The sequence below is a fragment of the Serratia sp. K-E0102 genome (assembly GCF_029962625.1).
GTDB classification, from domain to species: Bacteria; Pseudomonadota; Gammaproteobacteria; order Enterobacterales; family Enterobacteriaceae; genus Serratia; species Serratia sarumanii.
Map to the genome: position 1 here is coordinate 345,888 of NZ_CP124754.1, position 54,410 is coordinate 400,297.

General features: G+C 59.4%; 57 protein-coding genes and 2 tRNA genes (2 of these 59 cut by a window edge). 39 read left to right on the plus strand and 20 right to left on the minus strand.

Going from position 1 to position 54,410, the window contains the following annotated elements:
• The 10 genes from hflX to SSARUM2_RS01590 form a co-directional block, all read left to right on the plus strand.
• Positions 1-1,277: the 3' portion of a ribosome rescue GTPase HflX gene (hflX, locus tag SSARUM2_RS01545; protein WP_004933675.1), read on the plus strand. The gene continues 4 nt to the left of window position 1, outside the view; only the last 1,277 of its 1,281 coding nucleotides appear in the window; its start codon lies off the left edge, out of view; its stop codon occupies positions 1,275-1,277.
• Between the two features lie 68 nt (positions 1,278-1,345).
• Complete coding sequence (hflK, locus tag SSARUM2_RS01550) at positions 1,346-2,596, plus strand: FtsH protease activity modulator HflK (protein ID WP_033636782.1); 1,251 nt, start codon at positions 1,346-1,348, stop codon at positions 2,594-2,596.
• Between the two features lie 3 nt (positions 2,597-2,599).
• Positions 2,600-3,604 carry a protease modulator HflC gene (gene hflC, locus SSARUM2_RS01555; RefSeq protein WP_033648702.1) on the plus strand — a complete coding sequence of 335 codons (1,005 nt, stop codon included), beginning with the start codon at positions 2,600-2,602 and terminating at the stop codon, positions 3,602-3,604.
• Positions 3,605-3,667: 63 nt separating this feature from the next.
• Positions 3,668-3,868: a DUF2065 domain-containing protein gene (locus tag SSARUM2_RS01560; RefSeq protein WP_004933666.1), complete on the plus strand. Its 201-nt coding sequence runs from the start codon at positions 3,668-3,670 to the stop codon at positions 3,866-3,868.
• Positions 3,869-3,966: 98 nt separating this feature from the next.
• A complete protein-coding gene (locus tag SSARUM2_RS01565) occupies positions 3,967-5,265 on the plus strand; it encodes an adenylosuccinate synthase (protein WP_033648701.1) in 1,299 nt (432 codons plus the stop codon).
• Positions 5,266-5,498: 233 nt separating this feature from the next.
• On the plus strand, positions 5,499-5,924 hold the full coding sequence (nsrR, locus tag SSARUM2_RS01570; RefSeq protein WP_033636784.1) for a nitric oxide-sensing transcriptional repressor NsrR: 426 nt from the start codon (positions 5,499-5,501) through the stop codon (positions 5,922-5,924).
• A 59-nt stretch (positions 5,925-5,983) separates the two neighbouring features.
• Positions 5,984-8,458 carry a ribonuclease R gene (rnr, locus tag SSARUM2_RS01575; RefSeq protein WP_039567854.1) on the plus strand — a complete coding sequence of 825 codons (2,475 nt, stop codon included), beginning with the start codon at positions 5,984-5,986 and terminating at the stop codon, positions 8,456-8,458.
• A gap of 61 nt (positions 8,459-8,519) precedes the next feature.
• The gene (rlmB, locus tag SSARUM2_RS01580; protein ID WP_004933653.1) at positions 8,520-9,251 is read left to right on the plus strand and encodes a 23S rRNA (guanosine(2251)-2'-O)-methyltransferase RlmB; all 732 of its coding nucleotides are present in this window, start codon (positions 8,520-8,522) and stop codon (positions 9,249-9,251) included.
• Positions 9,252-9,367: 116 nt separating this feature from the next.
• Positions 9,368-10,996: an isovaleryl-CoA dehydrogenase gene (locus SSARUM2_RS01585; protein WP_033654894.1), complete on the plus strand. Its 1,629-nt coding sequence runs from the start codon at positions 9,368-9,370 to the stop codon at positions 10,994-10,996.
• Between the two features lie 66 nt (positions 10,997-11,062).
• Positions 11,063-11,461, plus strand: a complete 399-nt coding sequence (locus SSARUM2_RS01590) for a DUF350 domain-containing protein (RefSeq protein WP_033636787.1) — start codon at positions 11,063-11,065, stop codon at positions 11,459-11,461.
• Here the strand turns inward: SSARUM2_RS01590 and SSARUM2_RS01595 are convergent.
• Complete coding sequence (locus SSARUM2_RS01595) at positions 11,458-11,733, minus strand: DUF1471 domain-containing protein (RefSeq protein ID WP_033638652.1); 276 nt, start codon at positions 11,731-11,733, stop codon at positions 11,458-11,460. The two genes, SSARUM2_RS01590 and SSARUM2_RS01595, sit on opposite strands and share 4 nt — an antisense overlap.
• A gap of 122 nt (positions 11,734-11,855) precedes the next feature.
• Positions 11,856-12,164, minus strand: a complete 309-nt coding sequence (gene bsmA / locus SSARUM2_RS01600) for a biofilm peroxide resistance protein BsmA (RefSeq protein ID WP_033648696.1) — start codon at positions 12,162-12,164, stop codon at positions 11,856-11,858.
• A gap of 126 nt (positions 12,165-12,290) precedes the next feature.
• Between bsmA and yjfP the strand changes: the two genes are divergently transcribed.
• Both yjfP and SSARUM2_RS01610 read left to right on the plus strand, forming a co-directional pair.
• Positions 12,291-13,043 carry an esterase gene (gene yjfP / locus SSARUM2_RS01605; protein WP_125460823.1) on the plus strand — a complete coding sequence of 251 codons (753 nt, stop codon included), beginning with the start codon at positions 12,291-12,293 and terminating at the stop codon, positions 13,041-13,043.
• 123 nt (positions 13,044-13,166) lie between these two features.
• On the plus strand, positions 13,167-13,529 hold the full coding sequence (locus SSARUM2_RS01610; protein WP_033654896.1) for a hypothetical protein: 363 nt from the start codon (positions 13,167-13,169) through the stop codon (positions 13,527-13,529).
• 96 nt (positions 13,530-13,625) lie between these two features.
• Here the strand turns inward: SSARUM2_RS01610 and SSARUM2_RS01615 are convergent, their stop codons facing one another.
• On the minus strand, positions 13,626-13,892 hold the full coding sequence (locus SSARUM2_RS01615; protein WP_033636793.1) for a DUF1471 domain-containing protein: 267 nt from the start codon (positions 13,890-13,892) through the stop codon (positions 13,626-13,628).
• Positions 13,893-14,345: 453 nt separating this feature from the next.
• Here SSARUM2_RS01615 and rpsF point away from each other — a divergent pair, with 453 nt between their 5' ends.
• The 5 genes from rpsF (at position 14,346) to SSARUM2_RS01640 (ending at position 16,259) form a co-directional block, all read left to right on the plus strand.
• Positions 14,346-14,744: a 30S ribosomal protein S6 gene (gene rpsF, locus SSARUM2_RS01620; RefSeq protein WP_004933634.1), complete on the plus strand. Its 399-nt coding sequence runs from the start codon at positions 14,346-14,348 to the stop codon at positions 14,742-14,744.
• Positions 14,745-14,752: 8 nt separating this feature from the next.
• Positions 14,753-15,070: a primosomal replication protein N gene (gene priB / locus SSARUM2_RS01625; protein ID WP_049233092.1), complete on the plus strand. Its 318-nt coding sequence runs from the start codon at positions 14,753-14,755 to the stop codon at positions 15,068-15,070.
• Positions 15,071-15,074: 4 nt separating this feature from the next.
• Complete coding sequence (rpsR, locus tag SSARUM2_RS01630) at positions 15,075-15,302, plus strand: 30S ribosomal protein S18 (RefSeq protein WP_000135199.1); 228 nt, start codon at positions 15,075-15,077, stop codon at positions 15,300-15,302.
• Between the two features lie 39 nt (positions 15,303-15,341).
• Positions 15,342-15,794 (plus strand): 50S ribosomal protein L9, encoded by a 453-nt coding sequence (gene rplI / locus SSARUM2_RS01635; protein ID WP_004933629.1) that lies wholly within the window; start codon positions 15,342-15,344, stop codon positions 15,792-15,794.
• 111 nt (positions 15,795-15,905) lie between these two features.
• Complete coding sequence (locus SSARUM2_RS01640) at positions 15,906-16,259, plus strand: DUF488 family protein (RefSeq protein WP_033648693.1); 354 nt, start codon at positions 15,906-15,908, stop codon at positions 16,257-16,259.
• Positions 16,260-16,262: 3 nt separating this feature from the next.
• Here SSARUM2_RS01640 and SSARUM2_RS01645 read toward each other — a convergent pair whose 3' ends face one another.
• Positions 16,263-16,931 (minus strand): LysM-like peptidoglycan-binding domain-containing protein, encoded by a 669-nt coding sequence (locus SSARUM2_RS01645; protein ID WP_060451788.1) that lies wholly within the window; start codon positions 16,929-16,931, stop codon positions 16,263-16,265.
• A gap of 267 nt (positions 16,932-17,198) precedes the next feature.
• Between SSARUM2_RS01645 and fklB the strand changes: the two genes are divergently transcribed.
• Positions 17,199-17,819 carry an FKBP-type peptidyl-prolyl cis-trans isomerase gene (gene fklB / locus SSARUM2_RS01650; protein ID WP_004933618.1) on the plus strand — a complete coding sequence of 207 codons (621 nt, stop codon included), beginning with the start codon at positions 17,199-17,201 and terminating at the stop codon, positions 17,817-17,819.
• A gap of 43 nt (positions 17,820-17,862) precedes the next feature.
• Here fklB and ytfE read toward each other — a convergent pair whose 3' ends face one another.
• Together ytfE and SSARUM2_RS01660 are read right to left on the minus strand one after the other, a co-directional pair.
• Positions 17,863-18,528: an iron-sulfur cluster repair protein YtfE gene (gene ytfE, locus SSARUM2_RS01655; RefSeq protein ID WP_033648691.1), complete on the minus strand. Its 666-nt coding sequence runs from the start codon at positions 18,526-18,528 to the stop codon at positions 17,863-17,865.
• A 113-nt stretch (positions 18,529-18,641) separates the two neighbouring features.
• The gene (locus SSARUM2_RS01660; RefSeq protein ID WP_060452839.1) at positions 18,642-20,594 is read right to left on the minus strand and encodes a bifunctional 2',3'-cyclic-nucleotide 2'-phosphodiesterase/3'-nucleotidase; all 1,953 of its coding nucleotides are present in this window, start codon (positions 20,592-20,594) and stop codon (positions 18,642-18,644) included.
• A gap of 254 nt (positions 20,595-20,848) precedes the next feature.
• Between SSARUM2_RS01660 and cysQ the strand changes: the two genes are divergently transcribed.
• Positions 20,849-21,589, plus strand: coding sequence for a 3'(2'),5'-bisphosphate nucleotidase CysQ (cysQ, locus tag SSARUM2_RS01665; protein WP_033638653.1), 741 nt, complete (start codon positions 20,849-20,851; stop codon positions 21,587-21,589).
• Position 21,590: 1 nt separating this feature from the next.
• Here cysQ and SSARUM2_RS01670 read toward each other — a convergent pair whose 3' ends face one another.
• On the minus strand, positions 21,591-22,148 hold the full coding sequence (locus tag SSARUM2_RS01670) for a YtfJ family protein (RefSeq protein WP_060452838.1): 558 nt from the start codon (positions 22,146-22,148) through the stop codon (positions 21,591-21,593).
• Positions 22,149-22,478: 330 nt separating this feature from the next.
• Between SSARUM2_RS01670 and SSARUM2_RS01675 the strand changes: the two genes are divergently transcribed.
• A complete protein-coding gene (locus SSARUM2_RS01675; RefSeq protein ID WP_033636801.1) occupies positions 22,479-22,685 on the plus strand; it encodes a DUF1107 domain-containing protein in 207 nt (68 codons plus the stop codon).
• 73 nt (positions 22,686-22,758) lie between these two features.
• Here SSARUM2_RS01675 and SSARUM2_RS01680 read toward each other — a convergent pair whose 3' ends face one another.
• Both SSARUM2_RS01680 and msrA read right to left on the minus strand, forming a co-directional pair.
• Positions 22,759-24,084: a hemolysin family protein gene (locus SSARUM2_RS01680; protein WP_033636802.1), complete on the minus strand. Its 1,326-nt coding sequence runs from the start codon at positions 24,082-24,084 to the stop codon at positions 22,759-22,761.
• Positions 24,085-24,264: 180 nt separating this feature from the next.
• On the minus strand, positions 24,265-24,903 hold the full coding sequence (gene msrA / locus SSARUM2_RS01685) for a peptide-methionine (S)-S-oxide reductase MsrA (protein ID WP_086556996.1): 639 nt from the start codon (positions 24,901-24,903) through the stop codon (positions 24,265-24,267).
• Positions 24,904-25,192: 289 nt separating this feature from the next.
• On the opposite strand from msrA, the gene SSARUM2_RS01690 reads away from it, so the two are divergent.
• Genes SSARUM2_RS01690 through SSARUM2_RS01700 form a run of 3 tightly spaced genes read left to right on the plus strand, consistent with a single transcriptional unit; the run spans position 25,193 to position 31,094 of the window.
• Positions 25,193-26,929, plus strand: coding sequence for an autotransporter assembly complex family protein (locus SSARUM2_RS01690; RefSeq protein ID WP_033636806.1), 1,737 nt, complete (start codon positions 25,193-25,195; stop codon positions 26,927-26,929).
• The gene (locus SSARUM2_RS01695; protein ID WP_049195394.1) at positions 26,926-30,744 is read left to right on the plus strand and encodes a translocation/assembly module TamB domain-containing protein; all 3,819 of its coding nucleotides are present in this window, start codon (positions 26,926-26,928) and stop codon (positions 30,742-30,744) included. The genes SSARUM2_RS01690 and SSARUM2_RS01695 overlap by 4 nt, the downstream gene beginning before the upstream one ends.
• A 2-nt stretch (positions 30,745-30,746) precedes the next feature.
• Positions 30,747-31,094: a gamma-glutamylcyclotransferase gene (locus tag SSARUM2_RS01700; RefSeq protein ID WP_033648686.1), complete on the plus strand. Its 348-nt coding sequence runs from the start codon at positions 30,747-30,749 to the stop codon at positions 31,092-31,094.
• 53 nt (positions 31,095-31,147) lie between these two features.
• Here the strand turns inward: SSARUM2_RS01700 and ppa are convergent, their stop codons facing one another.
• Positions 31,148-31,678: an inorganic diphosphatase gene (gene ppa, locus SSARUM2_RS01705; protein ID WP_004933594.1), complete on the minus strand. Its 531-nt coding sequence runs from the start codon at positions 31,676-31,678 to the stop codon at positions 31,148-31,150.
• A gap of 260 nt (positions 31,679-31,938) precedes the next feature.
• On the opposite strand from ppa, the gene SSARUM2_RS01710 reads away from it, so the two are divergent.
• Complete coding sequence (locus SSARUM2_RS01710) at positions 31,939-33,492, plus strand: methyl-accepting chemotaxis protein (RefSeq protein WP_033636809.1); 1,554 nt, start codon at positions 31,939-31,941, stop codon at positions 33,490-33,492.
• Positions 33,493-33,537: 45 nt separating this feature from the next.
• Here the strand turns inward: SSARUM2_RS01710 and fbp are convergent, their stop codons facing one another.
• Positions 33,538-34,542: a class 1 fructose-bisphosphatase gene (fbp, locus tag SSARUM2_RS01715; protein ID WP_004933587.1), complete on the minus strand. Its 1,005-nt coding sequence runs from the start codon at positions 34,540-34,542 to the stop codon at positions 33,538-33,540.
• 169 nt (positions 34,543-34,711) lie between these two features.
• Here fbp and mpl point away from each other — a divergent pair, with 169 nt between their 5' ends.
• The gene (gene mpl, locus SSARUM2_RS01720) at positions 34,712-36,091 is read left to right on the plus strand and encodes a UDP-N-acetylmuramate:L-alanyl-gamma-D-glutamyl-meso-diaminopimelate ligase (protein ID WP_033636810.1); all 1,380 of its coding nucleotides are present in this window, start codon (positions 34,712-34,714) and stop codon (positions 36,089-36,091) included.
• Positions 36,092-36,288: 197 nt separating this feature from the next.
• Here the strand turns inward: mpl and yhcN (SSARUM2_RS01725) are convergent, their stop codons facing one another.
• From yhcN (SSARUM2_RS01725) to argR, 3 genes are all read right to left on the minus strand, one after another.
• A complete protein-coding gene (gene yhcN / locus SSARUM2_RS01725; protein ID WP_033638654.1) occupies positions 36,289-36,552 on the minus strand; it encodes a peroxide/acid stress response protein YhcN in 264 nt (87 codons plus the stop codon).
• Between the two features lie 120 nt (positions 36,553-36,672).
• Positions 36,673-36,936, minus strand: a complete 264-nt coding sequence (gene yhcN / locus SSARUM2_RS01730; RefSeq protein ID WP_033638655.1) for a peroxide/acid stress response protein YhcN — start codon at positions 36,934-36,936, stop codon at positions 36,673-36,675.
• Positions 36,937-37,339: 403 nt separating this feature from the next.
• Positions 37,340-37,810: a transcriptional regulator ArgR gene (gene argR / locus SSARUM2_RS01735; protein WP_004933572.1), complete on the minus strand. Its 471-nt coding sequence runs from the start codon at positions 37,808-37,810 to the stop codon at positions 37,340-37,342.
• Positions 37,811-38,274: 464 nt separating this feature from the next.
• Here argR and mdh point away from each other — a divergent pair, with 464 nt between their 5' ends.
• Entirely contained in the window at positions 38,275-39,213 is a 939-nt protein-coding gene (mdh, locus tag SSARUM2_RS01740; RefSeq protein ID WP_060431080.1) for a malate dehydrogenase, read from the plus strand.
• Positions 39,214-39,279: 66 nt separating this feature from the next.
• Here mdh and SSARUM2_RS01745 read toward each other — a convergent pair whose 3' ends face one another.
• On the minus strand, positions 39,280-39,540 hold the full coding sequence (locus SSARUM2_RS01745; RefSeq protein WP_033636812.1) for a helix-turn-helix transcriptional regulator: 261 nt from the start codon (positions 39,538-39,540) through the stop codon (positions 39,280-39,282).
• A 181-nt stretch (positions 39,541-39,721) separates the two neighbouring features.
• Between SSARUM2_RS01745 and SSARUM2_RS01750 the strand changes: the two genes are divergently transcribed.
• Positions 39,722-40,078, plus strand: a complete 357-nt coding sequence (locus SSARUM2_RS01750; protein WP_033655297.1) for a DNA-binding protein — start codon at positions 39,722-39,724, stop codon at positions 40,076-40,078.
• A gap of 48 nt (positions 40,079-40,126) precedes the next feature.
• On the opposite strand, the gene ispB is transcribed toward SSARUM2_RS01750, so the two are convergent.
• On the minus strand, positions 40,127-41,098 hold the full coding sequence (gene ispB, locus SSARUM2_RS01755; RefSeq protein WP_033636815.1) for an octaprenyl diphosphate synthase: 972 nt from the start codon (positions 41,096-41,098) through the stop codon (positions 40,127-40,129).
• Between the two features lie 270 nt (positions 41,099-41,368).
• Here ispB and rplU point away from each other — a divergent pair, with 270 nt between their 5' ends.
• The 4 genes from rplU (at position 41,369) to cgtA (ending at position 44,221) form a co-directional block, all read left to right on the plus strand.
• Positions 41,369-41,680: a 50S ribosomal protein L21 gene (gene rplU / locus SSARUM2_RS01760; protein ID WP_004933561.1), complete on the plus strand. Its 312-nt coding sequence runs from the start codon at positions 41,369-41,371 to the stop codon at positions 41,678-41,680.
• A 17-nt stretch (positions 41,681-41,697) separates the two neighbouring features.
• Positions 41,698-41,955, plus strand: a complete 258-nt coding sequence (rpmA, locus tag SSARUM2_RS01765) for a 50S ribosomal protein L27 (RefSeq protein ID WP_004933559.1) — start codon at positions 41,698-41,700, stop codon at positions 41,953-41,955.
• 105 nt (positions 41,956-42,060) lie between these two features.
• Positions 42,061-43,032: a DMT family transporter gene (locus tag SSARUM2_RS01770; protein WP_060439169.1), complete on the plus strand. Its 972-nt coding sequence runs from the start codon at positions 42,061-42,063 to the stop codon at positions 43,030-43,032.
• 16 nt (positions 43,033-43,048) lie between these two features.
• Positions 43,049-44,221, plus strand: a complete 1,173-nt coding sequence (gene cgtA, locus SSARUM2_RS01775) for an Obg family GTPase CgtA (RefSeq protein ID WP_004933553.1) — start codon at positions 43,049-43,051, stop codon at positions 44,219-44,221.
• Between the two features lie 36 nt (positions 44,222-44,257).
• Here cgtA and pmrB read toward each other — a convergent pair whose 3' ends face one another.
• The 3 genes from pmrB to dacB are packed head-to-tail and all read right to left on the minus strand — an operon-like array spanning position 44,258 to position 47,420.
• Positions 44,258-45,319, minus strand: a complete 1,062-nt coding sequence (gene pmrB / locus SSARUM2_RS01780) for a two-component system sensor histidine kinase PmrB (RefSeq protein ID WP_060439168.1) — start codon at positions 45,317-45,319, stop codon at positions 44,258-44,260.
• Positions 45,316-45,978: a two-component system response regulator PmrA gene (gene pmrA / locus SSARUM2_RS01785; protein WP_033648677.1), complete on the minus strand. Its 663-nt coding sequence runs from the start codon at positions 45,976-45,978 to the stop codon at positions 45,316-45,318. The genes pmrB and pmrA overlap by 4 nt, the downstream gene beginning before the upstream one ends.
• Positions 45,979-45,986: 8 nt before the next feature.
• Positions 45,987-47,420, minus strand: a complete 1,434-nt coding sequence (gene dacB, locus SSARUM2_RS01790) for a serine-type D-Ala-D-Ala carboxypeptidase (RefSeq protein ID WP_049195389.1) — start codon at positions 47,418-47,420, stop codon at positions 45,987-45,989.
• Positions 47,421-47,676: 256 nt separating this feature from the next.
• On the opposite strand from dacB, the gene greA reads away from it, so the two are divergent.
• Positions 47,677-48,153: a transcription elongation factor GreA gene (gene greA, locus SSARUM2_RS01795; protein WP_004933539.1), complete on the plus strand. Its 477-nt coding sequence runs from the start codon at positions 47,677-47,679 to the stop codon at positions 48,151-48,153.
• 112 nt (positions 48,154-48,265) lie between these two features.
• Here greA and yhbY read toward each other — a convergent pair whose 3' ends face one another.
• Positions 48,266-48,559: a ribosome assembly RNA-binding protein YhbY gene (gene yhbY / locus SSARUM2_RS01800; protein WP_004933536.1), complete on the minus strand. Its 294-nt coding sequence runs from the start codon at positions 48,557-48,559 to the stop codon at positions 48,266-48,268.
• 143 nt (positions 48,560-48,702) lie between these two features.
• Here yhbY and rlmE point away from each other — a divergent pair, with 143 nt between their 5' ends.
• The 7 genes from rlmE to SSARUM2_RS01835 form a co-directional block, all read left to right on the plus strand.
• The gene (gene rlmE / locus SSARUM2_RS01805; RefSeq protein ID WP_004933533.1) at positions 48,703-49,332 is read left to right on the plus strand and encodes a 23S rRNA (uridine(2552)-2'-O)-methyltransferase RlmE; all 630 of its coding nucleotides are present in this window, start codon (positions 48,703-48,705) and stop codon (positions 49,330-49,332) included.
• Between the two features lie 56 nt (positions 49,333-49,388).
• Complete coding sequence (gene ftsH / locus SSARUM2_RS01810; protein ID WP_004933529.1) at positions 49,389-51,320, plus strand: ATP-dependent zinc metalloprotease FtsH; 1,932 nt, start codon at positions 49,389-49,391, stop codon at positions 51,318-51,320.
• Positions 51,321-51,411: 91 nt separating this feature from the next.
• Entirely contained in the window at positions 51,412-52,248 is an 837-nt protein-coding gene (gene folP / locus SSARUM2_RS01815) for a dihydropteroate synthase (protein ID WP_033648673.1), read from the plus strand.
• Between the two features lie 4 nt (positions 52,249-52,252).
• A complete protein-coding gene (glmM, locus tag SSARUM2_RS01820; protein WP_033636821.1) occupies positions 52,253-53,590 on the plus strand; it encodes a phosphoglucosamine mutase in 1,338 nt (445 codons plus the stop codon).
• Positions 53,591-53,810: 220 nt separating this feature from the next.
• On the plus strand, positions 53,811-54,146 hold the full coding sequence (secG, locus tag SSARUM2_RS01825; protein ID WP_004933519.1) for a preprotein translocase subunit SecG: 336 nt from the start codon (positions 53,811-53,813) through the stop codon (positions 54,144-54,146).
• Between the two features lie 68 nt (positions 54,147-54,214).
• Positions 54,215-54,301, plus strand: a tRNA-Leu gene (locus SSARUM2_RS01830).
• A 60-nt stretch (positions 54,302-54,361) separates the two neighbouring features.
• Positions 54,362-54,410 (plus strand) — tRNA-Met (locus tag SSARUM2_RS01835); it runs 28 nt beyond the window's last position.

Sequence of the window (54,410 nt, forward strand, 5' to 3'; positions counted from 1 at the left end):
TTGACCGTTATGAAGCCGGTGAGCAGGCCGTACTGGTTCATATCTATTTCTCGCAAGACAAAGATACGGAAGACCTCAACGAGTTCGAATCGTTGGTTTCCTCAGCCGGTGTCGAAGCTTTGCAAGTGGTGACCGGTAGCCGCAAAGCCCCGCATCCGAAGTACTTTGTCGGCGAAGGAAAGGCCGAAGAAATTGCAGATGCGGTGAAAGCCAGCGGCGCGTCTGTTGTCCTGTTTGATCATTCCCTTTCCCCGGCGCAGGAAAGAAACCTCGAGCGCCTGTGCGAATGCCGGGTGATCGATCGCACCGGGCTGATTTTAGACATCTTCGCCCAGCGTGCCCGCACCCATGAAGGTAAGCTGCAGGTGGAGCTGGCGCAGTTGCGTCACATCGCCACGCGTCTGGTACGCGGCTGGACGCACCTGGAGCGGCAAAAAGGGGGGATTGGCCTGCGCGGGCCGGGGGAAACCCAGCTTGAGACCGACCGTCGCCTGTTGCGCGATCGCATCAGCTTGATTCTGCGCCGCCTGGAGCGGGTAGAAAAGCAGCGTGAACAAGGCCGACGCGCGCGGACCCGCGCCGATGTGCCGACCGTATCGCTGGTTGGCTACACCAACGCCGGCAAATCCACCCTGTTTAACCGAATAACGTCTGCCGAGGTGTATGCGGCGGACCAGCTATTTGCCACCCTGGATCCTACGTTGCGGCGCATTGACGTGCCGGACGTGGGGGATACCGTGTTGGCGGATACCGTAGGCTTTATCCGGCACCTGCCGCACGATCTGGTGGCCGCCTTCAAGGCGACGCTGCAGGAAACGCGCCAGGCATCTCTGCTGCTGCACGTCATCGATGCCGCAGATCCGCGCGTCGATGAGAACATCGAAGCGGTGAACACCGTGCTGGCGGAGATAGACTCGGATGAAATCCCTACACTGTTAGTGATGAACAAAATAGATATGCTGGACGATTTTGTGCCGCGTATCGACCGCAACGACGAAAACCTGCCGATCCGGGTGTGGCTGTCCGCCGCCAGCGGAGAGGGTATTCCGTTGCTGTATCAGGCGTTGACGGAGCGCTTATCGGGGGAGATCGCGCATTACGAATTGCGCTTACCGCCACGGGCAGGCCGTCTTCGCAGCCGTTTTTACCAGCTTCAGGCGATTGAAAAAGAGTGGAACGAAGAAGACGGCAGCATTGGCGTGGTGGTGCGAATGCCGATCGTCGAATGGCGTCGTCTCTGCAAGCAAGAACAGGACCTGATTGACTTTATCGTATGATCATATCCTGTTACATTTATGCTTCGCGAAAGCCTGAAGTACCCAATCACAGAATATGGAGCTAAAACATGGCGTGGAATCAGCCCGGTAATAACGGACAGGACCGCGACCCGTGGGGGAGCAGCAATAACAATGGCGGCAACTCTGGCGGTAACAACAAAGGCGGTCGTGATCAAGGGCCACCTGATTTGGACGATATCTTCCGCAAACTGAGCAAGAAATTGAGCGGTTTCGGCGGGGGCAAAGGCTCCAACAGCAATAGCGGCGGCACCGGCACCTCTGGTCCGGGCTTCAGCGGCCGCATTATCGGTATCGCGGCGGTGGCCGTGGTGGTGATTTGGGCCGCCAGCGGCTTCTACACCATCAAGGAAGCCGAGCGCGGCGTCGTGACGCGTTTCGGCAAGTTCAGCCACCTGGTGCAGCCGGGCCTGAACTGGAAGCCGACCTTCATCGACGACGTGCGTCCGGTGAACGTGGAATCCGTGCGCGAGCTGGCGGCGTCCGGCGTGATGCTGACCTCCGATGAAAACGTGGTGCGCGTGGAAATGAACGTGCAGTACCGCGTGACCAACCCGGAAGCGTACCTGTTCAGCGTCGTCAATGCCGACGACAGCCTGAGCCAGGCGACCGACAGCGCCCTGCGCGGCGTGATCGGCAAATACTCGATGGACCGCATCCTGACCGAAGGCCGTACCGTGGTGCGTAACGATACGCAGCGCATGCTGGAAGAGACCATTCGTCCTTACAACATGGGCATCACGCTGCTGGACGTCAACTTCCAGGCGGCGCGTCCACCGGAAGAGGTGAAGGCATCCTTCGACGATGCGATCGCCGCGCGTGAAAACGAGCAGCAATACATCCGTGAAGCGGAAGCTTACGCCAACGAAGTTCAGCCGCGTGCGAACGGCCAGGCGCAGCGTCTGCTGGAAGACTCCAAGGCTTATAAGGACCGTACCGTCCTGGAAGCTCAGGGTGAGGTGGCGCGCTTTGCCAAGCTATTGCCGGAATACAAGTCCGCACCGCAGATCACCCGCGAGCGTCTGTATATCGAAACCATGGAAAAAGTGCTGGGCCATACCCGTAAGGTGTTGGTGAGCGACAAAGGCAACAACCTGATGGTGCTGCCGCTGGATCAGATGCTGCGCGGCCAAGGCGCGGCGCCGGAGAGCGGCAACAAGGATACCAGCCTGATTCGCCTCAATCCGAATCCTGCGCCGGCTGCCAACAGCAGCGCCCCGCGCACCAGCGGCGGTTCGATTATGGATCAGCGCCGGGCGAATGCGCAGCGTGACGACACCACTCGCGTAGGGAGAGAGTAATCAATGCGTAAGTCTTTTGTAGTTATTGTCCTCGCGGTGCTGGTGGTGCTGTACGCTTCGCTGTTCGTGGTGCAGGAAGGCCAGCGCGGCATCGTGCTGCGCTTCGGCAAGGTTCTGCGCGACGGCGAAAACAAGCCGCTGGTGTATGCGCCGGGTCTGCACCTCAAGATCCCGTTCATTGAGACCGTGAAGAACCTGGATGCGCGCATCCAGACCATGGACAACCAGGCCGATCGTTTCGTGACCAGCGAGAAGAAAGACCTGATCGTCGACTCCTATCTGAAGTGGCGCATCAGCGACTTCAGCCGTTACTACCTGGCGACCGGCGGCGGCGACGTCTCCCAGGCCGAAGTGCTGCTGAAACGCAAGTTCAGCGACCGTCTGCGTTCCGAAATCGGCCGCCTGGACGTGAAAGACATCGTGACCGACTCGCGCGGCAAGCTGATGTCCGACGTGCGTGACGCGCTGAACACCGGCACCGTGGGTGATGGCGAAGAAGTGGCGACCACCGAAGCCGATGACGCTATCGCCTCTGCGGCGGCGCGCGTTGAGCGGGAAACCACCGGCAAACAGCCGCAGGTTAACCCGAACAGCATGGCGGCGCTGGGCATCGAAGTGATCGACGTGCGTATCAAGCAGATCAACCTGCCGGCCGAAGTGTCCGACGCCATCTACCAGCGTATGCGCGCCGAGCGTGAAGCGGTAGCCCGTCGTCTGCGCTCGCAGGGCCAGGAAGAAGCCGAGAAGCTGCGCGCCAGCGCGGACTACGAAGTGACCCGTACCCTGGCGGAAGCCGAGCGTCAGGCGCGTATCACCCGCGGTGAAGGCGATGCCGAAGCGGCCAAGCTGTTCGCCAACGCGTTCAGCCAGGATCCGGACTTCTATGCCTTTATCCGCAGCCTGCGTGCCTATGAAGCCAGCTTCAAGGACAACCAGGACGTGCTGGTACTGAGCCCGGACAGCGATTTCTTCCGCTACATGAAGTCGCCTGATAGCCTGCGCAAGTAAGCGCGGCAGGCAATCTGATCGAGGGCCCGTTTACGCGGGCCCTTTCTCGTTTTTGGGGGATGCATGAACTCAACGATTTGGCTGGCGCTCGGGCTGGTTCTGGTGTTGGAAGGATTGGGGCCGATGCTGTTTCCGCAGGCCTGGCGAAAAATGATTGTGGCGATGTCGCAGTTGCCGGACGCGACGCTGCGGCGATTTGGCGGTGGAATAGTGGTTGCGGGCTGCGTGATCTACTACATGTTGAGCGGCCGCACGGGTCTTTAAAGTCTAGCCCAAAATTTATGCAATCGTATGCTAAAAGTGCTGAAAATCGAAAATTACGGTGGTAGAATCCATTTTTAAGCAATCGGTGATTTTGAAAAATGGGTAAGAACGTCGTCGTACTGGGCACCCAATGGGGTGACGAAGGTAAAGGCAAGGTTGTAGACCTGCTGACTGAACGGGCTCAATATGTTGTGCGCTACCAAGGTGGCCATAACGCTGGCCACACTCTGGTAATCAACGGTGAAAAAACCGTTCTTCATTTAATTCCTTCAGGTATTCTGCGTGAAAACGTCACCAGCATCATCGGCAACGGTGTTGTTCTGGCGCCGGACGCGTTGATGAAAGAAATGGGTGAACTCGAAGCGCGTGGCATCCCGGTACGCGAACGTCTGTTACTCTCTGAAGCTTGCCCGTTGATCCTGCCTTACCACGTTGCGTTGGATAACGCGCGTGAGAAAGCGCGCGGCGCAAAAGCGATCGGCACCACCGGTCGCGGCATCGGCCCGGCTTACGAAGATAAAGTGGCTCGTCGCGGTCTGCGCGTCAGCGATCTGTTCAACAAAGAAACCTTCGCCGTTAAGCTGAAAGAGATCGTCGATTACCACAACTTCCAGCTGGTCAACTACTACAAAGTTGAAGCCGTCGATTATCAGGCGACGCTGGACTACGTGCTGTCTATCGCCGACATCCTGACCGCCATGGTGGTTGACGTTTCCGAACTGCTGGACGGCGCGCGCAAGCGTGGCGACCTGATCATGTTCGAAGGCGCTCAGGGCACCCTGCTGGATATCGACCACGGTACTTACCCGTACGTGACCTCTTCCAACACCACCGCCGGCGGCGTGGCTACCGGTTCCGGCATTGGCCCACGTTATGTGGACTACGTGCTGGGCATCGTGAAAGCCTACTCCACGCGCGTGGGTGCAGGCCCGTTCCCAACCGAACTGTTCGATGAAACCGGCGAGTACCTGTGCAAGCAGGGTAACGAGTTCGGCGCCACCACCGGCCGTCGCCGTCGTACCGGCTGGCTGGACGCGGTAGCGGTACGTCGCGCGGTGCAGATCAACTCCCTGTCCGGCTTCTGCCTGACCAAACTGGACGTCCTGGACGGCCTGAAAGAAGTGAAGATCTGCGTGGGTTACCGCATGCCGGACGGCCGTGAAGTGGACACCACTCCGCTGGCGGCTGAAGGTTGGGAAGGCATCGAGCCTATCTACGAAACCATGCCGGGCTGGAGCGAAACCACCTTTGGCGTGAAAGAGCACAGCAAGCTGCCTCAGGCTGCGCTGAACTACATCAAGCGCATCGAAGAAGTGACCGGCGTACCGGTAGATATCATCTCTACCGGCCCGGATCGCAGCGAAACCATGATCCTGCGCGACCCGTTCGACGCATAATCAGGCTTTGCGGCATTAAACAAACCGGGCGCGTCCCGGTTTGTTTTTATCCTGACTCCCTCCGATTGCGGTTTCACGTCAAAAAATCCTTTCATAAACCCGCCTTAGGGCGCGGGATTCGCTAAATAATTAGCGACGAACTCTCCGGCTGGTTTATTATCCAATGAGTAATCTTTTGAATAGCGCCGAAAAGCGGCGTATCAGACGGGTAAAACGATACCCAGAGGTAAGATGTGCAGTTAACAAGTTTTACTGATTATGGCCTGCGGGCGTTGATCTACATGGCCTCGTTGCCGCAGGACAAGATGACCAGCATCTCGGAAGTGACCGAGGTTTACGGCGTGTCTCGCAACCATATGGTGAAGATCATCAATCAGTTGAGCCGGGTCGGTTTTGTCACGGCGGTGCGCGGCAAGCATGGCGGCATTCGCTTGGGCAAACCGGCCGAGAGCATTCGCCTCGGCGACGTGGTACGGGCGCTGGAGCCGCTCGCGCTGGTTAACTGCAGCAGTGATTTTTGCCACATCACCCCTGCCTGCCGATTGAAGCAGGTGCTCCACCAGGGCGTACAGAATTTCCTTGAAGAGCTGGATAAGCATACGTTGGCCGACATGGTCGAAGACAATCCGCCGCTCTACAAGCTATTGCTTGTCGAATAAAACGACGTTGAGAAGACAAGGCTCAACGTCATCCTGCTGATGACAACGGAGGAACCGCAATGTCACAAGATCCATTCCTGGAACGAGAAGCAGAAAAATACGAATCCCCTATCCCCAGTCGTGAATATATCTTGGCCCATTTGGCGAAAAGAGAAACGCCGGCCAGCCGCGAAGAACTGGGCAACGAACTGGGCCTCAGCGGTGAAGAGCAGCTGGAAGCGCTGCGTCGCCGCCTGCGCGCCATGGAGCGCGATGGCCAGTTAGTGTTTACCCGCCGCCAGTGCTACGCGCTGCCGGAACGTCTGGATCTGCTGCGCGGCACGGTGATCGGCCACCGCGACGGCTACGGCTTCCTGCGCGTTGAAGGCAGCAAAGACGATCTGTACCTGTCTGCCGAACAGATGAAAATGGCGATCCACGGTGACGTGGTGCTGGCGCAGGCGCTGGGCGCGGATCGCAAAGGGCGCCGCGAAGCGCGCATCGTGCGCGTGCTGGTGCCGAAAACCAGCCAGATTGTCGGCCGCTTCTTCATGGACGCCGGCACCGGCTTCGTGGTGCCGGACGACAGCCGTCTGAGCTTCGATATTCTGATCCCGGCGGACAGCGTCAGCGGCGCGCGCATGGGCTTTATGGTGGTGGTGGAGCTGACTCAGCGCCCGACCCGCCGCACCAAGGCGGTCGGCAAGATCGTCGAGATCCTCGGCGACAAGATGGGCACCAGCATGGCGGTGGACATCGCGCTGCGCACCCATGAGATCCCGCATACCTGGCCGCCGCAGGTGGAAAAACAGGTGGCCGATCTCAGCGAGCAGGTGCCGGAAGCGGCCAAGAAGGGCCGCGTCGATCTGCGCAAGCTGCCGTTGGTGACCATCGACGGTGAAGACGCACGAGACTTCGATGACGCCGTGTACTGTGAGAAGAAACGCGGCGGCGGCTGGCGCCTGTGGGTGGCGATCGCCGACGTCAGTTACTACGTGCGCCCGCGCACCGCGCTGGACGACGAAGCGCGCAGCCGCGGCAACTCGGTGTACTTCCCGTCGCAGGTGATCCCGATGCTGCCGGAAGTGTTGTCCAACGGGCTATGCTCCCTGAACCCGCAGGTCGATCGCCTGTGCATGGTGTGCGAGATGACCATCTCCGCCCAGGGGCGCCTGTCTACGGCCAAGTTTTACGAGGCGGTGATGAGCTCGCATGCTCGCCTGACCTACAACAAGGTGTGGCACATTCTGCAGGGCGATCAGGAGCTGCGCGAGCACTACCATCCGCTGGTCAAGCACCTGGAAGAGCTGCACGCGATGTACAAGGTGCTGGATAAGGCGCGCGCCGAGCGCGGCGGCATCGCGTTTGAAACCGAAGAAGCCAAGTTCATTTTCAACGCCGAGCGTCGCATCGAGCGCGTGGAGCCGACGGTGCGCAACGACGCCCACAAGCTGATCGAAGAGTGCATGATCATGGCCAACGTGGCGGCCGCGCGCTTCGTCGAGAAACGCAACGAGCCGGCGCTGTACCGCGTGCACGATCGTCCGAGCGACGACCACATCTCCGCGCTGCGCAGCGTGCTGAGCGAGCTGGGGCTGACGTTGGGCGGCGGTAACAAGCCGCAGCCGAAGGACTATGCGGTGCTGATGGACGAAGTGTCCGAGCGCCCTGACCACGAAATGCTGCAAACCATGTTGCTGCGCTCGATGAAGCAGGCGATTTACGATCCGGAAAACCGCGGCCACTTCGGCCTGGCGCTGGCGTCTTACGGCCACTTCACCTCGCCAATCCGTCGTTATCCGGATCTGGCGCTGCACCGCGCGATCAAATATCAGCTGGCCAAAGAACACGGCGAGCCGAAAGAGCGCTGGACGCCGACCGGCGGCTGGCACAGTGAATTCGAAGAGATGCTGCAGCTGGGCGAACACTGCTCGATGACCGAGCGCCGCGCGGACGAAGCGACGCGCAACGTCGCCGACTGGCTGAAGTGCGATTTCATGCAGGATCACGTCGGTGAAGTGTTCAGCGGCATCATCTCCAGCGTGACCGGCTTCGGTTTCTTCGTGCGCCTGAACGATCTGTTCATCGACGGGCTGGTGCACGTATCAACGCTGGATAATGATTACTATCGCTACGATAATATCGGCCAGCGCCTGATCGGCGAATCTTCCGGCACCGTCTATCGCCTGGGGGATACGGTGGAGATCCGCGTGGACGCGGTGCATATGGACGAGCGCAAGATTGACTTCGCGCTGGTGTCCAGCACCCGCAAAGCGCGCGGTGAAGGTAAAACCGAGCGCGATCGCGCCAAGAAGGGCGGCCAGCGCACGCTGCGCGACAACGGCAACGCGGGGCGCGGCAAGCGCCGCGGCGGCAAACCGCCGGCCAACTTCGAGCCGGACAGCGCCTTCCGCAAGCAGGATGACGCCAAGCCCGCGGACAACGTGAAGAAGGCGAAAAAGAAAGCCAAGAAAGCGTCCGACAAAACGCGGAAAATCGCGGCGGCGACCAAAGCCAAACGCGCAGCCAAGAAGAAAGGTGCCGAGCAGGCTTAACCTGCCGCACATCGTTATCATCGGCCGGTTATCGCCGGCCGCACGAATTTAAAAGAGCATCATGAGCGAAATTATTTACGGCATCCACGCCGTCAAAGCCCTGTTAGAGCGCGATCCGCAACGCTTCCTGGAAGTGTTTATCCTGAAAGGCCGCGAAGATCGCCGCCTGCAACCGCTGATCGCCGAGCTGGAAGCGACCGGCATCGTGATCCAGGTGGCGAACCGCCAATGGCTGGATGACAAGGTTGAAGGCGCGGTGCACCAGGGGATCATCGCCCGGGTGCGCGAGGGGCGTCAGTATCAGGAGAACGATCTGCCGGGCCTGCTGGAAAGCGTGGAGACACCGTTCCTGCTGGTGCTGGACGGCGTGACCGACCCGCACAACCTCGGCGCCTGCCTGCGCAGCGCCGACGCTGCCGGCGTGCACGCGGTGATCGTGCCGCGCGACCGTTCCGCCCAGCTGAACGCCACCGCCAAGAAAGTGGCCTGCGGCGCCGCCGAAAACGTGCCGCTGATCCGCGTGACCAACCTGGCGCGCACGCTGCGCCTGCTGCAGGAAATGAACGTCTGGGTGGTGGGCACCGCCGGCGAAGCCGACCATACGCTGTATCAGAGCAAAATGACCGGCCCGATGGCGCTGGTGATGGGCGCGGAAGGCGAAGGCATGCGCCGTCTGACCCGCGAACACTGCGACGAACTGATCAGCATCCCGATGGCCGGCACCGTCTCTTCGCTGAACGTGTCGGTCGCCACCGGCATCTGCCTGTTCGAAGCGGTGCGCCAGCGCGGCTGATTCTTCTGACGGGGGCTTAGTGCTCCCGTTAATTCCCCCTCTTGTGATCCCGCCTGCGGCAGAAATCTCTGCGCCGACCATACTTACTCCTGACGCTTTTCTCAGGGAGCACTCTCATGGTCTGGACTACGCACACCGTTTTTAACCAACCCAAGCCGCTGGGCAACAGCAACCTGTTTCTCTCCGATACGCCGCTGCGCGAAGCGTTGCAGCGCGAGCAGGGCGGCTGGGACGCCGAGGTATTGGCCTCGCTGGGCCAGCAGCTCGGCACCCAGGAGTCGCTGGAGCTGGGGCGCCTGGCCAATGCCAACCCGCCGGAGCTGCTGCGCTACGACGCCACCGGCCAGCGGCTGGACGACGTTCGCTTTCACCCCGCCTGGCATATCCTGATGCAGGGGCTGATCGCCAACCGGGTGCACAACCTGCCCTGGCAGGAGGATGCGCGCATCGGTTCCTTCGTGGCGCGCGCCGCGCGCTTTATGCTGCATGCGCAGGTCGAGGCCGGCACGCTGTGCCCGGTGACCATGACCTTCGGCGCTACGCCGCTGTTGCTGCAGGCGTTACCGGCCGAGTTTCGCTCCTGGCTGACGCCGCTGCTGTCGGATCGTTATGACGCTCACCTGCTGCCTGGCGGGCAAAAGCGCGGCCTGCTGATCGGCATGGGCATGACGGAGAAACAGGGCGGCTCCGATGTGCTGAGCAATACCACCACCGCCGCGCCGCTCGGCGCGCGCGGGCCGGGTGAAGCCTACCGGCTGGTGGGGCACAAGTGGTTCTTCTCGGTGCCGCAGAGCGATGCGCACCTGGTGTTGGCGCAGGCCGAAGGCGGGTTGTCCTGCTTCTTCCTGCCGCGCATTTTGCCGGACGGCAGCCGCAACGCCATTCGCCTGGAGCGGTTGAAAGACAAGCTGGGCAACCGTTCCAACGCCAGCAGCGAAGTGGAATTTCAGGACGCCACCGCCTGGCTGCTGGGGGAGGAGGGCGACGGCGTGCGGCATATCCTGAAGATGGGCGGCCTGACCCGTTTCGACTGCTCGCTCGGCAGCCACGGCCTGATGCGCCGCGGGCTGTCGGTGGCGCTGTATCATGCGCTGCAGCGGCAGGCGTTCGGCAAGCTCTTGATCGAACAGCCGCTGATGCGTCAGGTTCTGGCGCGCATGGCGCTGCGGCTGGAAGGGCATACCGCGTTGCTGTTCCGGCTGGCCCGCGCCTGGGAGAGCCGCAGCAATGAGGGCGAGCTGATCTACAGCCGCCTGCTGACCCCGGCGGCCAAATATAGCATCTGCCGCCAGGGCATGCCGTTCATCGCCGAAGCGATGGAGGTGCTGGGCGGCATCGGCTACTGCGAAGAGAGCGAGCTGCCGCGCCTGTATCGCGAGATGCCTGTCAACAGTATCTGGGAAGGTTCCGGCAACATCATGTGTCTGGACGTATTGCGCAGCCTGCACAAACTGCCGGGCGCGCTCGAGATGCTGCAGTTCGAACTGCAGCCGGTGCGTGGCCAGAATCGGTTGTTCGATCATGCCTGGCGGCAGTGGCAGCAGCGCGCCCGGCAACCGAGTGAGGAGATGGGGCGGCTGCTGACCCAGCAGCTGTTCGATCTGTGCTGCGCCGCGCAGCTGCTGCAGCACGCCAGCCCGCAGGTAGCCGACGCCTGGTGCCATCTGACGCTGGATCACCGCGGCGAGAGCCTGCTGTCGGCCGAGGTGTGCGAACTGCTGCTGAACCGCGCCATCGGCGGTTAGGGAAAAGGGTGGCGCGCGGCGGCGAAAACCTTTTTAATTCAGTCTCACTCTGACAGGAAAATGCACATGGATATTCTCAGCGCGTTGGCGGCGTTCGCCTCTTACTTCTTCAGCGGTTTCGCCATGGTTTTGGTGTTTCTGTTCGTCTATACCCGCATCACCCCGCACGACGAATGGGCGTTGATCAAGGCCGATAACCAATCCGCCGCCTTTGCTTTCATCGGCGCTTGCCTGGGGTATGTGATCCCGTTGGCCAGCGCGGCGATCAACTCGATCAGCCTGCTGGATTACCTGCTGTGGGGCGTGGTGGCGCTGGTGGTGCAACTGTTGTTGTTCGCGGCCGTGAAGATCTACATGCCGCGCATCAGCGACAAGATCGAAGCGAACCACCTGGCCGCCGGGATTTTCCTGGGGGGCGTCTCCGTCAGCGGCGGCGTGTTGAATGCGGCTTGCATGAGCTACTAAAGGTATAAGATGGCCGAGGCGCGCCAGCCAAGCGGGTGCGCCTGTTCTTCCATCCGCAGGATGCGGTAATAGCTGGCGCCGTGCTGGCCGGCGGTGCGGGCGATGGCCTGCTCAGCCTCCTGCGGTGAGCCGGGCAGATCGTTAAAGGTGATCTCGGCGATTTCACTGAGCGGCGTCACGCGATCGGCGGGCGCCAGTTCGGCGGACTGTGCGCCGGTGCTGAGCAGCCCTACTGAAAGCAGGAGGGAGGTGAGTGCGGTGGAGCGTTTCATGGCGTTCCCCTTCGTCAGATCCTGAATCGTACCCGCAACATGCGGCATGCTGTCCGCCAGTGTGCAACACCCTACTTCAGCCTGTGCAAAGCCAGTGTAAATCTGCTTAAAAAATCCCCGCCTTACCGATACAGGATCGCCTGGGAATACCATTGGCCCGGCACGACGGTTTCGCTGTTCATGATGATCACGTAATACCGGGCGCCGGCGGCGGTGGCCTTACGCTGGATCTCCGCTTCCACGTCCATCGGGCTGCCGCGCACTACGGCGGTGACGGTACCTATCTTCACCAGCTCGGCGGTCTGCGCGCGGACGATCTCCTGCGCCTGTGCGGTGGGCGGCGGCGGCGGTTTCGGCGTGGTGGTCATGATGCCGCAGGCGGAAAGCTGTGCGGCCAGCGTCAGGATGATGAGTGTACGGACAAGCGTCATGATGACCTCGGAAGAGCCGGTAGATGGCTTCAGTGTAACGCAATATAAGCTGGAACAGATTGAGCTAACGCTGGCCGGCGCAAGTTTGTCATGATGAGTGCCAACAGGTGCGTTGAGGATGAACGGATGATCGAAATTCATGACGAGCGGGCGGGCGATATCGCGGTGATCCATGCCGTCCCCGCAGGGCACTATCACCGGCCCTTGCCGATGGTGTTCTTCTGTCACGGCTATACCTCGTCGAAAGAGGTGTACGCCTACTTCGCCTATGCGCTGGCGCGCGTCGGTTTTCGGGTGGTATTGCCGGATGCCGATCGGCACGGCGAGCGGTTCGACGGAGATGAGGCGCGGCGTCTGGCCACGTTTTGGGAGATCCTGCGCAGCAATATCGACGAGCTGCCGCAGATCAAGGCGCATTTTGAGCGGCTCGGCCTGATTGCCGACGGGCGTATCGGCGTCGCCGGCGCCTCTATGGGGGGCATGACCGCGCTTGGCGCCTTCGCGCGCTTCCCGTGGGTCCGGGCGGCCGCCAGCCTGATGGGTTCCGGCTATTACCGTTCGCTGGCGCAAACGCTGTATCCGCCGTTGGGCGCAGAGGGCGAGGCGCTCTCGCCGGCGGCGTTTGCGGCGCGCACCGCCGTGCTGGCGGAATATGAGCTGGAGAGGCGTTTGGAGACGATCGCCGGGCGGCCGCTGCTGCTGTGGCACGGCGAGACGGACGACGTGGTGCCGGCGGCGGACAGCCTGCGTTTGGCGGCTGAACTGCACCAACAAGGTGCGGGCAGCCGTCTGACGTCGCTCATCGAACCGGGGGTGAAGCACCGCATCACGCCGCTGGCGCTGTCCGCCACGGCCGACTTCTTCCGCCGCGAGCTGTAATACGCATCCTGGCGCGATGCCTGGAATTGCACCGCTCTGTGCCTGCTGTTTCGGCCATCGTTTGGCCGAATAAAGGGGAGAATGCCAGCGTGAATTCTTTCAGGGCAGCAAGGAGCAAAGGGCATGATAAAAAACATCGGCAGTGCGGACGGTTTAATGGGAACGATGAAAGCACGCGCCGAGCTTAACTCAGCGGCCTTCAGCGAGATGTTGGGGGCCGCCGACGGCAAGGCGCGGCAAAACAAGGCGAATCCGCTGTCGCGCATCACCGCGCAGACGATGCAAAACGTGACGGCGCTGTTCGCCTCCGCGGCGAAAGCGGCGCCCACTCACCCCGCGGCAGCCGGTGCGCTCTCGTTCGAACAGCGGGCGACGCTGGCGGAAAGCGCAGAGCTGCTGCAAACGCGAACGAACTATCTGCGGACGGCGCTGCAATTGCACAATCCGGGCAAGGCGTTCAGCATGCCGGCGCTGCTCAAGCTGTGATGAGGAAAGCGGAGCGCCCAACGAGCGGCGCTCCGGTGCGGACTGAACGGGCTTTCTGATGAAGCCCTGGGGATTTCCCTGGCGTGGCTTGTCTCTTTAGCGATACAGCTCGGCGCTGACGTGCATCGTGCTGTTGTCGCCCGGTTCGTGCAGGGCGATGATGCGATAAGAGGTCGCGCCGCGTTGATCGGCGATTTTACTGACCTGGCTGCTGGCGTCATCCGGCGAAACCACGTTCTGGTTCAGGGTGACGAAGCCGACGCTCTGGCGTTGATCGGCCTGGTGCGACGTGATCTCCGTGGCGGCCATTACGTTGGCGGAGAACAGGGCGGCCAGCGCCGTTGCGAGAATGATGCGTTTCATAGTGCCTCTCTTACTTTTTGCCGTTACGGCCTGACAGCGAGTGTCGCTGCGGCAAAAAGTCATTTATCTGCATTGAATAACCTGGAATCTTTTTCGTCGCGCTGTCTGCGGCGGATATGGTTAATTTTAGTCCGTTGCGGCGGATTAAAAAGCGGGGTCTTTTGATGGCCTCTTTCAAAAAAAGTGAAATAGATTTGTGACTCAGCGCTGATTTCATTGAAAGATTTTTGAAACCGATGGATCGGCGTACATAGGTTCTCCCACGAGCAAATCGTGCTATTTCCCATAACGCCTCGCATTAACGCGAATAAAACCCACGCAGTCCTTGAGTTTCCCGCCCTGCGTCAGTATGATTACGCGTCATTTTTCAGCCGCACACTAAACACGTTCCTTGCTTCCATGGGCCGCGGTTGACCCTGACAGGAGGCTGAATAATCCGTAAGGAGCAATTCGATGCGTCATTACGAAATCGTTTTTATGGTCCATCCTGACCAAAGCGAACAGGTTCCGGGCATGATCGAGCGTTACAGTGCTACCATCACTAACGCGCAAGGTCAGATTCACCGTCTGGAAGACTGGGGCCGCCGTCAGCTGGCTTATCCGATCAACAAACTGCACAAGGCTCACTACGTTCTGCTGAACGTTGAAGCGCCGCAGGAAGCGATCGATGAGCTGGAAACTAACTTCCGCTTCAACGACGCCGTTATCCGCAGCATGGTTATGCGCGTTAAGCACGCGGTAACTGAAGCATCTCCGATGGTTAAAGCGAAAGACGAACGTCGTGGCGATCGCCGCGAAGACTTCGCTAACGAAACCGCAGATGATGCAGATGCTGGGGATTCTGAAGAGTAATTGCCGCCGTGACGGCTAATCGTCTGGTTTTGTCGGGCACTGTGTGCAAGGCGCCGGTTCGAAAAGTGAGTCCTTCCGGGATACCGCACTGCCAATTTGTGCTAGAGCACCGTTCGCAGCAGATGGAAGCCGGATTCAGCAGACAAGCATGGTGCCGAATGCCCGTGGTTGTCAGCGGACAACAGTCACAAGCACTAACTCAAAGATTAACGGTCGGCAGTCAGATTACCGTGCAAGGCTTTGTAAGCTGCCATCAAGGGCGCAACGGGCTGAGCAAATTGGTTCTGCATGCCGAGCAGATTGAATTGATAGATTCTGGAGACTAGCCAAATGGCACGTTATTTCCGTCGTCGCAAGTTCTGCCGTTTCACCGCGGAAGGCGTTCAAGAGATTGACTATAAAGACATCGCTACGCTGAAAAACTACATCACCGAAAGTGGTAAAATTGTACCGAGCCGTATCACTGGTACTCGTGCAAAATATCAGCGCCAGCTGGCCCGTGCTATCAAGCGCGCGCGCTACCTGTCTTTGTTGCCGTACACTGATCGTCATCAGTAATCGGCCACTGTCCATTAACGACTTTGAGAGGATAAGGTAATGCAAGTTATTCTGCTTGATAAAGTAGCAAACCTGGGCAGCCTGGGTGATCAAGTTAACGTTAAAGCGGGCTACGCTCGTAACTTCCTGGTACCACAGGGCAAAGCTGTTCCTGCTACCAAGAAAAACGTTGAGTTCTTCGAAGCACGCCGTGCTGAACTGGAAGCCAAACTGGCTGACGTTCTGGCTGCTGCTGAAGCTCGCGCAACCAAGATCAACGAACTGGGTTCAGTCACCATCGCTTCCAAATCTGGCGACGAAGGTAAACTGTTCGGCTCTATCGGCACCCGCGACATCGCTGACGCAGTGACTGCGGCAGGCGTTGAAGTTGCCAAGAGCGAAGTTCGTCTGCCGAACGGCGTTCTGCGTACCACTGGCGAGCACGAAGTGCACTTCCAGGTACACAGCGACGTGTTCGCACAGCTGAATGTAGTTGTGGTTGCAGAAGCGTAATTTACGCTGCTGTTAACCCGGTTAAAACGCCAGCCTCGCGCTGGCGTTTTGCTTTTCTGCGCCCGGCAAAACGCGCTACGCTTGAAGACGGGATAAAAAGGAGAGCGTGCGATGGCAAAGATTACGCTACAGCGGGTTTACGATTTCAGCGCGCCGGCGCCGGAACACTGTTATCTGATAGACAGGCTATGGCCGCGCGGCATCAGCAAGGAGCGGCTGACGGGCGTGCAGTGGCTGAAACAGGTGGCGCCGGATGACGAACTGCGCAAGTGGTTCCATCAGCATACCGACCAGTGGGCGGTCTTCGAGGCGCGTTACCGCCAACAGCTGGCGGCCAACGACGCCTGGCGGCCGCTGGTGGCGCTGTTACGGCAGGGGCAAGCGCTGACGCTGCTGTATGGCAGCAAAGATACCGAGCACAACCAGGGCGTGGTGCTGCGCGAGTTTTTGCTGGCGCAGCTGTAGGGATTAGCGTTCCCGGCGGTAGCTGCCGTCGGCCTGGCGGCGGAACAGCGCCTGGCTGTTGTCCACTGTGGTGACCGACAGCGCGTTAATCACGCCATTGGCGCCGCGTTCGATGCGCACTTCCTGGCCGGCTTTCATGTTGCTCAGCGGCTTGTCGCCGCCTTCCACCTGCGCCATGGCGAACACTTCATTCACCGGCAGATTGTTGTCGCGAAACAGCTGGGCCAGGGTCTGGCCGGGCTGGATTTGGTAACGCTGCCAGTTGCCCGCCGGCGTTGGTTCGTTGGCAGACGTGGTGCCGCCGTTTTGCCGCTCGGCCTGCAGCGGCACGCTGGTTTCCTGCTGGGATACCGGGAACGGCTGTCTTTCGGGCGAGTAGGGCCACAGCAGGGCCAGCAGCAGGATGATACCGAAGATCAGCACCCAGCGGCGGTGAAAGTAGGGCAGCGGCTCCATCCAATGGAAACCGTCCGGCAGATGCCAGACTTTGGCCAGCAGCGCTTTGACCTGCTGCATTTTGTCGTTGGCCGGCGGTGGCTCCGATGGCGGTTCCGCGCCTTCAGACGTGGGTGCGGCGCCCGATTTCAGGCGCTGGCTGACGTTCAGCCAGGTGCGCAGCAGCGGCTGGTAGATGCGGGTGGTTTTCCTTCTCCTGGGCGCGATTCTGCCCATGGTGACCTCTCTTCGACGGCGAAATAATGAGCGCGGCGCGGCAAGCGCGTCGCCTGCCCGATATCCTGCTTTCAGTATAGTCCGCTAACTGATTGAAGTGAAAGGCGGCTGAGCGGCAGGGCCGGGGTTTGCGGCTGCGGGCGTTAACAGAAGGTTATTGTTTCTTTTTCTACGACAAAAGTCATCATTCTCCACACAAGATTTTACCCGGCATTGACGCGCTGTTATGCTGCGCTTTCGACTTTTTACAGACTTAAGGAAAACCCCATGACAACCCCTTCTTTTGACAGCGTTGAAGCGCAAGCAAGTTACGGGATTGGTTTACAGGTCGGCCAGCAGCTGCAAGAGTCCGGGCTGGAAGGTTTGCAACCGGAAGCTTTGCTGGCGGGCCTGCGTGACGCGCTGGAAGGGAATGCCCCGGCGGTTCCGGTAGACGTGGTGCACCGTGCGCTGCGTGAAATCCACGAGCGTGCGGACGCGGTGCGCCGCGAGCGCCAGCAGGCGATGGCGGTTGAAGGCCAGAAATTCCTGGACGACAACGCCAAGCGCGACGACGTGACGCTGACCGAGTCCGGCCTGCAGTTCTCCGTGCTGGAGCAGGGCAACGGCCCGATCCCGTCCCGTCAGGACCGCGTGCGCGTGCACTACACCGGTCGTCTGATCAACGGCGACGTGTTCGACAGCTCGGTTGAGCGCGGTCAGCCGGCAGAATTCCCGGTCAGCGGCGTGATCCCAGGCTGGATCGAAGCGCTGACCCTGATGCCGGTCGGCTCCAAATGGCAGCTGTATATCCCGCATAACCTGGCCTACGGCGAGCGTGGTGCAGGCGCGTCCATCCCGCCGTTCAGCGCGCTGGTGTTCGACGTCGAGCTGCTGGAAATCCTGTAATCCCACCGAGGATTGCTCCGGGCGCCTTCGTGGCGCCCTTATTTTATGCGCCGCGCAGCGCGCGCGGGAACAGCAGATTGTTTTCCAGGCTGATGTGCTCCATCAGATCGCCGATAAACTCATCGATGCCGGTGTACAGCGCTCGCCAGGTGGTGCAGGCGCCCTCCGGCGGCGTCACGTTATCGGTGAGGAACTTCACCACTTCCAGCTGCTCACCCGCCTCGTCATGTTCATGCTCCATCACCGAGATCGGTCCGGCGGCCTGCGGCCCCATGCCCTGTTTGATCAGCGGGAACAGGATCTGCTCCTCTTTCATCATGTGATTCTCCAGATCCAGACGGATCAGGTTCAGCTGCTTCGCCAACCCGCGCGGGCAGCTGGGTTTGTCGCCGTGCACGCGTTCGACTTTTTCCGCCATCAGCACCAGTTCGGCCAATTGCTCGCGGTGCCGCTGATGAAAGCGCGGCAGAATGTAATCGATCACTTCACCGAGCGGCGCTGTACGCCAGTCCCGGCTTTGTTCCGGCGTGGCGGCGAGTGCGGCCAGCGCGTTCTCCAACTGGTCGATGTCCAGCCCTTTACGCTCGGCGGCGCGCGCCAGCGACTGCCGGCCGCCGCAGCAGAAATCCAGCTGATGCTGGCGAAACAGCCGGGATGCCCGGGGAATGGCGATGGCGAGCGCGCCAAGGGATTGGTTGCGGTAATCCATGGTAGTGCCTCTTTAAACGAAGGAATTTTATAACATGTATTTTAAATGCAATTTAAAGGGCGCGCCAGTGGGAAAATAGCGAAGCTGGCCGGGGGATGGCCCCGGCCGGGTGATTATTTCGCGCTTAAATCGATGCGATAGACCGTGAAGCCGATACGGTCATTGCCCTCGGCGGTCATCGGATATTGAGCGTGCTCCTTGATAAACGCCGTCGCTTTGTCCGACGGCGAAGTCTCGAAGCGGATATCCAGCGGCTGTTGGCTGCTGAAGGTCGCCAAACGCCAGTTGTTGTCCGCCTGCGGATGCACCGCGCCGTGCCGTTGGGTTTCGGCGCTGATGTAGGCCGCCAGCACCGAACGGTTCTCATCCGGCGAAGCGAAGGCGATGTGTTTGTCGCCGGTGCCGGCAAACTTGCCGCCGTAGGCGCGGTAGTTGTTGGTGGCGACCAGGAAGGTGGCGTTCGGATCGATCGGCTTGCCGTTGAAGGTCAGCTGCTTGATGCGCTCCGCCTTGTCGTTGATCAGCTGGCATTCGCCGTCGTAGCGTGCCGGCTGGCTGACGTCGATCTGGTAGTTGACGCCGTCGATCACGTCGAAGTTATAGGTGCGGAAACCGTCCCAGTTGATCAAGCCCTGCGGCTTGGCGCTGTTGACGTCGATCTGGTTGAACTGGCCGGCGGAGCACTCCAGCCACTCTTTCACCTCTTTGCCGCTGGCCTTCACTACTACCAGGGTATTGGGGTAGAGATAGAGATCGGCGGCGTTGCGGAAGGTGAGCTGGCCCTTTTCCACTTCGACGAAGCTGGCCGGATCGTTCTTGCGGCCGCCGACCTTGAACGGCGCCGCCGCCGACAGCACCGGCAGATCGGCCAGATCCGGATCGCCCTGAATGTAATGTTCAACGTAGGCCTTCTGCGCATTGTTGACGATCTGCACCGTCGGATCGTCCTGCACCAGTGCCAGGTAGCTGTACATGTTGCCGTCGGATTTGCCGATCGGCTGGCTGACGAACTCGCGCGTGCCCTTGTGATCGTCCGCCAACACTTTCACCAGCGCGGCGTCTTCCGCCGCCAGCGATTTCTTGTTCTCTTTGTCGTAGATCGGCCGCGCTTCCGCTTTGGCGGCGGTCACTTTCCAGCTGCCGCCATCGTTGTTGAGCTGCAGGTCGACCACGCCGAGATGATCGCCCCATTGGCCCGGCATCACCGCCGGTACGCCGTTCAGCAGGCCCTTATCGATATCCGCGCCTTTGATGTTGGCGAAGTCCTTGCTCGGGAACACCGCATGGGCGTGGCCGAACATGATGGCGTCGATGCCCGGTACCTGGCTGAGGTAGTAGACCGAGTTTTCCGCCATCGCCTTGTAAGGCTCGCTGGACAGCCCGGAATGCGGGATCGCCACCACCAGATCGGCGCCCTGTTTACGCATTTCCGGCACGTAGCGCTTGGCGGTGGCGGTGATGTCGTCCACCGTCACTTTGCCCTGCAGGTTAGCTTTATCCCACACCAGGATCTGCGGCGGCACGAAGCCGATGTAGCCGATGTGCAGCGTATGCGCCTTGCCGTCGCGGTCCTTCACCGGCGTATCGACGATGATGTATGGCGTGAACAGCGGTTTTTGCGTTTTGGCGTCGATGACGTTGGCGTTGATGTACGGGAATTTGGCGCCGGCGATGGCGTTCTTCAGGTAGTCCAGCCCGTAGTTGAATTCATGGTTGCCGATGTTGCCGACCACGTAGTCCAGCGTGTTCATCGCCTTATAGACCGGGTGCACGTCGCCCGGCTTCAGCCCCTTGGCCGCCATGTAGTCGCCGAGCGGGCTGCCCTGAATAATGTCGCCGTTGTCCACCAACACCGCGTTGGTGGCCTGTTGGCGCGCCTGCTGGATCAGGCTGGCGGTGCGCACCAGGCCGAACTTGTCGGTCGGCGTGTCCTTGTAGTAATCGAAGTCCATCATGTTGCTGTGCAGATCGGTGGTTTCCAGCACGCGCAGATCGACGGTGGCCGCCTGCGCCGAGGCGCACACCAGCAGCGCAAGCGCGGACAGCGTCAGTGGATGCTTCATCATTTGGGGGCTCTCCATTCCATTATTCGAGTGTTATCGCAGAGGGAAATGTAATTAACATTGCTTGCCACAGTAAACTGTGAAGTGTGGCAGAAAACTGCGGCAGGTAACGCGGGGAAGTTCACAGTTGCGCCCAACAAGATCTGAGGAATTCCCGGGGGTTAGCCGGTTGAGATGGATATTCGGCGTAAAAAAAACTAGTCTGCTAGCAGAGACAGAGGGAAATTTCCCACGGAGATGCAGAGTTGAGGTGCATGATGTTAGAGCGAATTTGCCAACTGTCCCGCGAGGCGGGGGCGGCGATCATGGCGGTGTACGACGGTGAACAACCGCTTGATGTCGCACAGAAAAAAGATGATTCACCGGTGACGGCGGCCGATCTGGCGGCGCATCACATCATCAAGCGCGGCCTGGCGGCGCTGACGCCCGAGGTGCCGCTGCTGTCGGAAGAAGATCCGCCGGCGTGGGAAGAGCGCCGCAGCTGGACGCGTTACTGGCTGGTCGATCCGCTGGACGGCACCAAAGAGTTCTTGCACCGCAACGGTGAGTTCACGGTCAATATCGCCCTGATTGAAGAGGGGCAGGCGGTGATGGGCGTGGTGTACGCGCCGGCGATAGACGTATTGTATCTGGCGGAGCGCGGCAAGGCCTGGAAAGAAGAGAAGGGCGTGCGGCAGGCGATCGGCGTCAGCAACGCGCATCCGCCGCTGGTGGTGGTGAGCCGCTCGCATATCGACGACGAGCTGAAAGATTATCTGCAGCAGCTGGGCGAGCACCAGACCGTGTCCGTCGGCTCCTCGCTGAAGTTCTGCCTGGTGGCGGAAGGCAAGGCGCAGCTCTATCCGCGCTTCGGGCCGACCAACATTTGGGATACCGCCGCAGGGCATGCGGTGGCGGTGGCCGCCGGGGCGCAAATTCACGATTGGCAGGGCAAGCCGTTGCTCTATACCCCGCGTGAATCCTTCCTCAACCCCGGCTTCCGGGTGTCGCTGTTCTGAGTTAGTTCGCCAACAGCTGGTGCAGCTTGGACATCACCTGCTGCACCTCTTCCGGCGTCAGCGCGCCGTCTTTGGCAAACTGAATGCGCCCTTGCTTATCCAGCACCACGATGGCGGAGCCTTTCGGCTGCAGATCCCAGGCCTTGCGCACGTTACCGTCGCTGTCGACGATAAACTGCGACCACGGGAACTCCTTCTTGCTGTCTTCAATGCTGCTGCGCACGAACATCGCGGTGCCCATCAGGGCATCGTCGGTGTTGACGATTGTCGTCGTTTGGTAACGATCGTGTGGTAGCTTCGCCTTCTTGATCGCTTCAATCAGTGGGTCGTTCATGTCTTTGGCGGAGCTGCGGCCGGCAATATGTTGTATCACTCGCACTTTTCCACTGAGCTGCGCGCTGTTCCAGTTCTGGTAGCTAAAATTACCTTCAGCGTAATTGAGCTCTCCTTTGTCGCTGACGCCGACCGGCGCCACGCGCTGCTGGAGCTGGAAGTTGTGCGCGGAAGCCAAAAGCGGGGCGAGCAGCAGGGATACCATCAGCATGCGACTTGTTTTCATGCTTTCTCCTTGTAATGGGGGGAATTTGTGCGACAGCACTTCGACAGCCTAAAGCATAGGATGTGATAAGAGGTCTGTCCTGTTAACCGGATCGCAGATTTTCCCTTGGTTCGCTAATCATCAGATTTTGAAGGGATATCCTGAAAACGTTATAAATTATCATATACAATTCTGTCAAAAAGTGTAAATCCAGTGCAGATCACCGGGCAGAAGTGAACGATCTGGTCTTTACTGGGTCTACTACATGCAATCAAGTTGCGTTCTGAATTTCGAGGCTGCCACCTTTGGCGGCTCGCTGAGCGCATGGATCAACGGGAGGAGCGTAAAAGAATGAGAATCTTCCAGCGTTATAACCCTTTGAAAGTGGCGAAGTACGTTAAGACCCTGTTTCGCGGAAGGCTGTATATCAAGGACGTGGGCGCATTTGAATTCGACGAGGGGAAAATCCTGCCGCCGAAGATTCGCGACAAGCGCCATTTCAGCGTGATGTCTGAAGTGAACCGTCAGGTGCTGCTGCTGCAGGCCGAGATGGGGTGAACACCTCGCTGACAGCGGTAAAAAAAATGCGGCCCCGATGGGGCCGCTGATGTTTTTGTCTTATCGCCTCAAGCTACGGGGTGTCTTCCGGCGCTTTCGGCAGCACCGCCGCCGGTTTGTCGCTCAGCCGGGTGACCAGCAACTGGTCTATCTTGTAGCTGTCGATATCCACCACTTCGAACTTGTAGCCGGCGTATTTGACGAAGTCGGTGCGTTTCGGGATCTTGCGCAGCATATACATCATAAAGCCGCCGATGGTCTCGTAGTTGCCCGCCTGCGGGAACTCGTCGATATCCAGCACGCGCATCACGTCGTCGATCGGCGTGCCGCCCTCAATCAGCCATGAGCTTTCGTCGCGCGCCACGATCTGCTCTTCCTGGCCCTGGCCGACCAAATCGCCCATCAGCGTGGTCATCACGTCGTTGAGGGTGATGATGCCCACCACCAACGCATATTCATTGAGGATCACCGCGAAGTCTTCGCCGGCGGTCTTGAAGCTTTCCAGCGCTTCGGACAGCGTCAGCGTATCCGGCACGATCAGCGCCGAGCGGATCTGCACGCCGCTGCTCAGCACCAGGCTCTGGTTGCCCAGCACGCGGTTCAGCAGGTCTTTGGAGTCGACGTAGCCGACCACCTGATCGATATGGCCGTCGCACACCAGGAACTTGGAGTGCGGATGGGTCGAGACCTTCTCCTTGATGCTCTCTTCGCTTTCGCGCAGGTCGAAGTACACCACGCTTTCGCGCGAGGTCATCGAAGACGGCACGGTGCGCGATTCCAGTTCGAACACGTTTTCAATCAGCTCATGTTCCTGCTTGCGCAGAACGCCCGCCAGGGCGCCGGCTTCCACCACCGCGTAGATGTCGTCGGAGGTGATGTCGTCCTTGCGCACCATCGGCAGCTTGAACATACGGAAGATCAGGTTGGCCATGCCGTTGAAGAACCACACCAGCGGGCGGAAGATCATGATGGAGAAACGCATCGGGTTGATGATCCGGACGGCGACCGTCTCTGGTGCAATCATACCGATGCGCTTCGGGGTCAAATCGGCGAACAGGATAAACAGGCTGGTCACCAGCACGAAGGAGCAGATGAAGCTGACCTGTTCCGCCAGTTCGGGCGACAGGAAACGATCGAACAACACCTTGAAGGTGGGAGAGAAAGCCGCGTCGCCGACGATACCGCCGAGGATGGCCACGGCGTTCAGGCCGATCTGCACCACGGTGAAGAAGATGCCTGGGGTTTCTTGCAGTTTAAGCACTCTGGCGGCGTTGACGTTGCCTTCGTCCGCCATCAGCTTCAGTTTGATCTTGCGCGAGGCGGCCAGAGAGATTTCCGACAGTGAGAAGAACGCACTCACCGCGATCAGAAAAAGAATCAGTAAAATACTGTTTAACATAATCTATCCATACGTGCCGACGGGATGCCGGCGCTCTTGAGGAAGGGTAGTACATAGCAAAAAAAGCAGCGATAACAACCAGAAGGGAAGCTATCGGGCCGCAGAAGCGGCCCGCACAGTATAGCAGTTGCCCCACAGGGGCCGCCAGCGGTTAAAAAAGTGCCGCCGGCCGGCATCGGATCAGCCCTGCGGCGGCAGGCAAACGCCGATGCCGCCCAGCCCGCAGTAGCCTTCCGGATTCTTGAACAGGTACTGCTGATGATCGTCTTCCGCGTAATAGAACGGCAGCGCCGGCGCGATCTCGGTAGTGATGACGCGCTTGTCGCCTGCCGCCTCCATCGCCTGCTGGAAGCGCTGCAGGCTGCTTTCCGCCTCGGCCTGCTGCTCCGGGCTCAGCGTATAAATCGCCGAGCGGTACTGGGTGCCGACGTCGCCGCCCTGGCGCATGCCCTGCGCCGGATCGTGATTTTCCCAGAACACCTGCAGCAGCTGTTTGTAGCTGACGACCTGCGGATCGAACACCACGCGCACCACTTCGGCGTGGCCGGTCTGACCGCTGCACACTTCGCGGTAGGTCGGGTTCGGCGTGTAGCCGCCGCTGTAGCCGGCGGCGGTGCTGTAGACGCCCGGCTGCTGCCAGAACAGGCGCTCAACTCCCCAGAAACAGCCCATGGCGAAGATCGCCACCTCCATGCCTGCCGGCACCTGGGTCATCGAGTGTTCGGTGACCACGTTGAGCGTTGCGACAGGCATTGGCGTGGTGCGGCCAGGCAGCGCGCTTGCCTTATCGACGGTTTGTGATTTATCAAAAAATGGCACCACGGTTGACTCCTGTTGTCACAGTAAGAATTGACCCTACATGGGGGCGGTTCGGTTGTATCTCACCGCGTCTTTGCCCACAATAAGTGGCAAGTTGAGTTTATGTATAAGCTTAACGCAGTATTTTGAGCGCCAAAAGTGAAGAATTCGCCTGTTGCGCGGTGGTGGCAAGCGCGGCGGGCGGCGTCCGGAACAAGGTTGAAGAGGGCTGCCGTCATGATAGCGCGGAGTCTGCCCTGGCCCCGGAGCGAACACCATAACAGGAAAGTAAAATCAATAAGGAGAACACGTGCCAAAGTACCCGGTCATGTGCTTGATATCTGTGTTGCTTGCGGCACCTGCGGCCTATGCGGCCAACGTGCGCTTGCAGGTGGAGGGGTTAAGCGGAGAGTTGGAAAAAAACGTCCGGGTGCGGCTGTCGTCGATCACGCCTGAAGAGGTTGGCACCGACGGGCGCTTCCGCGCGCGGGTGGATGAGGCGGTGCGCCAGGGGCTGCGCGCGCTCGGCTATTACCAGCCGACCATCGAGTTTACGCTGGACGATCGGCCGGGGATGTCGCGCCCGGTGCTGCACGCCAAGGTCAATCCGGGCGAACCGGTGCGTATCGCCGGCGCCAACATCGTGCTGGAAGGCGGCGCGAAGACCGATGAGGACTACCTGGCGCTGGTGAAGAAGGGGCGGCCGACCATCGGCGAGATCCTCAACCACGGCAAGTATGACAGTTTCAAAGGCTCGCTCACCGGCCTGGCGCTGCGCAAAGGCTACTTCGACGCCGACATGACCAAAAGCCAGCTCGGCGTGGCCGAAGATCTGCACAAGGCGTTTTGGGATATCGATTTCAACAGCGGCGAACGTTACCGCTTCGGCAAGGTGAAATTCACCGGTTCGCAAATCCGCGAAGACTATCTGCAAAATCTGGTGCCCTTTCATCAGGGGGATTACTACAGTTCGGAGGATTTGGCCGAGCTGAACCGCCGTTTGTCCGCCACCAACTGGTTCAACTCGGTGGTGGTGTCCCCTGATTTCAACGATGCCAAAGAGAACAAGATTTTGCCGTTGGACGCGCTGGTGACGCCGCGCACGCGCAACACCGTCGAAACCGGTATCGGTTACTCCACCGACGTCGGCCCGCGGGTGAAAGGCACCTGGAAAAAGCCCTGGCTCAACGATCGCGGGCATAGCCTGGAAACCAGCGCCAGCGTGTCGGCGCCGGAGCAACAGCTGGATCTGACCTACAAGATCCCGCTGCTCAAGAACCCGCTGGAGCAGTATTACCTGCTGCAGGGTGGCCTCAAGAACGTCGATCTTAACGACACCAAGTCCGTCACCTCCAAAGTGGTGGCCTCGCGCAACTGGGATCTTTCCAGCGGCTGGCAGCGGGCGATCAACCTGACCTGGCGCTGGGATAACTTTACCCAGGGTAATGTCAGCAACACCACCATGCTGCTGTATCCTGGCGTCAGCTTCAGCCGCACCCGTTCGCGCGGCGGTCTGATGCCGACCTGGGGCGACAGCCAGCGCTACTCTATCGACGTGTCCGACACCTCCTGGGGCTCCGGGGTGGACTTTGCGCTGATGCAGGCGCAGAACGTCTGGATCCGCACCCTGGCCGACAAGCATCGTTTTGTGGCGCGCGGGCAGGTGGGCTGGATAGAAACCAACGACTTCGACAAGGTGCCGCCGGATTTGCGCTTCTTCGCCGGCGGTGACCGCAGCATTCGCGGCTACAAGTACAAAGACATCTCGCCGCGCGGTGACGACGGCAAGCTGACCGGCGCCTCCAAGATGCTGACCGGCTCGCTGGAGTACCAATACAACGTGACCGGCAAATGGTGGGGGGCGATGTTCGTCGACTCCGGTGAAGCGGTGAACGATATCAAGAAGAGCAACTTCAAGACCGGCGCCGGCGTAGGCGTGCGCTGGCAGTCGCCGGTGGGGCCGGTGAAGCTGGATATCGCCGCGCCTGTGGGAGACAAGGACACCCACGGGATGCAGTTCTACATCGGTTTGGGGCCTGAACTATGAGCCTGGTTAAAAAGATTTGTCTCGGATTTCTGGTCGTTCTGCTGTTGCTGATCGGCGGCCTGGCCTTCCTGATAGGCACCACCACCGGTTTGCATATGGTCATCAACGGCGCGGCGCGCTGGGTGCCGGGGCTGGAGATCGCCGGCGTCAGCGGCGGCTGGCGCGATCTGACGCTGAAGGGCGTGAAGTATCAGATGCCGGGCGTGACGGTCAACGCCGGGCAGTTCCATCTGTCGCTCGATCTCTCCTGCTTTAAGCGCAGCTCGCTGTGCGTCAATGCCTTGACCGCCCAGGATGTGGACGTGGCGGTGAACACCAAAGAGATGGCGCCTTCCGCGCCGGTGGAGGAGAGCAGTGAGCCGACCACCAATCTCAGCACGCCTTACCCGATCACGCTGCGCCTGTTGGCGTTGAACAACGTCAAGGTCACCGTCGACGACACCGCCATCTCGCTGGCCGAGTTCCGCACCGGCGCGCAGTGGCAAGAGCGCGCGCTGACGCTGATGCCGACCAAGATCGGCTCGCTGCTGATCGCCTTGCCGAAAACCCCGCAAAACCCGTTGCCGGAAGCGGTGCAGCCGGCGGTCGAGGTGGCGAAAAAGGTCGGCGAGCAGGTTACCGACGCGGCGAAGCCGGTGCCGCAGCCGGAAGAGAAGCCGCTGGGCGAAACGCTGAAGGAACTGTTCGCCAAACCGCTGTTGCCGGATCTGCCGGACATCCGCCTGCCGCTGGATATCACCGTCAAAGAGATCAGCGGCGAGCAACTGCGCTTGACCGGCGATACCGACGTGCTGATCACGAGCCTGTTGCTGCAGGCCAGCACGCAGGATCAACATATCCAGCTGGACAACTTCGACGTGAAGTCGCCGCAGGGCACGCTGTCGCTGCAGGGGCAGGCAACGCTGACCGGCGACTGGCCGGTGTCCCTGACCGCCAACAGCGCGCTGAACATCGAACCGCTGAAGGGCGAGAAGGTGAAGCTGAACGTCGGCGGCGGGCTGCGTGACGAGCTGAAGGTGGCGCTGAACCTGTCCGGCCCGGTCGGCGCCCAGCTCGATGTGCAAACCCGGCTGGCCGAAGCCGGCCTGCCGCTGGCGCTGACGTTGCAGAGCAAGCAGCTGAAATGGCCGCTGAGCGGCGAGGCGCAGTATCAGGTCAACGATTTCCGCCTGCGCTTTAACGGCAAGGCGACCGACTACGCGCTGTCGACGCGTGCCAATCTGAAAGGCCAGGACTTGCCGCCGGCGGTGCTGACGCTGGACGGCAAAGGCAACGTCGAGCAGTTCAAGCTGGAGCGCCTGCGCTTGGCGGCGCTGCAGGGCAATACCGATCTCACCGCGCTGGTGGACTGGAGCAAGGCCATCAGCTGGACCTCGCAATTGACGCTGAGCGGCATCAATACCGCCAAGCAGTGGCCGGAATGGCCGGCGAAGCTCGACGGCAAGATCACCACGCGCGGCAGCCTGCACGGCGGCAGCTGGCAGCTGCAGGTGCCGGTGCTGCAGTTGGACGGCAATGTGAAGCAGAACAAGGTCACGGCGCGCGGTACGCTGAGCGGCAACGCCGCAGGGCAGTGGAAAATCCCCGGCATCGATCTGGCGCTGGGGCGTAACCAACTGAACGTCAAAGGGCAGCTGGACGAGAAGAGCTGGAACCTGGACGCCAACATCGACGCGCCGCGTCTGGACGGCGCGCTGCCGGGCCTGGGCGGCACCGCCAAAGGGCTGCTGAAGCTGCGCGGCAATCTGCAGGCGCCGCAGCTGCTGGCGGATTTGACTGCATCCGGCCTGCAGTGGCAGGCGCTGCGCATCAACCGCGTGAAAATAGACGGCGACGTGCGCTCCACGGATCAGATTCAGGGGCAACTGGCGGTACGCGTCGAGCAGCTGAAGCAGGATGCGCTGGAGGTCAGCCTGTTGACCCTCGACGCCAAGGGCAGCGAGAAGCAGCACCAGCTGCAGCTGAAGATCGACGGCAAACCGGTCTCCGGCCAGCTGGCGCTGCAGGGCAGTTTCGATCGCCAGCAGCAGCGCTGGCGCGGCAATCTGAACAACACTCGCTTCGATACGCCGGTCGGGGAATGGCGCCTGACGCGCGCCATCGCGCTGGACTACCTGAACACCGAGCAGAAAATCAGCGTCGGGCCGCACTGTTGGCAGAACCCGAACGCCGAGCTGTGCGTGCCCAAGACCATTGAAGCCGGCCAGAGCGGCCAGGCCAGCGTGGTGCTCAACCGGTTCGATCTGGCGATGATCAAGCCGTTCCTCGGCCCGGAAACCGCCCTGAGCGGGGTGTTCACCGGCCGGGCCGACGTCAGCTGGAAACCGGGCGGCGCGCTGCCGGAGGCGAAAGTCACGCTGGCCGGCAACGGCGTCAAAGTGGTGCAGCAGGTGCAGGGCAACGCGCTGCCGATCGCCTTCGACACGCTGACCCTCAACGCCGGCCTGAACAACGGTCGCGCGCTGGCCGACTGGCGGATCAAGCTGACCAACAACGGCCAGTTCGACGGCAATATCCAGGTGGCGGATCCGCAGGTGCGGCGCACCATCAGCGGCAACGTCAATATCACCAACATCTCACTGGCGCTGATCAACCCGGCGCTGATGAAGGGCGAAAGCGCGGCGGGCATGCTGAACGCCAACCTGCGCCTGGGCGGCAGCGCGCAGAAGCCGCTGGTGTTCGGGCGCCTGGCGTTGGATCGGGCGAAGGTGCAGGGGCACTGGATGCCGTTCGATATGACCGACGCGCGGCTGGCGGTGAATTTCAACGGCATGACCTCGACGCTGGAAGGGCTGCTCAGCACCACGCGCGGCCAGCTGAATCTGGCGGGCGACGCCGACTGGCGCGATATCAACGCCTGGCGTGCGCGCATTGCCGCCAAGGGCGATAAGCTGCGGGTGACGGTGCCGCCGATGATCCGCATCGACGTGTCGCCGGATCTGGTGTTCGAAGCCACGCCGCAGCTGTTCTCGCTCAACGGCAAGGTCGACATTCCCTGGGCGCGCATCACGGTGCAGGAGCTGCCGGAAAGCGCGGTGGGCGTCTCTTCCGACGAGGTGATGCTGGACGACCAACTGAAGCCGATTCAACCGAAGACCGCGTCGATCCCGATCAACAGCAATCTGATGATCCACGTCGGCAATGACGTGCGGCTGGACGCTTTTGGTCTGAAAGCCCGTCTGAAGGGCGACCTGAAGGTGGTGCAGGACAAGAAAGGGCTGGGCCTCAACGGCCAGATTGACATCCCTTCCGGCCGCTTCCATGCTTATGGTCAGGATTTGATCGTGCGTAAAGGGCAGCTGATGTTCTCCGGCCCTCCGGATCAGCCGCTGCTGAATATCGAGGCGATCCGCAACCCGGAATCCACCGAGGACGATGTGACCGCCGGCGTGCGCGTGACCGGCCTGGCGGATGCGCCGAAGCTGGAAGTGTTCTCCGATCCGGCCAAATCGCAACAGGAAGCCCTGTCTTATCTGCTGCGCGGCCAGGGCTTGAGCAGCTCCGGCGCCGACGGTAACGCCATGACCTCGATGTTAATCGGCATGGGGGTTGCACAAAGTGGTCAACTTGTGGGTAAAATCGGCGAGGCATTCGGCGTAAGTAATTTGGCTCTGGACACTCAGGGGGTTGGCGACAGTTCCCAGGTTGTCGTGAGCGGCTATGTTCTCCCAGGCTTACAAGTAAAATATGGGGTGGGCATCTTCGACTCCTTGGCCACGCTGACGTTGCGTTATCGCCTGATGCCTAAGTTGTATCTTGAAGCGGTGTCTGGTCTCGACCAGGCATTAGATTTGCTCTATCAGTTTGAGTTTTAGCGATGCGAATAATTGTCTACGGCAGTTTACGGCGCAAACAGGGAAACAGCCATTGGATGACCAACGCCCAATGGCTCGGCGAGCACGAGCTCGAAGGCTATCAGATTTATAATCTGGGCCATTACCCGGCGGCGATCCCTGGAGAGGGCACGATACATTGCGAAGTGTATCGTATTAACTCATCGATTCTGGCAGAGCTGGACGAACTGAAAAGCAACACCAAGGACTATAAGCGCGAGCTGATTCAGACGCCTTATGGGAGTGCGTGGATCTACCTGTACAAACACAGCGTGGACGGTTACCCGCGAATTACCAGCGGCGACTGGCTGAAGCGTCTCGACGAACAGTAAGAAAAAAAACACCGCTCAATGAGCGGTGTTTTTTCATCGGACGGCGGCGAGAATTACTTCTTGGCAGCGCGTTCGAAGGAGGCGATGATTTCCGCTTTAGCTGCGGCAGCGTCTGCCCAGCCTTCCACTTTCACCCATTTGCCTTTTTCCAGATCTTTGTAGTGCTCGAAGAAGTGAGCGATCTGGGCTTTCAGCAGTTCTGGCAGGTCGTTCACGTCTTTCACGTGATCGTACTCTTTGGTCAGCTTGCTGTGCGGTACCGCAACCAGCTTGGCGTCTTCACCGGCTTCGTCGGTCATCTTCAGAACGCCAACCGGACGGCAGCGGATCACGGAGCCCGGCTGCAGCGGGTATGGGGTTGGGACCAGCACGTCAACCGGATCACCGTCCAGAGACAGGGTGTGATTGATGTAGCCGTAGTTGCACGGGTAGAACATCGCGGTGGACATGAAACGGTCAACGAACAGCGCGCCGGTTTCTTTGTCGATTTCGTATTTGATTGGATCGGCGTTGGCCGGGATTTCGATTACTACGTAGATGTCTTCCGGCAGGTCTTTGCCAGCAGGGACCAGATTCAAGCTCATGTCGGTTTCCTTTAATCATCAAACCAGAAATGGAGTGGCGGCTATTATAGCGGACTCTTTTGCGATTTCCTGCCCTTTTCATCGTCGAAAACCCAGTGCGCTGGCGCACGGAGAATTTCCAGATTAATCCCGCCGCGGCATGAAGTTTTGCCTCCGCCTGCCGATAACTTCAACAAACAATAATGAGCCAGCAAAGCTGGCTCCGCGTTTTGCCACCCCTACTACGTCTGATCTCACTATTCTGAAGCCGGGAAGAACTCATGCTAAAAAAGATTACGGTGAAGGCTGGGCTGATCGCCCTGCTGAGCCTGATGACCATGCTGCTGATCATGGTCAGCGTTATTGGCGTCAACGCGATTAACGAAGGATCGCGCTCGATCCATACCTTAAACCAGATCCTCGGCGAAGAGCTGGGCTCGCTGGCCAACAGCTCCAACCTGACGCTGCGCGCCAGAACCGCCGCCTCGCTGGCGGTGCGCCAACGGGAGATCGGCCAGACTGATGTCTCCGACGCCACCGTGGGCCGCATCTACGGTTACCTCGAGCAGTCGAACAAGGAAATGGCGCGCTTTGTCGGCGTCGGCACCGTGACCGAGCGCGGCCGCGAACTCTCCAACCGCCTGCAAAACAGCTACCGCGCCTATCTGGATCAGGGCGTGAAGCCGATGGCCGCCGCCATCAAGGCCGGCAAGATCGATGAGTATTATCATATTCAGGAAACGCGCATCTCCGCGTTGAGCATCGCGTTCGAAAAGGATCTCAGCGATTTCCGCAGCTTCGCCATGAAGCTCGGCGCGCAGCAGGTGTATGACGCGGAAAGCAACGCCAGCACCAAGATCTCGCTGATCGTGGTGGCGGGCCTGCTCAGCGTGCTGCTGGCGGTGCTGGCCTGGTTCGCGCTGCGGGTGATCATTCTGCGCCCGCTGGACGAGTCCATCGCGCAGCTGGAACACATCGCCGGCGGCGATCTGACCCACGAGATCCGCGGCGAGGGCGATACCGAGATGGGCCGCCTGGTGCGGGCGATGCAGCGCATGCAGCAGGCGCTGGCCAGTTCGGTCAGCAAAGTGCGCGACGCCAGCAGCCAGATTGACACCGGTTCACGCGAACTGGCGGCCGGCAACCTGCATCTGGCGCAGCGCACCGAAGAATCGGCCGCTTCGCTGGAAGAAACCGCCGCCAGCATGGAACAGCTGACCTCGACGGTGAAAATGAATGCCGAGAACTGCGAACAGGCCAACCAGCTGGCGCTGAGCGTGTCCGATATCGCCAACCAGGGCAGCGAGGTGGTTAGCCAGGTGATGAGCAAGATGCAGGCGATCACCGACAGCTCGCGCCGCATCGCCGACATCATCAGCGTGATGGACGGCATCGCCTTCCAGACCAATATCCTGGCGCTGAACGCGGCGGTGGAAGCGGCGCGCGCCGGCGAACAGGGCCGCGGTTTTGCGGTGGTGGCCGGTGAAGTGCGCAATCTGGCGCAGCGCAGCGCCCAGTCGGCGAAAGAGATCAAAGGGTTGATCGAAGCGTCGCAGAACCGGGTGCAGGAAGGCGAGCAGATGGTGGAGTCGGCGGCGCAGACCATGAGCGGCATTACCGGCGAAGTGGGCCGGGTGACGGCGTTGATGCGTGAGATCTCGGCGGCGACACGCGAACAAAGCAGCGGTATCGAACAGGTGAACCTGGCGGTGGCGCAGATGGATCAGGTGGCGCAGCAGAATGCGGCACTGGTGGAAGAGTCGGCGGCGGCGACGCGCTCGCTGGAAGATCAGGCTCAGCTGCTGGCGCAGAGCATGGCGGCGTTCAAGCTGTAAGGCGATAAGGGTTCGGCGCGGTGCCGAACCCTTGCAAAGAACGCGTTACTCGTCCGGGTTTTCGGCGATGAAGCGTTCCGCGTCTTCTACCATCGACTTGGTGCCGACGAAGAATGGCGCGCGCTGGTGCAGTTTCACCGGCGTGATGTCCAGAATGCGGTTTTTGCCGTCGCTGGCCTTACCGCCGGCCTGTTCGGCCAGGAACGCCATCGGGTTGCATTCGTACAGCAGGCGCAGCTTGCCTTGCGGGTGGCTGGCGGTGCTTGGGTAGATGTAGATGCCGCCTTTCAGCAGGTTGCGGTGGAAGTCCGCCACCAGAGAACCGATGTAGCGCGAGGTGTAAGGGCGCTGCGTCGCTTCATCCTGCTCCTGGCAGTATTTGATGTATTTCTTCACGCCGAGAGGGAACTTGATGTAGTTGCCTTCGTTGATGGAATACATGTTGCCGCTCGCCGGGAAGCGCACTTTCTCGTGGGAGAGGCAGAATACGCCCAGAGACGGGTCGTAGGTGAAGGCGTGGACGCCGTAACCGGTGGTGTACACCAGCATGGTGGACGAACCGTAAACCACATAACCCGCTGCGACCTGGGCGCTGCCCGGCTGCAGGAAGTCTTCTTCGGTCACCGGCGTGCCGACCGGCGTGATGCGACGGTAGATAGAGAAAATCGTACCGACCGAGACGTTGACATCGATGTTGGACGAACCGTCCAACGGATCCATCAAAACGACATACTTGGCATTTTCAGCTCGCTCGCCGTCGAATATCACGATTTCATCTTCTTCTTCGGAAGCGATACCCGCAACTTCACCACGCGCTTTCAACGCCGCTTTCAGTTTTTCGTTCGCGTACAGGTCCAGTTTCATCTGAACTTCGCCCTGTACGTTGGACACCCCGCTGGTGCCCAGAATATCAACCAGGCCGGCCTTGTTGATGTCGCGGTGGATGATTTTGGCGCCCAGTTTAATTGCAGAAAGTAACGCGGTCAGCTCGCCGGTGGCGTGAGAGAAGTCGTGCTGTTTCTCGACGATAAATTCGCCTAACGTTTTCATGACACAATCCCTGAATCTACGGATGGATAGCGGCCTGTTAACAAACCGCCAACGTTTTCGCGTGCAGTGTAGCCCAAAGATGCGCGCTATTCATAGGCAAATCCATTTCTTCTGGACGATTCTGAGCGTTAGAATATGCCGACATTCGATGCACTCACATGAGAAACCTATGCGCATTCACATTCTTGGGATCTGTGGCACCTTTATGGGCGGGTTGGCGATGCTGGCGCGCTCACTGGGGCATGACGTCACCGGTTCGGACGCCAACGTCTATCCGCCGATGAGCACGCTGCTGGAGAACCAGGGGATCGATCTTATTCAGGGTTATGATCCGGCCCAGCTGGATCCGGCGCCGGATCTGGTGATCATCGGCAACGCCATGACGCGCGGCAACCCGTGCGTGGAGGCGGTGCTGGAACGTGGCATCCCTTACGTTTCCGGCCCGCAGTGGCTGCACGATGCCGTGTTGCGCGATCGCTGGGTACTGGCGGTTGCCGGCACCCACGGCAAAACCACCACCGCCGGCATGGCGACCTGGATCCTCGAAGCCTGCGGCTACCAGCCCGGCTTCGTCATCGGCGGCGTGCCGGGCAACTTCGACGTATCGGCGCGCCTTGGCGGCAGCCCGTTCTTCGTGATCGAGGCCGACGAATATGACTGCGCGTTCTTCGACAAGCGCTCCAAGTTCGTGCACTACAGCCCGCGCACGCTGATCATGAACAACCTGGAGTTCGACCACGCCGATATCTTCGACGATCTGAAAGCCATCCAGAAACAGTTCCACCACCTGGTGCGTCTGGTGCCGGGCAAAGGCAAGATCATCCTGCCGGACAACGACAGCCACCTGAAGCAGGTGATGGCGATGGGCTGCTGGAGCGAGCAGGAGCTGGTGGGGGAAGAGGGCACCTGGCGCGCACAGAAGCTGACGCCGGACGCCAGCCATTACGCGGTGTTCCTCGACGGCGAACAGGTCGGCGAAGTGAACTGGGCGCTGGTGGGCGAGCACAACATGCATAACGGCCTGATGGCCATCGCCGCCACCCGCCACGTCGGCGTGCAGCCGGCGGACGCCTGCCGCGCGTTGGGCGATTTCATCAACGCCCGCCGCCGTCTGGAGCTGCGTGGCGAAGCCAACGGCGTCACGGTCTACGACGACTTCGCGCACCACCCGACGGCGATCCTGGCCACTCTGGCCGCGCTGCGCGGCAAGGTCGGCGGCACGGCGCGCATTCTGGCGGTGCTGGAGCCGCGCTCCAACACCATGAAAATGGGCATTAGCAAAAACGATCTGGCGCCTTCGCTCGGCCGCGCCGACGAGGTGTTCCTGTTCCAGCCGCACCACATTCCGTGGCAGGTGGCGGAAGTGGCGGATGCCTGCGTGCAGCCGGCGCACTGGAGCGCGGATCTCGACACGCTGGTGGACATGGTGGTGAAAACCGCACAGCCGGGCGATCACATTCTGGTGATGAGCAACGGCGGTTTCGGCGGCATTCACGATCGCCTGCTGGACGCGCTGGCGAAAAAGCAGGAACCGAAAGTCACCTACTGATCGCTCAGCCGCATCAGCCACATCAAGGGCCGCATTCGCGGCCTTTTTTACGCCCATAAAAAAGCCCTCGCGAGCGAGGGCAACGGGGTTCGTCGGATAGGACGACGAGAGGGTCTCTGGGAAATCGGCGTTTGCGTCAGAACTCGGCAGTGGCAGTGACGAGGGTAATCAGCTCTGCAAAGCCGTTCCCAGAGTTGTTATTTGTAAATCTCGGCGGTGGCGTGGTAGTTGCCTTCGTTACGCGCTTCGATCACGCGGTAGGCGGTCGCGCCTTTCGCGTCGGCTTTCTCCGACAACGCTTGGCGAATGTCGGTCGGCGCGCCGTCGATGCCGCTGACGGTGATGGTGCCGATAGATTGCAGATTGGCGGTCTGATCGTTAGTCACCAGCTGGGCGGCGGAGGCGCCGAAGGAGATGACAGACAGCAGGCCGAATGCAGCGAGAGTAGTTTTCATGTTCATGATAGCGATCCTTGGTCATAACAGCCTGGAAGGGCTTGGCAGCGATTTTTATTCTTGAAGGCCGTTATGACAGCGTTTGATTCCAGAGATGTATTGCCCGTTGCCGGGTAATGCCGGTACTTATTTGTAGATTTCAGCGGTTGCGTGGAAGCTGCCGTCATTGCGGGCTTCGATTACGCGGTAAGCGGTCGCCCCTTTGGCGTCGGCTTTGTCGGACAGCGCCTGGCGGATGTCGGAAGGCGCAGCGGCGACGCCGCTCACGGTGATTACACCGGCCGGCTGCAGTTTTGCGGCCTGAGTTGCATCAATAGATTGTGCTGCGAATGCACCAAAGGAAAGCATGGACAGAACGCTCAGGGTTGCAACGGTAGCTTTAATTTTCATCATCTCACCTCATCGTATTCTTTTATCAGTTCCAACGAACTGTGATTCAGTTCACGAAAATGAGTATACAGCTAGTAACGCGAAAAATTAATAGTTCGCTAACAGTTGCTAGTGAAACTTTAACCTTATGATCCTTATTTTTTATAACAGTAAGGAATAAAAAACGCTCACAAAACGATCTTTTGATGTTAAATTTATGTAATTTCAATAAGGTAAGTGCTTTTGACCAAAAGTGCGGAAGATCACAGTGGGTACTGCTGGTTACATGGAGATGTCATGGAAATGTGTTGCTGAGGGATAAAAAAGCAGTGTTAAACGCGGTTGAAGACGGGAAAGGTAACGTGAGAGTTAAAGAAGCGCTAACAAAGTGCGGGCTAAAGCCGCACTTTGTTAGCGCCAGGTTTCACAGCTCTTGCTCGAACACGCCCAGAATAGCCTCATGCAGTTTCTGAGCGGTAAAGCCGTTGGACGGGGTGACGAAAATCGTGTCGTCGCCGGCAATCGTGCCGAGGATGCCCTGGGATTTCCCCAATGAGTCGAGCAGGCGGGCGATCAGCTGCGCGGCGCCCGGGCTGGTGTGGATCACCACGACGGCGTCGTTATGGTCGACGTCCAGCACCAGATTCTTCAATGGGCTGGTGGTGGTCGGCACGCCGAGTTCGGCAGGAAGGCAATACACCATTTCCATTTTGGCATTGCGCGTACGTACCGCGCCGAACTTGGTCAGCATGCGCGATACTTTGGATTGGTTAATGTTTTCGAAGCCTTCTTCTTGCAGCGCCAAAACGATCTCGCCTTGAGAACTGAATTTTTCTTCTTTCAATAACGCTTTGAACGTCTTGATCAGATCTTCCTGTTTTGCGGGATTACGCATTTTGCACCGTGGAATGTTGATAGTGGAAGTCATGATTATGCATATAGATGAATTTTTATGCAACAAAGGCCGACCCAAAGAAAATAAGCATGACCGGGCGGCGAGGAAAGGGCGGCATTTTAACAAAATCCGGCCGCGATGAATATGCCCTTTTGGCGACGGAAAATCGGCCCGCAGTGGTAAATAAAATGTTATTAAAATGATGTTGTTCTGATGTTGCGTAAGGGTGTAATGTAACGGCCGGTTAACTTGCTCGTGAATAACCTCGCACTATTTTTGATTAGTGTGCGCTATGCCCTTCATGCGTAAGCGATTTAATCTAAAATGGGCGCGACAGCGGCCGTTTTATTACACCTGCAGGCAAGAATTGGCTAATTTATTGTTTTGAAAGGTGTAATGACTTAAGGTCCGTAACCAACACATTCACGGCGCTTTATATATTTAAGATAATAAAGGAGTATAGGATGAAAGTTGCAGTTCTCGGTGCTGCTGGCGGTATCGGCCAGGCCCTCGCCCTTCTACTCAAAACCCAGCTTCCTTCAGGTTCTGAACTCTCTCTCTACGACATTGCCCCCGTTACCCCAGGCGTTGCCGTCGACTTAAGCCACATCCCAACCGCAGTTAAAATCAAAGGCTTCAGCGGCGAAGACGCGACCCCGGCTCTGCAAGGTGCGGACGTGGTGCTGATTTCCGCCGGCGTGGCCCGTAAGCCAGGCATGGATCGCTCTGACCTGTTCAACGTTAACGCCGGCATCGTGCGTAACCTGATTGAACAAGTGGCGAAAACCTGCCCGAAAGCCTGCATCGGCATCATCACCAACCCGGTTAACACTACGGTCGCCATCGCGGCGGAAGTGCTGAAAAAAGCCGGCGTTTACGACAAGAACAAACTGTTCGGCGTGACTTCGCTGGATATCATCCGTTCCAACACCTTCGTGGCCGAGCTGAAAGGCAAGCAGCCGGAAGAGCTGAACGTGCCGGTCATCGGCGGCCACTCTGGCGTGACCATCCTGCCTCTGCTGTCGCAGATCCCAGGCGTGAGCTTCACCGATCAGGAAGTGGCGGATCTGACCAAGCGTATTCAGAACGCCGGTACCGAAGTGGTGGAAGCCAAAGCCGGCGGCGGGTCTGCAACGCTGTCCATGGGCCAGGCGGCCGCCCGTTTCGGTCTGTCTCTGGTGCGTGCGCTGCAGGGCGAGAAAGGCGTTGTGGAATGCGCTTACGTTGAAGGCGACGGCAAATACGCTCGCTTCTTCGCACAGCCGCTGGTGATGGGCAAGAACGGCGTTGAAGAGCGCAAGGATATCGGCACCCTGAGCGCCTTCGAGCAGAAAGCGCTGAACGAGATGCTGGACGTGCTGCACAAAGATATCGAACTGGGCGAGAAGTTCATCAATAACTGATCGACGCCGATAGTCAGCCGATAAACGCCGCCGGACGCTGTTCCGGCGGTTTTTTTTGCTCCGCGTTCACGATTTGATACGCGCCTTGCGATCCAGCAGGCAATCGCTGTGCGGATCGTAATAGCGGCTTGGCCAGATCTCCGAGGGGTGGACGCCTATCGCTTCGGCGATCAGCCATTCCCCCTTCGGCCACGGGCGCGACAGCGCGTTGGCCAGCGTCGATGAGCTTAATCCGGCCTTGCGCGACACTGCCGCCAGCGTGGTGCCCTGCTTGCGTAGCGCCGCGATGATATCTGCCGGATGCCAATCTGGGTTCCTTGAATTCATGTTTACATTCCTTTTCTGATTAGCCAAAGTTGCGTTAGTGGTATAACTAACGGGTCAAGGTTAAGCGCATGAACAACGTGAAACGCTTATTCGGAAACCAGAATACCATTAAATTTCCTAAAAAATACCCAAGTAATTTCCAAAAAATGACGTTGCCCACTATTGCCCAGAGATGATGGCTATGAAAAAAGAGTGGTTTGCCGCCAAGGAACTGACAGGCATCGCAGGATTACCTTCCTCACCACAGGGAATCAATCTGATGGCCCGGCGCGAAGGCTGGATCAGCCGCAGGCGTAAAGGCGTGCAGGGAAAAGCGTTGGAGTACCATATCGACAGCCTGCCTTCAGACGTACGTAACCTGCTGGTGCTGAAGGAAGACGGGGCGGCATATGACGTAGAGCGTCAGGATCCGTTGGCGGTCTGGATCGAGTATTACTACCATTTGACGGAAAGCGAGCGCGAGAAAATGGTGGCTTTCCTGATGCGGGAAGGGATCGGCGGCCTGCTGGCGCGTATCGACGAAGAGAGCAATACCTAGGCAGGCCCGCGTATGCGGGCCTGATGGTTTTTAAGAAACATTAATTTCTTAAAAGTCGCGTTGCACCGCCAGATGGGCCAGGCCCTCCAGCGCCGTGCGGTGCTCCGATGCCGGCAATGCCTGCAGCGCGGCGATCGCCTTGTCGGCCTCTTCCTCGGCGCGTTTGCGGGTGTATTCCAGTGAACCGCATTGCTGCATCGCCTGCAGCACCGGCTCCAACAGGTGACGGCCGTTGCCTTGCTCAATCGCGCCGCGGATCATGTCACGCTGGGCGTCGTCGCCGTTGTGCATCGCGTGCAGCAGCGGCAGGGTCGGTTTCCCTTCGTTCAGATCGTCGCCGGTGTTTTTGCCCAGGGTGCTGCCGTCGGCGCTGTAGTCGAGCAGATCGTCGATCAGCTGGAAAGCGGTGCCGAGGTAGCGGCCATAGTCTTGCAGCGCCCGTTCTTGCTCAGCGCTGGCGCCGGACAGGATCGCCGACGATTGCGCCGCCGCCTCAAACAGACGGGCGGTTTTGCTGTAGATCACCCGCATATAGCTTTCTTCGCTGATGTCGGGATCGTGCACGTTCATCAACTGCAGCACTTCACCTTCGGCGATGACGTTGACCGCTTCCGACATCAGCGCCAGCACGCGCAGGGATTCCAGGCTGGTCATCATCTGGAAGGCGCGGGTGTAGATAAAGTCGCCGACCAGCACGCTGGCGGCGTTGCCGAACGCCGCGTTGGCGGTGGCTTTGCCGCGGCGCATGTCCGATTCGTCAACGACGTCGTCATGCAGCAGCGTGGCGGTATGGATGAATTCGATCAGGGCGGCCACGGTGACGTGCTTGCTGCCTTCATAGCCCAATGCCCGCGCCGCCAGGACGGCGATCATCGGCCGGATGCGCTTACCGCCACCGCTGATAATGTAATAGCCAAGCTGATTGATGAGCGTGACATCGGAATTCAGCTGTTCGAGAATTGTTGCGTTCACGGCCGCCATATCTTGCGCGGTTAACTCGGTAATTTGCTCTAGGTTCATTGTATTTTTTTCAGCTGTGTTTCTCTTCACCGCGTTGAGATCGCTGCTCACATCGGTACATGGCGGTAACTGTCCCTATGATTGTACTTGAAAAACGGTTCAGATAAACGCCACGAAAGAAACTGCGCTTTTTTTCTTCTTTTTTCTTGTTCTGGTCTTATTCTGCTCTTGTCATGCGCTGCTTTTTTGCGTAGAATTCGCGCCCTATTGTGAATATTTATAGCGCGCTCTGAACTAACACAGTCGGGCACGCGGAAAGCGGAGTTTTATATGTACGCGGTTTTCCAAAGTGGTGGTAAACAACACCGAGTAAGCGAAGGTCAGACCGTTCGCTTGGAAAAGCTGGACATCGCAACTGGTGAAGCGGTTGAGTTTGACCAGATTCTGATGATCGCTAATGGCGAAGATATCAAAATCGGCGTTCCTTTCGTCGATGGCGGCAAGATCAAAGCTGAAGTCGTTGCTCACGGTCGTGGCGAGAAAATTAAAATTGTTAAGTTTCGTCGTCGTAAACACCACCGTAAGCAGCAGGGCCACCGTCAGTGGTTCACTGACGTTAAAATCACCGGCATCAGCGCTTAAGTTAGGAGAGCGGATTAATGGCACACAAAAAGGCTGGCGGCTCGACTCGTAACGGTCGCGATTCAGAAGCTAAACGTCTGGGCGTAAAACGCTTTGGCGGCGAAGCAGTACTGGCAGGCAGCATCATCGTTCGTCAGCGCGGCACCAAATTCCACGCTGGTACCAACGTGGGTTGCGGCAAAGACCACACTCTGTTTGCTTTGAAAGACGGTAAAGTCAAATTCGAAGTTAAAGGCCCGAGCAATCGTAAATTCATCAGCATCGAAGCTGAATAATTTTTCGAGCCTTACGAAATAGATGTAAGCCCCGCAATTCGTTGCGGGGCTTTTTACATTTATGGGTTGCCTGAGGGCAGGCCCGTCAGCGTTGGCGAAGGTGATATGGATACGAAGCAGCAGGTCGGCGTTGGCATTTCTCTGGCGTTAACCACGGCGGTTTGCTGGGGCGCGTTGCCGATTGCGATGAAAGAAGTGTTGGTGGTGATGGAGCCGTTTACCGTTGTCTGGTATCGCTTTACCATGGCCGCCATCGGTTTGGGCGCGATCCTCGCGGTGCGCGGCAAGCTGCCGCCGCTGACGATGTTCCGCCAGCCGCGTTGGCTGCTGCTGTTGACGATCGCGACGGCGGGGCTGCTGGGCAACTTTGTGTTCTTCAGCTCCTCGCTGCAATACCTGAGCCCGACGGCGTCGCAGGTGATTGGCCAGCTGTCGCCGGTGGGCATGATGTTCGCCAGCGTGCTGATTTTAAAAGAACGCATGCGCGTCACCCAGGTCATTGGCGCCCTGATGCTGATTTGCGGACTGATGCTGTTTTTCAACGTCAGTCTGATAGAGATCTTCACCCGGCTGACGGACTACACGCTGGGCGTCATGCTGGGCGTGTGCGCGGCGATGGTCTGGGTGAGCTATGGCGTGGCGCAGAAGGTGTTGCTGCGCCGGCTGGCTTCGCCGCAGATCCTGGTTATGTTGTACACTTTATGTGCGATGGCGTTGTTCCCTCTGGCCAAACCCGAGGTGATTTTCCAGCTGAGCGGCTGGCAATTGGCGTGTTTGCTGTTTTGCGGCGCCAATACGCTGATCGGCTACGGCGCGCTGGCAGAGGCGATGGCGCGTTGGCAGGCGGCGCAGGTAAGCGCGTTGGTGACGCTGACCCCGCTGTTTACCCTGCTGTTTTCAGATTTATTGGCGTTGGCCTGGCCCCAGGCATTCGCCGCGCCGACGCTGAACATTGTCGGCTATGTCGGTGCGTTTGTGGTTGTGGCGGGCGCCATGTTTTCCGCAATTGGTCACCGGTGGTGGCCGCGACGGGCAGAACCCCCCCTGGTTGCTCCTTTGAAGCAGCCCGGTGAATGATTTACGGAGACGGTAAATGAAGTTTGTAGATGAAGCAGCGATTTTGGTCGTTGCAGGCGACGGCGGCAACGGATGCGTCAGCTTCCGCCGCGAAAAATATATCCCCAACGGTGGGCCTGACGGCGGCGACGGCGGCGACGGCGGCGACGTCTACCTGCTGGCGGACGAGAACCTCAACACTCTTATCGACTATCGCTTTGAGAAGTCTTTCCGCGCCGAGCGCGGCCAGAATGGCCAGAGCCGCGACTGTACCGGTAAACGCGGTAAAGACGTCATCATCAAGGTGCCGGTCGGCACGCGCGTGAAGGATCAGGGCACCGGCGAGATCCTCGGCGACATGACCCGCCACGAGCAGAAGCTGATGGTCGCCAAAGGCGGCTGGCACGGCCTGGGCAACACCCGTTTCAAATCTTCGGTCAACCGTGCACCGCGTCAGAAGACGCTGGGTACCGCTGGCGAAGCGCGCGACCTGTTGCTGGAGCTGTTGCTGCTGGCCGATGTAGGCATGCTGGGGCTGCCGAACGCCGGCAAATCGACCTTCATTCGCGCGGTGTCCGCCGCCAAGCCGAAGGTGGCCGATTATCCGTTCACTACGCTGGTGCCGAGCCTGGGCGTGGTGCGTATGGACCATGAGCAGAGCTTTGTGGTCGCCGACATTCCGGGGCTGATCGAGGGCGCCTCCGAAGGCGCTGGCCTGGGCATTCGCTTCCTGAAACACCTGGAGCGTTGCCGCGTGCTGCTGCACCTGGTGGACATCGCGCCGATCGACGAATCCGATCCGGTGGAGAACGCCAAAGTCATCATCAACGAGTTGAACCAATACAGCGAAAATCTGGCGCAGAAGCCTCGCTGGCTGGTGTTCAACAAAATTGATGTGATTGGTGAGGAAGAAGCCGCCGAACGCGCCAAGGCGATTGTGGAAGGCATGGGCTGGGAAGGGAAGTACTACATGATCTCCGCCGCCAACCGCGAAGGCGTCAACGCGCTGTGCTGGGACGTGATGAACTTCATCAACACCCAGCCGAAAGCGATGGCGATCGAAGAAAGCGCACCGGAAAAAGTCGAATTCATGTGGGATGACTACCACCGCGAGCAAATCGCGGAAGTGGAAGCCGAAGCGGAAGATGACTGGGATGACGACTGGGACGAAGACGACGACGAAGGCGTCGAAATCATTTACCAGAAGTAATTCGGTGATAAGGGGCTCAGCAACGCTGGGCCCTTGTTATTTAAGCGCCTTTTCCGGCAGCCAGCACTGGGCGTTCAGGCCGCGCGCATCGCGGCGGTTTTCCAGCGTCAAACGCCCCTGGTGCAACTGCACGATGCGGATCACGATATTCAGGCCCAGCCCACTGCCGCCGTAGCGTTGATCCATGCGGCGAAACGCCTGCGTCAGCTCCCCGACCATCTCTTCCTTGATCCCCGGGCCATCGTCGATGACTTGCAGCAGATAGCCGTTGTCTTGCGGCGTTAACTGCACCTGTATCGCGCCGCCTTCAGGGCCGTAACGGTGGGCGTTTTCGACCAGGTTGCGCAGCAGCAGCCGCAGCAGCACCGGATCGCCGTTTACTGTGGCAGTAGCCGGCAAGTGCCAGTCCAGCGTCTGCGCGCGTTGGGTGGCCATTTCGTCGAGCTCTTCACGCAGCGGCTGGATCACATCGGCCACCCAATCGACATGCTGATAATGGCCGCGGGCGAAGTCTTGCCCGGCGCGCGACAGCATCAGCAACTGCTCGACGGTGTGCATCAGTTGATCGATGCGGGCGATCAGCGCCTGGCTGCCCTTGACGCCCTGTTTCTCCATCAGTTCCAGATGCAGGCGGATGCCGGCCAACGGCGTGCGCAGCTCGTGGGCGGCGTCGGCGGTGAACAGGCGTTCCTGTTGAATGGTGTTGTCCAATCGTGAGAACAGCTGATTGAGTGCATTGGTGACCGCCACCATTTCCTGGCTGTCGCTGGCGATCGGCAGCGGCGTCAGGTTATCGGCAGAGCGCTTTTCCAGCCGTTTCTGCAATTGGTTGAGCGGGCGGATGATCCAACTGATGGCCCAAAACGACGCCAGCAGCGTGACGATCATCATGATCAGCGAAGGCGCCAACAGCGACGCGATGGCCTCGGCGATCTCGCTATCGACGCGTTCGGTACGCACTTTGGCGGACAGGGTTTCGTCCACCAGGAAGCCGATCTGTTCCCGGCTTTCGTGCCACAGCCAGAAGGCGCTGATGAGTTGCGTGACCAGCAGGATCAGCGCCAGCATCAGCAGCAGGCGGCGGCGCATGCTGATCATGAGGAGGGTTCCAGGCGGTAGCCGATGCCGCGCACGGTGCGGATGCGATCCTTGCCCAGTTTGCGGCGCAGGTTGTGAATGTGTACTTCCAGCGTGTTGGAACCTAAATCGTCTTGCCAGGTATAGAGATCCTGCTGCAGGAGTTCACGGTTGACCGTCTGCCCGGCACGCATGATAAGACGCGCCAGAATGGCGAACTCTTTCGGCGTGACCTCCACCGGCTGCTGCTGCAGGTAAACCTGCTGGCTGGAGAGGTTCAGCTGCAGATCGTCCACCTGCATCAGATTGTCGCTGTGCCCCTGGTAGCGCCGCAGGAGGGCGCGCACGCGCGCCTGCAGCTCGACCAGCGCGAAGGGTTTGACCAGGTAGTCGTCGGCGCCGGCGTCCAGCCCGTCGACGCGGTCTTCCAGCGCGTCGCGGGCGGTCAGGATCAGCACCGGCAGATCGATCTGTTGGCGGCGCCACTGCCGCAGCAGCGCGGCGCCGTCGGTGTCCGGCAGGCCGAGATCCAGGATCACCATGCTGTATTGGCTGGTGATGAGCAGGCTGTTGGCCTCCGCCGCCGTGGCGGCGCAGTCGCAGACGTAACCTTCGCCGGTCAGCGCCAGCGCCAGCCCCTGTTGCAACAGTTCATCATCCTCAACGACCAGCAGCTTCATGATGATCCTCAGTTGTTTTGGTAAATATCCCGATACAGGCGGCTTTCGAAACGCACCAGCGGCGCGCGGCGCTGTTTCTGATCCTCCGGCGGCACGGCGTAGCCGGAGAGATACTGCACGAAGGCCATGCGCTGGCCGCTGGCGGTGGTGATGAAGCCCGCCAGGTTGTACACGCCCTGCAGCGCGCCGGTCTTGGCCGACACTTTGCCGTCGACGCCGGCTTCGTGCAGGCCGCCGCGATAGCGCAGGGTACCGTCATAGCCGGACAGCGGCAGCATCGAGATGAAGTTCAGCTCGTTGTCGTGCTGCGCGATGTACTGCAGCGCCTGCATCATGGTCGCCGGCGCCAGCAGGTTGTGGCGCGACAGGCCGGAGCCGTCGGCGATGATGGTGTTGCCCAGATCGATGCCGGCCTTCTGGCGCAGCACCTGGCGTACCGCATCGGCACCCGCTCGCCAGGTGCCCGGCACGCCGAAGCGTTCGTGGCCGATGGTGCGGAAAACGGTATCGGCGATCATGTTGTCCGATTTTTTCAGCATGATCTTCAACAGATCGTGCAGCGGCGCCGACTGGGTTTGCGCGATCACCGTGCCGGTGATGCCGGGACGCGTCTGGCGTTTCAAGTGCCCGTCGATCTGGATGCCGGCCTGGATCAGTTCGTCTTTCAGGATGGCGCCCGCGTAGCTGGCGCCATCCTGGATGGCGAAGGCCAACGGCAGCGGTTCGCTGCGCTGCGTCAGGCAGCCGGTCAGGGTAAAGCGGTTCAGCTCGCCCGGCACCACGTCCAGTTCGCAGTACTGCGCGTCAGCGGAGCCGCGCGCCAGGGTGCGCACCTGGCTAAACATATTGACCGGATAATAGGAGGCGACGCGGATAAACGCCATGTCGCCCGGATTAGGCGCGCTGTACAGCGAAACCGAGAAACAGTTGCGATCGACGATGGCGGCGGCCGGCGGCGCGCTGAAGCACTGCGTCAGATCGTTCCACGGCCAGCCGGGCGCCTTGTCATGGCTGGCGAAGACCGAGGTATCGACCAGCACGTCGCCGCTGATTTGGCGCACGCCCTGTTTCTTCAGGACGGCCACCATATTGCGCAGGCTCTGGCGTTTGAAGGTCGGATCGCCGCTGAAGCGGGCGATCAGGTTGCCGCGCAGCACGCCGTCGCGGATATCGCCCTGGCTCTCCAGCGTGGTGGTGAAACGGTAATCGGGCCCGAGTTGCAGCAATGCCGCCAGCGCCGTCAGCACTTTTTGGGTACTGGCCGGCAGCGCCATCTGCTGAGAGTGATAATCGATCGTCGGCGCGCTGGCACCGATTTTCTGAACGACCAGGGCAAGGTTGGCCCCATCAGGCAGATATTGTGTGTACTCTTCAACCGGGGCCGCATTCGCATTCAGAACAAATGCGCAAGCCAATGCACTGACAATTCGTGAAAAACGCATAATCTCGGGATAACAGCTGGATAACGTGCCGTCATACTACGGTGCAATCAGGGAAAAAGTAAACGATGACCCTCAAGGAACTCTAGGCTAAAATGCGTATCAAAATGCAAAACCGATCTTGGCTTGGGCTCCGTTCCGAGTCAGGTTTCTTTTGTTTGTCGCCTGGAGGCGGGTGGCGGTATGCCAACCGTGTTTTCATACGAATACGTCAGGATGACGGTTATTTGAACAGGAAAGATTTAGAGGTATTTATACGATGAACCAAATTCCGATGACCTTGTTTGGCGCTGAAAAACTGCGCGAAGAGCTCGAATACCTGAAAAGCGTGCGCCGCCCGAAAATCATTGCGGACATCGCTGAGGCGCGCGAGCACGGCGATTTGAAAGAGAATGCCGAGTACCACGCCGCCCGCGAACAGCAGGGTTTCTGCGAAGGCCGCATTCAGGAAATCGAAGCCAAGCTGTCCAATGCTCAGGTGATCGATATCACCAAGATGCCGAACACCGGCCGAGTGATCTTCGGCGCCACCGTATCGGTGATGAATCTGGACAGTGAAGAAGAAGTGACTTACCGCATCGTTGGCGACGATGAGGCCGATTTCAAGAAAAATCTGATTTCGGTAAACTCGCCGATGGCGCGCGGCCTGATCGGCAAAGAGCAAGACGATGTGGTGGTGATCAAAACCCCTGGCGGCGACGTCGAGTATGAGATCCTGAAGGTTGAGTATCTCTGATCGAGGCCGTTGGTCATTAATGCGCCAACGTTTTGTAAAGATAGGAAAAAGGCCGCAAGCGGCCTTTTATCTTGGTCAGGCGCATGGCACCTTTTCGTTAACCTGATGGTTATTAACGCGGTAGACTGATCTTGCGCTCTTTCGACGGGCGGTAAAGAATAAGCGTACTGCCGATAACTTGCACATTGCAGGCGCCCGTTTCACGCACGATAGCATCGGCGATCAGGGTTTTGGTTTCGCGATCTTCAGCGGCGATTTTTACCTTGATCAGCTCGTGATGCTCCAGAGCCTGTTCAATTTCAGCCAGCACCCCTTCGGTAAGACCGTTATTGCCCAGCATCACCACCGGTTTTAACGGATGCGCCAGGCCTTTCAGGTGCTGTTTTTGTTTATTATTCAGATTCATTGTCTTTTTTGCTTAAGTTGGGATTGAAAACGGTACATTCTACCGCCATCTCATGTATATCACCAAATCGGTCTTCACCGGTGTGAGTCTACGTGAGCAGCGACCCTGACATAAGACTCTTTTTATGATAGTTGGAAAACGAGATGGCTAATAAAAAGCGTTCGGCTAGCTCCAGTCGCTGGTTACAAGAACACTTTAGCGATAAATATGTACAGCAGGCGCAGAAAAAGGGACTGCGTTCCCGCGCCTGGTTTAAACTTGATGAAATACAGCAGAGCGACAAACTGTTCAAACCGGGCATGACCGTGGTGGATCTCGGCGCCGCGCCGGGCGGCTGGTCGCAGTATGTGGTCACCCAAATCGGCGGTACCGGGCGCATCATCGCCTGTGATATTTTGCCAATGGATCCTATCGTTGGCGTCGATTTCCTTCAGGGCGATTTTCGTGATGAACTGGTGCTGAAGGCGCTGTTGGAACGAGTAGGCGAGAGTAAGGTTCAGGTGGTCATGTCCGATATGGCCCCGAATATGAGTGGCACCCCGGCGGTCGATATTCCAAGGTCGATGTATCTGGTGGAGTTGGCGCTGGATATGTGTCGGGATGTCCTCGCACCAGGCGGAAGTTTCCTGGTGAAGGTGTTCCAGGGAGATGGCTTTGACGAGTACCTACGGGAAATTCGCTCCCTGTTTACGAAGGTTAAGATTCGTAAGCCAGACGCTTCCCGCGCCCGTTCGCGCGAAGTGTACATTGTAGCGACAGGGCGCAAACTGTAGTACCCTAACGCTGTTTGTTAACACAGTTGTAAGATGAGGTTAATCCCTTGAGTGACATGGCGAAAAACCTAATTCTCTGGTTAGTCATCGCGGTAGTGTTGATGTCTGTATTCCAGAGCTTTGGGCCCAGCGAGTCGAATGGCCGTAGGGTGGATTACTCTACCTTCATGTCCGAACTGACCCAGGACCAGGTTCGCGAAGCGCGAATCAACGGACGTGAAATTAACGTTACCAAGAAAGACAGTAACAAATACACGACCTACATCCCTGTCAACGATCCTAAGTTGCTGGATACGTTGTTAACGAAGAATGTGAAAGTTGTCGGCGAGCCGCCTGAAGAGCCGAGCCTGCTGGCTTCTATCTTTATCTCCTGGTTCCCGATGCTGTTGCTGATCGGGGTCTGGATCTTCTTTATGCGGCAAATGCAGGGCGGCGGCGGCAAGGGCGCGATGTCCTTCGGCAAGAGCAAGGCCCGCATGCTGACGGAAGACCAGATCAAGACCACTTTCGCCGATGTCGCCGGTTGTGACGAAGCGAAAGAAGAGGTGAGCGAACTGGTGGAATACCTGCGCGAGCCGAGCCGTTTCCAGAAATTGGGCGGCAAGATCCCGAAAGGCGTGCTGATGGTTGGCCCACCGGGGACCGGTAAAACGCTGTTGGCGAAAGCGATCGCCGGCGAAGCGAAGGTGCCGTTCTTCACCATTTCCGGTTCCGACTTCGTCGAAATGTTCGTCGGTGTGGGCGCATCCCGCGTGCGCGACATGTTCGAGCAAGCGAAGAAAGCCGCGCCGTGCATCATCTTCATCGATGAAATCGACGCCGTCGGTCGCCAGCGTGGCGCCGGCCTGGGTGGCGGTCACGATGAGCGCGAACAGACCCTGAACCAGATGCTGGTTGAGATGGACGGTTTCGAAGGCAACGAAGGCATCATCGTCATCGCGGCCACCAACCGTCCGGACGTGCTTGACCCTGCGCTGCTGCGCCCGGGCCGTTTCGACCGTCAGGTCGTGGTCGGGCTGCCGGATGTGCGTGGCCGTGAGCAGATCCTGAAGGTGCACATGCGCCGCGTGCCGTTGGCGGCCGACATCGACGCCTCCGTCATTGCGCGCGGTACGCCGGGCTTCTCCGGTGCCGATCTGGCTAACCTGGTCAACGAAGCGGCGCTGTTCGCCGCCCGCGGCAACAAGCGCGTGGTGTCGATGGTGGAGTTCGAGAAAGCCAAAGACAAGATCATGATGGGTGCGGAACGCCGCTCCATGGTGATGACCGAAGCGCAGAAAGAGTCGACCGCGTATCACGAAGCGGGCCACGCCATCATTGGCCGCCTGGTTCCTGAACACGATCCGGTGCATAAGGTGACCATCATTCCTCGCGGCCGTGCGCTCGGCGTGACCTTCTTCCTGCCGGAAGGGGATGCGATCAGCGCCAGCCGACAGAAGCTGGAGAGCCAAATCTCCACCCTGTACGGTGGCCGTCTGGCGGAAGAGATCATCTACGGGCCGGAAAAAGTCTCTACCGGTGCGTCGAACGACATCAAAGTGGCGACCTCCATCGCCCGCAACATGGTGACCCAGTGGGGCTTCTCCGAGAAGCTGGGGCCGCTGCTGTATGCGGAAGAAGAGGGCGAAGTGTTCCTGGGCCGTTCCGTGGCCAAGGCGAAGCACATGTCGGATGAAACCGCGCGCATCATCGACCAGGAAGTGAAGTCGCTGATCGAGCGTAACTACACGCGTGCTCGCTCGCTGCTGATGGAAAACATGGACATCCTGCACTCGATGAAGGATGCGCTGATGAAGTACGAAACCATCGATGCGCCGCAGATCGACGATCTGATGAACCGCAAAGACGTGCGTCCGCCTGCGGGTTGGGACGATGCGAACAAAGGCAACAGCTCCGACAACGGCGGCACCCCGAAAGCCCCGACGCCGGTAGATGAGCCGCGCACCCCAACGCCGGGCAACACCATGTCCGAACAGCTCGACAAGTAACTGCGGCTGTGTAATAACATCAAACCCCGGTACGCCGGGGTTTTTTTTGCCCGGCGGGCAGTGAACCAGGCAACAGTAAGGTGGACCAACCATGCAGTTAACCGTGCGCGACATGACGCTCAATCTCTCCCATCCGCAGGTGATGGGCATCCTCAACGTGACGCCGGATTCGTTTTCCGACGGCGGCCGCCACAACACCCTGAACCAGGCATTACTGCACGCGCATGCGCTGATTTCGGCCGGCGCCACGATGATCGATATCGGCGGCGAGTCGACAAGGCCGGGGGCGGCAGAGGTGAGTGAAGAGGAAGAGTTGGAACGGGTCGTGCCGGTGGTGGAAGCGCTGGCGCAGCGTTTTGAAGTCTTTATCTCTGTCGATACCTCGAAAGCGGGCGTGATCCGCGAATCAGCGCACGCCGGCGCACACCTGATCAACGACATTCGCTCACTTCAGGAGCCGGGTGCCCTGGCGGCGGCGGCGGAAAGCGGGCTGCCGGTCTGTCTGATGCATATGCAAGGGCAGCCGCGCACCATGCAGCAGGCGCCGCACTACGACGATCTGATCGCCGACGTTCAGGCGTTTTTCGAGCACCATATCCGGCGCTGTAACGAGGCGGGGATAACAAATCAGAAATTGCTGCTCGACCCAGGCTTCGGTTTCGGTAAAAATTTGGCGCACAACTATCAGCTTCTGGCGCGGTTGTCGGAGTTTCATCGTTTCGGTTTGCCGCTATTGGTCGGTATGTCGCGTAAATCGATGATTGGGCAACTGCTGAACGTGCCGCCGGATCAACGGGTGATCGGCAGCGTGGCCTGCGCGGTGATCGCGGCGATGCAGGGCGCGCAGATTGTCAGAGTGCATGACGTTAAAGAAACCGTCGAGGCGATGCGTGTCGTCGAGGCAACACTTTCAGCTAAGGGACAGTAGAGACATGAGCGAGCGCAAATATTTTGGCACCGACGGCATCCGTGGCAAGGTCGGGGACAGCCCCATCACGCCGGACTTCGTGCTGAAGCTGGGCTGGGCGGCCGGTAAAGTGCTGGCGCGTCACGGTTCCCGCAAGATCATCATCGGTAAGGATACGCGCATCTCCGGCTATATGCTGGAGTCCGCGCTGGAAGCCGGCCTGGCGGCCGCAGGGCTGTCCGCCTCCTTCACCGGGCCGATGCCCACCCCGGCGGTGGCTTATCTGACGCGCACCTTCCGCGCAGAAGCGGGCATCGTCATTTCCGCTTCTCATAACCCGTTCTATGACAACGGCATCAAGTTCTTCTCGATCGACGGCGCCAAGCTGCCGGACAACGTCGAAGAAGCTATCGAAGCCGAGATGGAAAAGCCGCTGACCTGCGTGGAGTCCGCCGAGCTGGGTAAAGCCAGCCGCATCATCGATGCCGCCGGCCGCTATATCGAATTCTGCAAAGGCACCTTCCCGAGCGAGCTGAGCCTGAAGGGGCTGAAAATCGTGGTCGACTGCGCCAACGGGGCGACCTACCACATCGCGCCGAGCGTGCTGCGCGAGCTGGGCGCCACGGTGATCGCCATCGGCGTTGAGCCGGACGGCATGAACATCAACGAAAAGTGCGGCGCTACCGACGTGCGTCAGCTGCAGGAGCGCGTGCTGCAGGAAAAAGCGCACGTAGGCCTGGCGTTTGACGGCGACGGCGACCGCGTGATGATGGTGGATCACCTGGGCAACAAGGTGGACGGCGATCAGATCCTGTACATCATCGCCCGCGAAGGCCTGCGTCAGGGCCAGCTGCGCGGCGGCGCGGTCGGCACCCTGATGAGCAATATGGGGCTGGAGCTGGCGCTGAAACAGCTGGGTATTCCGTTCGCTCGCGCCAAAGTGGGCGACCGCTACGTGCTGGAAAAACTGCAGGAACTGGGCTGGCGCATCGGTGCGGAAAACTCCGGCCATGTGATCCTGCTGGACAAAACCACCACCGGTGACGGCATCGTGGCCGGGCTGCAGGTGCTGACCGCCATGGTGCGCAACCACATGAGCCTGCATGACCTGTGCAGCGGCATGAAGCTGCTGCCGCAGATCCTGGTCAACGTGCGCTTCGCCGGCGATCACAATCCGCTGGAGTCCGACGCGGTGCGCAAGGTCACCGAGCAGGTAGAGGCCGAGTTGGCCGGCCGCGGCCGGGTGCTGCTGCGCAAATCGGGCACCGAGCCGCTGATCCGCGTAATGGTGGAAGGCGAGGACGAGCAGCAGGTGACCGCGCTGGCGCATCGCATTGCCGATGCGGTGAAATCCGCCGGTTAAAACAGACAGTTAGCCATCGGGCTCGGCACAGCTGAGCCCGAATAGGCGATTGTTGGCGTTTTTTTCCGCAAACGCGCCGGCGGCTGCAAATTGCCCTTGCGCGGGTTGGCGGCTTTGGTTAGTATTCACACCCGCTTCAGTAGGCAGTTTATAAAAACGCCTGCTTGATGAGTGTGAAGCATTTGGCATGCGGTGAGGCCGCAAGGATACGGGTACTACTATGTACGAAGCTCTTCTGGTAATTTTCCTGCTGATTTCAATCGGGCTGGTTGCTCTGATTATGTTGCAGCAAGGTAAAGGCGCTGATATGGGAGCCTCTTTCGGAGCAGGTGCATCAGGCACATTGTTCGGTTCGAGTGGTTCCGGTAACTTTATGACCCGCATGACTGCTGTGCTGGCGACGCTGTTCTTCGTCATCAGCCTGATTCTGGGCAACCTCAGCAGCAACCAAAGCAAGAAAGGCAGCGAGTGGGAAAACCTGGGTCAGCCAGTGAAAACTGAGCAGACAACCGCGCCGGCAGCACCGGCCAAGCCGAGCAGCGATATCCCGCAGTAAGCCGAAAAAGTTTGTAAACGGTGGTTGTGAACTCGAAAGAACAACGGCCGTTAGCAGTAAGAATCAGTACCGAGGTGGTGGAATTGGTAGACACGCTACCTTGAGGTGGTAGTGCCCTAACGGGCTTGTGGGTTCGAGTCCCATCCTCGGTACCAAATCCCAGAGATAACTTGCAATTTTGCGATTATCGGCGTAGTATTTGCCACGTTTTCGGACGCGGGGTGGAGCAGCCTGGTAGCTCGTCGGGCTCATAACCCGAAGGTC

Excerpts from the sequence above, each read along its gene's own strand:
- hflK (WP_033636782.1), top strand. The coding sequence starts at position 1,346 with ATGGCGTGGAATCAGCCCGGTAATAACGGACAGGACCGCGACCCGTGG.
- hflC (WP_033648702.1), top strand. The coding sequence starts at position 2,600 with ATGCGTAAGTCTTTTGTAGTTATTGTCCTCGCGGTGCTGGTGGTGCTG.
- SSARUM2_RS01560 (WP_004933666.1), top strand. The coding sequence starts at position 3,668 with ATGAACTCAACGATTTGGCTGGCGCTCGGGCTGGTTCTGGTGTTGGAA.
- SSARUM2_RS01565 (WP_033648701.1), top strand. The coding sequence starts at position 3,967 with ATGGGTAAGAACGTCGTCGTACTGGGCACCCAATGGGGTGACGAAGGT.
- rnr (WP_039567854.1), top strand. The coding sequence starts at position 5,984 with ATGTCACAAGATCCATTCCTGGAACGAGAAGCAGAAAAATACGAATCC.
- rlmB (WP_004933653.1), top strand. The coding sequence starts at position 8,520 with ATGAGCGAAATTATTTACGGCATCCACGCCGTCAAAGCCCTGTTAGAG.
- SSARUM2_RS01585 (WP_033654894.1), top strand. The coding sequence starts at position 9,368 with ATGGTCTGGACTACGCACACCGTTTTTAACCAACCCAAGCCGCTGGGC.
- SSARUM2_RS01590 (WP_033636787.1), top strand. The coding sequence starts at position 11,063 with ATGGATATTCTCAGCGCGTTGGCGGCGTTCGCCTCTTACTTCTTCAGC.
- SSARUM2_RS01595 (WP_033638652.1), bottom strand. The coding sequence starts at position 11,733 with ATGAAACGCTCCACCGCACTCACCTCCCTCCTGCTTTCAGTAGGGCTG.
- bsmA (WP_033648696.1), bottom strand. The coding sequence starts at position 12,164 with ATGACGCTTGTCCGTACACTCATCATCCTGACGCTGGCCGCACAGCTT.
- yjfP (WP_125460823.1), top strand. The coding sequence starts at position 12,291 with ATGATCGAAATTCATGACGAGCGGGCGGGCGATATCGCGGTGATCCAT.
- SSARUM2_RS01610 (WP_033654896.1), top strand. The coding sequence starts at position 13,167 with ATGATAAAAAACATCGGCAGTGCGGACGGTTTAATGGGAACGATGAAA.
- SSARUM2_RS01615 (WP_033636793.1), bottom strand. The coding sequence starts at position 13,892 with ATGAAACGCATCATTCTCGCAACGGCGCTGGCCGCCCTGTTCTCCGCC.
- rpsF (WP_004933634.1), top strand. The coding sequence starts at position 14,346 with ATGCGTCATTACGAAATCGTTTTTATGGTCCATCCTGACCAAAGCGAA.
- rpsR (WP_000135199.1), top strand. The coding sequence starts at position 15,075 with ATGGCACGTTATTTCCGTCGTCGCAAGTTCTGCCGTTTCACCGCGGAA.
- rplI (WP_004933629.1), top strand. The coding sequence starts at position 15,342 with ATGCAAGTTATTCTGCTTGATAAAGTAGCAAACCTGGGCAGCCTGGGT.
- SSARUM2_RS01640 (WP_033648693.1), top strand. The coding sequence starts at position 15,906 with ATGGCAAAGATTACGCTACAGCGGGTTTACGATTTCAGCGCGCCGGCG.
- SSARUM2_RS01645 (WP_060451788.1), bottom strand. The coding sequence starts at position 16,931 with ATGGGCAGAATCGCGCCCAGGAGAAGGAAAACCACCCGCATCTACCAG.
- fklB (WP_004933618.1), top strand. The coding sequence starts at position 17,199 with ATGACAACCCCTTCTTTTGACAGCGTTGAAGCGCAAGCAAGTTACGGG.
- ytfE (WP_033648691.1), bottom strand. The coding sequence starts at position 18,528 with ATGGATTACCGCAACCAATCCCTTGGCGCGCTCGCCATCGCCATTCCC.
- SSARUM2_RS01660 (WP_060452839.1), bottom strand. The coding sequence starts at position 20,594 with ATGATGAAGCATCCACTGACGCTGTCCGCGCTTGCGCTGCTGGTGTGC.
- cysQ (WP_033638653.1), top strand. The coding sequence starts at position 20,849 with ATGTTAGAGCGAATTTGCCAACTGTCCCGCGAGGCGGGGGCGGCGATC.
- SSARUM2_RS01670 (WP_060452838.1), bottom strand. The coding sequence starts at position 22,148 with ATGAAAACAAGTCGCATGCTGATGGTATCCCTGCTGCTCGCCCCGCTT.
- SSARUM2_RS01675 (WP_033636801.1), top strand. The coding sequence starts at position 22,479 with ATGAGAATCTTCCAGCGTTATAACCCTTTGAAAGTGGCGAAGTACGTT.
- SSARUM2_RS01680 (WP_033636802.1), bottom strand. The coding sequence starts at position 24,084 with ATGTTAAACAGTATTTTACTGATTCTTTTTCTGATCGCGGTGAGTGCG.
- SSARUM2_RS01695 (WP_049195394.1), top strand. The coding sequence starts at position 26,926 with ATGAGCCTGGTTAAAAAGATTTGTCTCGGATTTCTGGTCGTTCTGCTG.
- SSARUM2_RS01700 (WP_033648686.1), top strand. The coding sequence starts at position 30,747 with ATGCGAATAATTGTCTACGGCAGTTTACGGCGCAAACAGGGAAACAGC.
- ppa (WP_004933594.1), bottom strand. The coding sequence starts at position 31,678 with ATGAGCTTGAATCTGGTCCCTGCTGGCAAAGACCTGCCGGAAGACATC.
- SSARUM2_RS01710 (WP_033636809.1), top strand. The coding sequence starts at position 31,939 with ATGCTAAAAAAGATTACGGTGAAGGCTGGGCTGATCGCCCTGCTGAGC.
- fbp (WP_004933587.1), bottom strand. The coding sequence starts at position 34,542 with ATGAAAACGTTAGGCGAATTTATCGTCGAGAAACAGCACGACTTCTCT.
- mpl (WP_033636810.1), top strand. The coding sequence starts at position 34,712 with ATGCGCATTCACATTCTTGGGATCTGTGGCACCTTTATGGGCGGGTTG.
- yhcN (WP_033638654.1), bottom strand. The coding sequence starts at position 36,552 with ATGAACATGAAAACTACTCTCGCTGCATTCGGCCTGCTGTCTGTCATC.
- yhcN (WP_033638655.1), bottom strand. The coding sequence starts at position 36,936 with ATGAAAATTAAAGCTACCGTTGCAACCCTGAGCGTTCTGTCCATGCTT.
- argR (WP_004933572.1), bottom strand. The coding sequence starts at position 37,810 with ATGCGTAATCCCGCAAAACAGGAAGATCTGATCAAGACGTTCAAAGCG.
- mdh (WP_060431080.1), top strand. The coding sequence starts at position 38,275 with ATGAAAGTTGCAGTTCTCGGTGCTGCTGGCGGTATCGGCCAGGCCCTC.
- SSARUM2_RS01745 (WP_033636812.1), bottom strand. The coding sequence starts at position 39,540 with ATGAATTCAAGGAACCCAGATTGGCATCCGGCAGATATCATCGCGGCG.
- SSARUM2_RS01750 (WP_033655297.1), top strand. The coding sequence starts at position 39,722 with ATGAAAAAAGAGTGGTTTGCCGCCAAGGAACTGACAGGCATCGCAGGA.
- ispB (WP_033636815.1), bottom strand. The coding sequence starts at position 41,098 with ATGAACCTAGAGCAAATTACCGAGTTAACCGCGCAAGATATGGCGGCC.
- rplU (WP_004933561.1), top strand. The coding sequence starts at position 41,369 with ATGTACGCGGTTTTCCAAAGTGGTGGTAAACAACACCGAGTAAGCGAA.
- rpmA (WP_004933559.1), top strand. The coding sequence starts at position 41,698 with ATGGCACACAAAAAGGCTGGCGGCTCGACTCGTAACGGTCGCGATTCA.
- SSARUM2_RS01770 (WP_060439169.1), top strand. The coding sequence starts at position 42,061 with ATGGATACGAAGCAGCAGGTCGGCGTTGGCATTTCTCTGGCGTTAACC.
- cgtA (WP_004933553.1), top strand. The coding sequence starts at position 43,049 with ATGAAGTTTGTAGATGAAGCAGCGATTTTGGTCGTTGCAGGCGACGGC.
- pmrB (WP_060439168.1), bottom strand. The coding sequence starts at position 45,319 with ATGATCAGCATGCGCCGCCGCCTGCTGCTGATGCTGGCGCTGATCCTG.
- pmrA (WP_033648677.1), bottom strand. The coding sequence starts at position 45,978 with ATGAAGCTGCTGGTCGTTGAGGATGATGAACTGTTGCAACAGGGGCTG.
- dacB (WP_049195389.1), bottom strand. The coding sequence starts at position 47,420 with ATGCGTTTTTCACGAATTGTCAGTGCATTGGCTTGCGCATTTGTTCTG.
- greA (WP_004933539.1), top strand. The coding sequence starts at position 47,677 with ATGAACCAAATTCCGATGACCTTGTTTGGCGCTGAAAAACTGCGCGAA.
- yhbY (WP_004933536.1), bottom strand. The coding sequence starts at position 48,559 with ATGAATCTGAATAATAAACAAAAACAGCACCTGAAAGGCCTGGCGCAT.
- rlmE (WP_004933533.1), top strand. The coding sequence starts at position 48,703 with ATGGCTAATAAAAAGCGTTCGGCTAGCTCCAGTCGCTGGTTACAAGAA.
- ftsH (WP_004933529.1), top strand. The coding sequence starts at position 49,389 with ATGGCGAAAAACCTAATTCTCTGGTTAGTCATCGCGGTAGTGTTGATG.
- folP (WP_033648673.1), top strand. The coding sequence starts at position 51,412 with ATGCAGTTAACCGTGCGCGACATGACGCTCAATCTCTCCCATCCGCAG.
- glmM (WP_033636821.1), top strand. The coding sequence starts at position 52,253 with ATGAGCGAGCGCAAATATTTTGGCACCGACGGCATCCGTGGCAAGGTC.
- secG (WP_004933519.1), top strand. The coding sequence starts at position 53,811 with ATGTACGAAGCTCTTCTGGTAATTTTCCTGCTGATTTCAATCGGGCTG.